This window comes from Myxococcales bacterium, assembly GCA_022184915.1.
Taxonomy (GTDB): domain Bacteria; phylum Myxococcota_A; class Polyangia; order Fen-1088; family Fen-1088; genus JAGTJU01.
On record JAGTJU010000003.1, the window covers coordinates 461,372 to 519,042 of the forward strand.

At 67.2% G+C, this 57,671-nt stretch carries 50 protein-coding genes (1 of these 50 cut by a window edge); 21 read left to right on the forward strand and 29 right to left on the reverse strand.

Annotated features, from left to right (window positions below; translation table 11 throughout):
- Both hisA and hisF read left to right on the forward strand, forming a co-directional pair.
- Window positions 1-266 carry the end of a 1-(5-phosphoribosyl)-5-[(5-phosphoribosylamino)methylideneamino]imidazole-4-carboxamide isomerase gene (hisA, locus tag KA712_13410; GenBank protein MCG5053955.1) on the forward strand. It extends 487 nt beyond the left edge of the window, so only the last 266 of its 753 coding nucleotides appear in the window; its start codon lies beyond the left edge, outside the window; the stop codon is at window positions 264-266.
- Window positions 267-276: 10 nt separating this feature from the next.
- On the forward strand, window positions 277-1,068 hold the full coding sequence (gene hisF / locus KA712_13415; protein MCG5053956.1) for an imidazole glycerol phosphate synthase subunit HisF: 792 nt from the start codon (window positions 277-279) through the stop codon (window positions 1,066-1,068).
- Here the strand turns inward: hisF and KA712_13420 are convergent.
- From KA712_13420 to KA712_13450, 7 genes are all read right to left on the reverse strand, one after another.
- Complete coding sequence (locus KA712_13420) at window positions 1,014-2,864, reverse strand: PilZ domain-containing protein (protein MCG5053957.1); 1,851 nt, start codon at window positions 2,862-2,864, stop codon at window positions 1,014-1,016. The two genes, hisF and KA712_13420, sit on opposite strands and share 55 nt — an antisense overlap.
- 74 nt (window positions 2,865-2,938) lie before the next feature.
- Entirely contained in the window at window positions 2,939-3,865 is a 927-nt protein-coding gene (locus KA712_13425) for a glutamate-5-semialdehyde dehydrogenase (protein MCG5053958.1), read from the reverse strand.
- Between the two features lie 427 nt (window positions 3,866-4,292).
- Entirely contained in the window at window positions 4,293-5,321 is a 1,029-nt protein-coding gene (locus KA712_13430) for an ROK family protein (GenBank protein ID MCG5053959.1), read from the reverse strand.
- Between the two features lie 137 nt (window positions 5,322-5,458).
- Complete coding sequence (gene proB / locus KA712_13435; GenBank protein ID MCG5053960.1) at window positions 5,459-6,631, reverse strand: glutamate 5-kinase; 1,173 nt, start codon at window positions 6,629-6,631, stop codon at window positions 5,459-5,461.
- Window positions 6,632-6,770: 139 nt separating this feature from the next.
- Window positions 6,771-7,313 carry a prepilin-type N-terminal cleavage/methylation domain-containing protein gene (locus KA712_13440; protein ID MCG5053961.1) on the reverse strand — a complete coding sequence of 181 codons (543 nt, stop codon included), beginning with the start codon at window positions 7,311-7,313 and terminating at the stop codon, window positions 6,771-6,773.
- 382 nt (window positions 7,314-7,695) lie between these two features.
- Window positions 7,696-9,558 (reverse strand): hypothetical protein, encoded by a 1,863-nt coding sequence (locus tag KA712_13445; protein ID MCG5053962.1) that lies wholly within the window; start codon window positions 9,556-9,558, stop codon window positions 7,696-7,698.
- A gap of 31 nt (window positions 9,559-9,589) precedes the next feature.
- A complete protein-coding gene (locus KA712_13450; GenBank protein MCG5053963.1) occupies window positions 9,590-10,033 on the reverse strand; it encodes a hypothetical protein in 444 nt (147 codons plus the stop codon).
- Window positions 10,034-10,565: 532 nt separating this feature from the next.
- On the opposite strand from KA712_13450, the gene KA712_13455 reads away from it, so the two are divergent.
- The 4 genes from KA712_13455 to KA712_13470 all read left to right on the forward strand — a co-directional run bounded on the left by KA712_13455 (window position 10,566) and on the right by KA712_13470 (window position 15,548).
- Window positions 10,566-11,246, forward strand: a complete 681-nt coding sequence (locus KA712_13455) for a hypothetical protein (GenBank protein MCG5053964.1) — start codon at window positions 10,566-10,568, stop codon at window positions 11,244-11,246.
- 111 nt (window positions 11,247-11,357) lie between these two features.
- The gene (locus KA712_13460) at window positions 11,358-12,650 is read left to right on the forward strand and encodes a 6-phosphofructokinase (GenBank protein MCG5053965.1); all 1,293 of its coding nucleotides are present in this window, start codon (window positions 11,358-11,360) and stop codon (window positions 12,648-12,650) included.
- A gap of 24 nt (window positions 12,651-12,674) precedes the next feature.
- A complete protein-coding gene (asnB, locus tag KA712_13465; protein ID MCG5053966.1) occupies window positions 12,675-14,522 on the forward strand; it encodes an asparagine synthase (glutamine-hydrolyzing) in 1,848 nt (615 codons plus the stop codon).
- A 9-nt stretch (window positions 14,523-14,531) separates the two neighbouring features.
- Window positions 14,532-15,548 carry a GNAT family N-acetyltransferase gene (locus tag KA712_13470; GenBank protein ID MCG5053967.1) on the forward strand — a complete coding sequence of 339 codons (1,017 nt, stop codon included), beginning with the start codon at window positions 14,532-14,534 and terminating at the stop codon, window positions 15,546-15,548.
- Between the two features lie 18 nt (window positions 15,549-15,566).
- On the opposite strand, the gene KA712_13475 is transcribed toward KA712_13470, so the two are convergent.
- The 3 genes from KA712_13475 to KA712_13485 all read right to left on the reverse strand — a co-directional run bounded on the left by KA712_13475 (window position 15,567) and on the right by KA712_13485 (window position 17,550).
- A complete protein-coding gene (locus tag KA712_13475; protein ID MCG5053968.1) occupies window positions 15,567-15,752 on the reverse strand; it encodes a hypothetical protein in 186 nt (61 codons plus the stop codon).
- 195 nt (window positions 15,753-15,947) lie between these two features.
- A complete protein-coding gene (locus tag KA712_13480) occupies window positions 15,948-16,619 on the reverse strand; it encodes a hypothetical protein (GenBank protein MCG5053969.1) in 672 nt (223 codons plus the stop codon).
- 34 nt (window positions 16,620-16,653) lie between these two features.
- Window positions 16,654-17,550, reverse strand: coding sequence for an NAD(P)-dependent oxidoreductase (locus tag KA712_13485; protein MCG5053970.1), 897 nt, complete (start codon window positions 17,548-17,550; stop codon window positions 16,654-16,656).
- Between the two features lie 107 nt (window positions 17,551-17,657).
- Between KA712_13485 and KA712_13490 the strand changes: the two genes are divergently transcribed.
- Window positions 17,658-19,877: a penicillin acylase family protein gene (locus KA712_13490; protein ID MCG5053971.1), complete on the forward strand. Its 2,220-nt coding sequence runs from the start codon at window positions 17,658-17,660 to the stop codon at window positions 19,875-19,877.
- A gap of 12 nt (window positions 19,878-19,889) precedes the next feature.
- On the opposite strand, the gene KA712_13495 is transcribed toward KA712_13490, so the two are convergent.
- Both KA712_13495 and KA712_13500 read right to left on the reverse strand, forming a co-directional pair.
- Window positions 19,890-21,665 carry a dynamin family protein gene (locus KA712_13495; protein MCG5053972.1) on the reverse strand — a complete coding sequence of 592 codons (1,776 nt, stop codon included), beginning with the start codon at window positions 21,663-21,665 and terminating at the stop codon, window positions 19,890-19,892.
- The gene (locus KA712_13500) at window positions 21,665-22,576 is read right to left on the reverse strand and encodes a hypothetical protein (protein ID MCG5053973.1); all 912 of its coding nucleotides are present in this window, start codon (window positions 22,574-22,576) and stop codon (window positions 21,665-21,667) included. Before KA712_13500 ends, KA712_13495 begins: the two co-directional genes overlap by 1 nt.
- Window positions 22,577-22,730: 154 nt before the next feature.
- Between KA712_13500 and tadA the strand changes: the two genes are divergently transcribed.
- Complete coding sequence (tadA, locus tag KA712_13505; GenBank protein MCG5053974.1) at window positions 22,731-23,234, forward strand: tRNA adenosine(34) deaminase TadA; 504 nt, start codon at window positions 22,731-22,733, stop codon at window positions 23,232-23,234.
- On the opposite strand, the gene KA712_13510 is transcribed toward tadA, so the two are convergent.
- On the reverse strand, window positions 23,209-23,967 hold the full coding sequence (locus KA712_13510) for an N-acetylmuramoyl-L-alanine amidase (GenBank protein ID MCG5053975.1): 759 nt from the start codon (window positions 23,965-23,967) through the stop codon (window positions 23,209-23,211). The two genes, tadA and KA712_13510, sit on opposite strands and share 26 nt — an antisense overlap.
- Window positions 23,968-24,082: 115 nt before the next feature.
- On the opposite strand from KA712_13510, the gene KA712_13515 reads away from it, so the two are divergent.
- On the forward strand, window positions 24,083-25,165 hold the full coding sequence (locus KA712_13515; GenBank protein ID MCG5053976.1) for a hypothetical protein: 1,083 nt from the start codon (window positions 24,083-24,085) through the stop codon (window positions 25,163-25,165).
- 514 nt (window positions 25,166-25,679) lie between these two features.
- Here KA712_13515 and KA712_13520 read toward each other — a convergent pair.
- The 6 genes from KA712_13520 to KA712_13545 form a co-directional block, all read right to left on the reverse strand.
- The gene (locus KA712_13520) at window positions 25,680-27,101 is read right to left on the reverse strand and encodes a zinc-ribbon domain-containing protein (GenBank protein ID MCG5053977.1); all 1,422 of its coding nucleotides are present in this window, start codon (window positions 27,099-27,101) and stop codon (window positions 25,680-25,682) included.
- A gap of 177 nt (window positions 27,102-27,278) precedes the next feature.
- The gene (locus KA712_13525; GenBank protein MCG5053978.1) at window positions 27,279-27,935 is read right to left on the reverse strand and encodes a hypothetical protein; all 657 of its coding nucleotides are present in this window, start codon (window positions 27,933-27,935) and stop codon (window positions 27,279-27,281) included.
- Between the two features lie 40 nt (window positions 27,936-27,975).
- Entirely contained in the window at window positions 27,976-28,761 is a 786-nt protein-coding gene (locus KA712_13530; protein ID MCG5053979.1) for an ABC transporter permease, read from the reverse strand.
- Window positions 28,758-29,729 (reverse strand): ABC transporter ATP-binding protein, encoded by a 972-nt coding sequence (locus tag KA712_13535; GenBank protein MCG5053980.1) that lies wholly within the window; start codon window positions 29,727-29,729, stop codon window positions 28,758-28,760. The genes KA712_13530 and KA712_13535 overlap by 4 nt, the downstream gene beginning before the upstream one ends.
- Before the next feature lie 3 nt (window positions 29,730-29,732).
- Window positions 29,733-30,728: a GDP-mannose 4,6-dehydratase gene (locus KA712_13540; protein ID MCG5053981.1), complete on the reverse strand. Its 996-nt coding sequence runs from the start codon at window positions 30,726-30,728 to the stop codon at window positions 29,733-29,735.
- Between the two features lie 116 nt (window positions 30,729-30,844).
- Window positions 30,845-33,598, reverse strand: coding sequence for a TonB-dependent receptor (locus tag KA712_13545; protein MCG5053982.1), 2,754 nt, complete (start codon window positions 33,596-33,598; stop codon window positions 30,845-30,847).
- Between the two features lie 340 nt (window positions 33,599-33,938).
- Here KA712_13545 and malQ point away from each other — a divergent pair, with 340 nt between their 5' ends.
- Both malQ and KA712_13555 read left to right on the forward strand, forming a co-directional pair.
- Entirely contained in the window at window positions 33,939-35,489 is a 1,551-nt protein-coding gene (gene malQ / locus KA712_13550) for a 4-alpha-glucanotransferase (GenBank protein ID MCG5053983.1), read from the forward strand.
- 64 nt (window positions 35,490-35,553) lie between these two features.
- Window positions 35,554-37,326, forward strand: a complete 1,773-nt coding sequence (locus tag KA712_13555; protein ID MCG5053984.1) for an efflux RND transporter periplasmic adaptor subunit — start codon at window positions 35,554-35,556, stop codon at window positions 37,324-37,326.
- Window positions 37,327-37,356: 30 nt separating this feature from the next.
- On the opposite strand, the gene KA712_13560 is transcribed toward KA712_13555, so the two are convergent.
- A complete protein-coding gene (locus tag KA712_13560) occupies window positions 37,357-37,572 on the reverse strand; it encodes a hypothetical protein (protein ID MCG5053985.1) in 216 nt (71 codons plus the stop codon).
- 52 nt (window positions 37,573-37,624) lie between these two features.
- Window positions 37,625-39,793, reverse strand: a complete 2,169-nt coding sequence (locus tag KA712_13565) for a transglycosylase SLT domain-containing protein (protein MCG5053986.1) — start codon at window positions 39,791-39,793, stop codon at window positions 37,625-37,627.
- A gap of 169 nt (window positions 39,794-39,962) precedes the next feature.
- Between KA712_13565 and KA712_13570 the strand changes: the two genes are divergently transcribed.
- From KA712_13570 to KA712_13595, 6 genes are all read left to right on the forward strand, one after another.
- On the forward strand, window positions 39,963-40,454 hold the full coding sequence (locus KA712_13570) for a single-stranded DNA-binding protein (protein ID MCG5053987.1): 492 nt from the start codon (window positions 39,963-39,965) through the stop codon (window positions 40,452-40,454).
- Between the two features lie 166 nt (window positions 40,455-40,620).
- Window positions 40,621-42,498, forward strand: coding sequence for a hypothetical protein (locus tag KA712_13575; GenBank protein ID MCG5053988.1), 1,878 nt, complete (start codon window positions 40,621-40,623; stop codon window positions 42,496-42,498).
- Between the two features lie 738 nt (window positions 42,499-43,236).
- Complete coding sequence (locus tag KA712_13580; GenBank protein MCG5053989.1) at window positions 43,237-44,643, forward strand: arginine N-succinyltransferase; 1,407 nt, start codon at window positions 43,237-43,239, stop codon at window positions 44,641-44,643.
- A 48-nt stretch (window positions 44,644-44,691) separates the two neighbouring features.
- Entirely contained in the window at window positions 44,692-46,116 is a 1,425-nt protein-coding gene (locus KA712_13585; GenBank protein MCG5053990.1) for a sigma-54 dependent transcriptional regulator, read from the forward strand.
- A 28-nt stretch (window positions 46,117-46,144) separates the two neighbouring features.
- Window positions 46,145-46,540: a DUF423 domain-containing protein gene (locus KA712_13590; GenBank protein ID MCG5053991.1), complete on the forward strand. Its 396-nt coding sequence runs from the start codon at window positions 46,145-46,147 to the stop codon at window positions 46,538-46,540.
- 89 nt (window positions 46,541-46,629) lie between these two features.
- Entirely contained in the window at window positions 46,630-47,142 is a 513-nt protein-coding gene (locus KA712_13595) for a YbjN domain-containing protein (GenBank protein ID MCG5053992.1), read from the forward strand.
- Window positions 47,143-47,249: 107 nt separating this feature from the next.
- Here KA712_13595 and KA712_13600 read toward each other — a convergent pair whose 3' ends face one another.
- Window positions 47,250-48,287, reverse strand: coding sequence for an acryloyl-CoA reductase (locus tag KA712_13600; GenBank protein MCG5053993.1), 1,038 nt, complete (start codon window positions 48,285-48,287; stop codon window positions 47,250-47,252).
- Window positions 48,288-48,322: 35 nt separating this feature from the next.
- Between KA712_13600 and KA712_13605 the strand changes: the two genes are divergently transcribed.
- Together KA712_13605 and KA712_13610 are read left to right on the forward strand one after the other, a co-directional pair.
- Window positions 48,323-48,772: a YtxH domain-containing protein gene (locus KA712_13605; GenBank protein ID MCG5053994.1), complete on the forward strand. Its 450-nt coding sequence runs from the start codon at window positions 48,323-48,325 to the stop codon at window positions 48,770-48,772.
- Window positions 48,773-48,969: 197 nt separating this feature from the next.
- Window positions 48,970-49,122 (forward strand): hypothetical protein, encoded by a 153-nt coding sequence (locus KA712_13610; protein ID MCG5053995.1) that lies wholly within the window; start codon window positions 48,970-48,972, stop codon window positions 49,120-49,122.
- Between the two features lie 17 nt (window positions 49,123-49,139).
- Here KA712_13610 and KA712_13615 read toward each other — a convergent pair whose 3' ends face one another.
- The 5 genes from KA712_13615 to KA712_13635 all read right to left on the reverse strand — a co-directional run bounded on the left by KA712_13615 (window position 49,140) and on the right by KA712_13635 (window position 51,836).
- Window positions 49,140-49,364: a hypothetical protein gene (locus KA712_13615; protein MCG5053996.1), complete on the reverse strand. Its 225-nt coding sequence runs from the start codon at window positions 49,362-49,364 to the stop codon at window positions 49,140-49,142.
- Window positions 49,361-49,837 carry a phage holin family protein gene (locus tag KA712_13620; GenBank protein MCG5053997.1) on the reverse strand — a complete coding sequence of 159 codons (477 nt, stop codon included), beginning with the start codon at window positions 49,835-49,837 and terminating at the stop codon, window positions 49,361-49,363. The genes KA712_13615 and KA712_13620 overlap by 4 nt, the downstream gene beginning before the upstream one ends.
- Window positions 49,838-49,856: 19 nt before the next feature.
- Window positions 49,857-50,219, reverse strand: a complete 363-nt coding sequence (locus KA712_13625; protein MCG5053998.1) for a hypothetical protein — start codon at window positions 50,217-50,219, stop codon at window positions 49,857-49,859.
- The gene (locus KA712_13630; protein MCG5053999.1) at window positions 50,212-50,418 is read right to left on the reverse strand and encodes a hypothetical protein; all 207 of its coding nucleotides are present in this window, start codon (window positions 50,416-50,418) and stop codon (window positions 50,212-50,214) included. Before KA712_13630 ends, KA712_13625 begins: the two co-directional genes overlap by 8 nt.
- 251 nt (window positions 50,419-50,669) lie before the next feature.
- Window positions 50,670-51,836, reverse strand: coding sequence for a serine/threonine protein kinase (locus KA712_13635; GenBank protein MCG5054000.1), 1,167 nt, complete (start codon window positions 51,834-51,836; stop codon window positions 50,670-50,672).
- A 305-nt stretch (window positions 51,837-52,141) separates the two neighbouring features.
- Between KA712_13635 and KA712_13640 the strand changes: the two genes are divergently transcribed.
- On the forward strand, window positions 52,142-52,516 hold the full coding sequence (locus KA712_13640) for a response regulator (GenBank protein ID MCG5054001.1): 375 nt from the start codon (window positions 52,142-52,144) through the stop codon (window positions 52,514-52,516).
- A 71-nt stretch (window positions 52,517-52,587) separates the two neighbouring features.
- Here KA712_13640 and KA712_13645 read toward each other — a convergent pair whose 3' ends face one another.
- Window positions 52,588-54,084, reverse strand: a complete 1,497-nt coding sequence (locus KA712_13645; protein MCG5054002.1) for a sigma-54 dependent transcriptional regulator — start codon at window positions 54,082-54,084, stop codon at window positions 52,588-52,590.
- A 23-nt stretch (window positions 54,085-54,107) separates the two neighbouring features.
- On the opposite strand from KA712_13645, the gene KA712_13650 reads away from it, so the two are divergent.
- Complete coding sequence (locus tag KA712_13650; GenBank protein ID MCG5054003.1) at window positions 54,108-55,958, forward strand: CHASE domain-containing protein; 1,851 nt, start codon at window positions 54,108-54,110, stop codon at window positions 55,956-55,958.
- A gap of 33 nt (window positions 55,959-55,991) precedes the next feature.
- On the opposite strand, the gene KA712_13655 is transcribed toward KA712_13650, so the two are convergent.
- Window positions 55,992-57,386: a PAS domain-containing sensor histidine kinase gene (locus KA712_13655; protein MCG5054004.1), complete on the reverse strand. Its 1,395-nt coding sequence runs from the start codon at window positions 57,384-57,386 to the stop codon at window positions 55,992-55,994.
- Between the last annotated feature and the right edge of the window lie 285 nt (window positions 57,387-57,671).

A 57,671-nucleotide genomic window follows, 5' to 3' on the forward strand; every position in this document is an offset into this window, starting at 1 on the left:
CCGTGCTTTACACCGATATCGCCCGTGACGGGATGCGCACCGGGCCCGATCTCGAAGCCACCGCCCGCCTGGCTGCACACATCGGACCCTGCCCCGTGATCGCTTCGGGGGGCGTTTCGCAGCTCGACGATCTGCGGGGTGTGAAGGCCACGGGTGCCGGCGCCGTCATCATCGGCAAAGCCATCTACGAAGGCGTGTTCACCGTGTCCGAGGCGGTGGAACTGGCTGCGCGGCTCGACGCGGAAACCCCGATCCCACGAAGCTAGAGATCGAAGCATGCTCGCCCGCCGGATCATCCCCTGCCTCGACGTCGACGCCGGCCGCGTCAAAAAGGGCGTGCGCTTCCAGGAGCTCCGCGACGCCGGCGACCCGGTGGCGGTGGCCGCCGCTTACGACCGCCAAGGCGCGGACGAGATCTGCTTCCTCGACATCTCCGCGTCTTCGGACGGGCGCGCCACCACGCTCGACATGGTGCGCGCCACGGCAGAGCAGGTGTTTTTGCCTCTCACGGTCGGGGGGGGCGTCCGCAGCGTGGAAAACGTTCGTGAGCTGTTGCTGGCCGGCGCTGACAAGGTGGGGATCAACACGGCGGCGGTGAAAGACCCCGATCTCGTAGCCCGCGCGGCCGACGCCTACGGTCGCCAGGCCATCGTGGTGGCGGTGGACGCCCGCCGGCGGCCAGGAAGCCCCGACGAAGCGCCGGCGTGGGAGGTCTACACCCACGGCGGCCGCACCCCCACGGGCATCGACGCCCTGGCCTGGTGCGTGCGTATGGCCGAGGCGGGCGCCGGCGAGATCTTGCTCACCAGCATGGATCGCGACGGAACGAAGAATGGCTTCGATCTGGAATTGACCCGCGCCGTTTCGGACCGCGTGCCCATCCCGGTGATTGCCTCGGGCGGCGTGGGCACGCTCGAGCACCTCTACGAAGGCATTGCCGCAGGTGGCGCCGACGCCGTGCTGGCGGCCTCGATCTTTCACTTCGGCACGTACACCGTGGGCCAGGCCCGGGCCTATCTGCGCGATCGCGGTGTGCCCGTGCGACAGATCCCCAACGAAAAGCTCTGAGCCGGCCACGCCCGGGATGGGGGCCGCCTGAGCCGCGCGGAGCTCCCGGGCCTCATTTGTCCTGGACGCTGATGCGAAGCTCGCCCACGCGGCCCTTGACCTCGTAGGCCCCTGCGCGGGGTCCGAAGAGCACCCGGGCGTAAAGCCCCAGCGGGCGCTCTTCCACGACCACGCGATCGATGATGGGGTGACGAACGACGTAGTTCCCCGAGCCGCGCGGCAGTTTCGCCTTGGACAGAATGGCCACCACGCCCGGCTGGGGTGCGAGGCGGAGCACCTCCACCGGCGCGCTCGGGCCCCAGATCGGGACGACCACCGTGGTGGCACCCGCCGTGCGCTCGAAGCGAAACGGAGCCTTCGCGAAGCGCGGCAGCGGGGGCAGATCGTCGACCGGCTTGGGACTCTCGGCCGGCGCGGCCACCACGGCGACCTTGGGCGACGGGGCAGCCCCGGCCCCCTGTGCAGCGACTTTGGCCCGGACCCCGGGGCGGCGGTTCGCGGGGGCCGATCGCAGAGGCACCGGCCCCAAGGGGGGAGACCTGCGGACGCGCCGGCGCCGCGGGTGAAGGCGCCGCCACCCGCGAGGGTTCGTGTCGGGAGCCCCGGAACAAAAAGACGGCCGAGGCCCCCACACAAAGGGCCACCGCGGCCAGCATGAAGGTCTTGCGCCATGGCAAGGCCCCGGCGCGCACGGGGCCGGGGGCGGCGGACGGCCCCGAGCGGGCGGCGGCTATGGGACCGAGAGGCACGGGTGCCGCCGGCGCCGGCACGGGAGTCCGCGGTACCGGTGCTGCGGCGAGGGTTGCCAGCGGCGAGGCTCCCAGCAGGGCGGGCGTCGCCCCGGGACGCTGGAGCTCGGGGGCCATGGACCCCAGCAACTGGGGCGGAGGCGTCAGCGCGCCGGCACTCGTGAACACCCGTCGGGCTCCTGCACGGGGCGCGGAGGGCGGCTCGGCCGCACGGGGGGCGGAAGGCGGCTCGGCCGCGCGGGGGGCGGAGGGTGGCTCGGCCGCGCGGGGGGCGGAAGGCGGCTCGGCCGCGCGGGGGGCGGAAGGCGGCTCGGCCGCGCGGGGGGCGGAAGGCGGCTCCGCGCCGCGCGGCACGGGACGGGGCGCCTCGGGCGGGTGCGGGGCGGATTCAGACCCCGCGAAGGCCTCCCGCCGCGAGCGCAGCGCGTGGCTCAACTCGCCGGCCTCACCCTGGAGTTCGTTCGCCGTGCGCAGGGTGACGACGATGCGGGGCGGCTCGTGGGGGCGCAGAAAGTCGAGCGACAGGCCGTCGATGCGCGCGTAGCGGTGAGGACCATCTTCTTCCGGCGAGAACCCAACCTTGACGTCCGAGCCGATCCGCAAAAAGGGAAGTTGCGTCGTCACGACGATCTCGTCGGCGCTGACGTGTCCCTGCGTCCGCACCGGCGCCGTGAGCCCCTCGAACCAGACCGAGAGCGCCTGGAGCGGGCTCTCGTCTTCCTTCGGTGCGCCGCTCGTCACGTCCTCGAGCAGGAGGCGCTCCGACTCCCGCAGGTCCAAAAACTCGATGCCCGCCCCCGGCCCGCGCGGGTCGCCCGAGGGGCGACGTTCCACCCACGCGATGCGCCCCCGGAGCTCACGAGGGGTCTGGCCAATCCGGAACCGGCAGCGCACGGCCGTGCCGAGCGCCGGGGCGACGTCAGCCGTGAGAAAAAGGCCCCCTGCGCTCAGGTTTTGAACCTGAGCGGCAATCGGAACGTTTCGCCCGTCCGCCACGAGGCGGGCGCTGCACGAAAACGGAATCCTGGGCTGCCGCCGCTGCTCCACGGGACCATATACCTAGATCTGGGTGCAACTTGAAAGGGGGCTGTCGGGAACGCCGAAGCCGACGCCAGGCTCGTTCAAAGATCTTCGTGTAAATACCGTCGCTTGCCGTCGGCATAGTCCGCGGTGACGTGCCCTTGTCCTTCAAGCAGCCAGCGATAGGTGACGAGGCCCTCGATGCCCACCGGCCCCCGCGCGTGCAGCTTGTCGGTGCTGATCCCCACCTCCGCGCCGAGTCCGAAGCGATATCCGTCCGAAAACCGGGTGCTGGCGTTGTGAAAACAGCAGGCCGCGTCGACTTCCCTCAAAAACCGGGCCGCCGCCTCGGGGTTCTCCGTGACGATGGCCTCCGTGTGGCGCGAGCCGTGACGTGCGATGTGATCCAGCGCGTCGTCGAGACCAGACACTCGTTTGACCGACAGCACCAGAGCCCCGTACTCCGTATCCCAGTCTGCGTCCGTGGCGGGCACCAGGCCCGGGTGGCGCGCCCGCGTGGCCTCGCATCCCCGCAACTCCACCCCGGCCTCGCGCAAGGCGCCCACGGTGAGGTCCAGCGCGGCCCCCGCATCCGCGTCCCACAGCAGGGTCTCAGCGGCGTTGCAAGCTGCCGGGTAGGTGGTCTTTGCATCGACGACGATGCGCGCCGCCTTCGGCGCGTCGGCCTGGGCGTGAAGGTAGACGTGACAAATGCCGTCCGCGTGGGCCATCACGGGGATCTGCGTGTTGTCGCGAACGTAGTGCACGAACGCGGAGGAGCCCCGCGCGATCATCAGGTCCACCAGGTCGTGCTGCGCAAGGAGCTCGGCGACCCCCGCGCGGTCCTCGATGAGCACCACGGCCCGGACGTCCACGCCGTGGGCGGCAAGCACCTCGTGGATCACCTCGACCGAAGCGCGGTTCGTCCGCAGCGCTTCTTTGCCACCCTTGAGCACCACGGCGTTGCCGCTCTTGAGCGCCAAACCCGTGATTTGCACGAGCGCATCGGGACGCGCCTCGAAGACCACGCCCGAGGACCCCCAGCGGGCAGCTCACGCGCCGCAGCACGAGGCCCTCGTCGAGGCGCCGGTGGGTGAGCAAGCGCCCCACCACTTCGGGCGCCTGGGCCAGCTGGCGCAGGCCCTCCACGAGGGTGCCCAGCTTCTTTCCGTCCATCGCCAAACGCTTGACCAGGGCTGCCCCCAGCTCGCCCTGAGCCGCTGCCTCTTCGGCCGCCGCCGTGTCGCGGCCATTCGCTTCCAAGAGCCGCGCTTGCACCTCGGGACGCTCGAGGGCAGACGCAAAATCTTCGAGCAGACGCCGGCGCGCCTCGGGCGCAAGCGCCGCCAAGCGGAGCCCTGCGGCCTTGGCCGCGGTGATGGTTTCACGCAACGACATGACGAGCGGAGCGTACGTGATTCCCCCCGTCCGCGCAGCGGGCGGCCCCCGCCCGCGTCAGGTCAGTCCCTGACGGCCCGCCCACTGCCGCGCCAGAAGCGCAGAGCCGCGACAGCCCGCCATGTCCTGGTCGGCGGCGTACTCGATCTGAATCTCTTGCGCCAGCAGAGGGAAGGCCTCCCGCTGGAACGTCTCCCTCACGTTTCGGAGGTAGCGCGCGCGGAAGGCGTCGCTGCTTTCCGTGATGCCTCCGCCGATCAAGAAGATGTGTGGATCGAAGGCGTGGGCCAGCTGCACGAAGAGGTAGCCGAGCGCCTTGGCCTGATAGTCGAAGAGCTCGAGCGCCAAGGCATCGCCCTTTTGGGCAAGCCCCAGGAGGCGCACCGCGCGCGCGCGCCCTTCGTCGGGAATGTCGCGCAGGGCGTGATCCGGCGCCTTGCCTTTTTCGAAGGCCTTGCGCAGCTGCTTGTCGAGCGCGGCGAGCGAGACGAACGCCTCGGCGCAGGCTCGTTTTCCGCAGCCACACACGGGCACGTCGCCATCGGTGACGAGGTCGTACGTGGGCAGGCGCATGTGACCAAACTCCGCGCCGTACCCCCGGACCCCGGTCAGCACGTTGCCGCCCTGCACGAACGCACCGCCCAAGCCCGTTCCCAGGATCGCCGCGCCCAGGCTCTTGTCCGGGGCGTCGCCGAAGAGCCGGAAGTACTCCCAGTACGCCGCCGCGTTGCCGTCGTTCGCGTACAGCACGGGTTTGTCGATCGCGTCCTGGAAGGCGGCCCGAATCGGGAAGTTCAACCAGTCGGGGTGCTTGAGGTTGGGCGATCGGCCCAGCACACCGTCAAGCGAGGCGGGGCCCGGTGTATCGAGCCCCACGGCCACCACGCGATCCCAGGAGGCACCCGCGAGCGCGAGCGCCTTTTCGGCCGCTTTCGCGAGCTGGCCCACCGTGGTGCGGGGCCCTTCGCTGGCAAGGGAGAGGACCTTCTCCCACTCGTCGATCAGGATTCGTCCGTCGCGGCTCGTGACGGTTGCCTTGATGTCGGTGCCGCCCATGTCGACGCCGACGAACAGGTCGCGCTGCATGCTGAAGATCCGGGTTGTTTTGTGGGGGCGGAGGTGCCGGTGAGGGCTGACCGCGAGGGCTCGGCCGAGGGCTCACTATGCCGGCATTTCCAGGCGGGTGCACGAAAAAACCCCGCGGCCGCGTGGCGCACGGCCCATCACAAACTGCCCATGACGAGGTTGTCACGGGTGATGATCGCGTCATAGGTGCGAAAGCCGAGCACCTGGCCGATGTCGTCACTGTGCCGGCCCAGCAGAGCGCGGCACGACAGGGCGTCGTAGTTGACCAAGCCCCGCCCGTGGATCCGCCCCGAAGCGTCGCGAATCTCGACCAAATCGCCTTTGCCGAAATCGCCCTCCACGCCCACGACCCCGATGGGTAGTAAAGACGCCTTGTGTTCGACCAGCGCGCGCAGAGCCCCCTCATTGACGACGACCGCGCCGCGGCGGCGGCCCGACACCGCGATGTGCCTCCAGCGTGGCCCCCTGCGCTCCCGGGGCCGCACCAGCGTGCCGAGATCCTCACCGGCGAGCAGGCGCTCCACGATCCGGGGCTCGTTGCCGCTGGCGATCACCACCGAAGTTCCCTCGGCCGTCGCCACACGCGCCGCTTCGAGCTTGCTGGCCATGCCCCCCGTGCCACCCGCCGACACCCCGGCTGCACTCGCCAAACTTTCGTCGTCTACGACTTCGAGTTCGGCGATTCTGACCGCCTCCGGGTGGGCCTTGGGGTTTTTGTCGTAAAGCCCCGCCACGTCGGTGAGCATCACGAGCAGGTCGGCGTCGAGCGCCGTGGCGACCAGGGCCGAGAGACCGTCGTTGTCACCAAACACGGGGCGGTCGTCGCTCGTCTCGGCGCCCCGGCGCTGATGCTCCATCAGCTCACGCACGCTGACGCTGTCGTTTTCGTTGATGACGGGAATCGTTCCGAGCTCGAGCAAGCGCATCAACGTGGTCCGCACGCAGAGCGCCCGGTCGCGGTCCCCCAGGTCTTCCTGGGTCAGCAGAACCTGAGCGGCCGTGACGCCCAGGTCGCCGAAGGCCCGGGCGTACATGGCCATCAAGTGACCCTGACCCACGGCCGCGCAGGCCTGGCGCAGGCCCAAGGACCGGGGCCGCTCGGTAAGGCCCAGCTGGCGCATGCCCATGCCCACCGCCCCGCTCGACACCAGGACCACGTCCAGCCCCGCGAGCCGCAGACGCGCCAAGGATTCCACGAGGCTCATGAGCCGCCCGAGGGCCAGCTCGACACCGTTGTGGGTGACCACCTGGGTGCCCAACTTCACCACCAAGCGGTGGCTCTGCGCCAAAGCGAGACGATCGGCAGACATGAGGCTGGGCAATCTACCTCAGCCCTCGGAAGAATGCCGCCTTTGCTGCGGGGCGTGGGCCACACCCCACCACGTCCCGCTCTGCACGCAAAAAGGGGCCGCTTGCGCGACCCCCTCGAGACCCGACTCAGGTGGCGAGTTACTCGATCTCGTTGCCCAGCACCGTGTTGAACGAGTAGGCGTCTCCCGTGGTGGCGTTGATCTGGCCGATGCGGCGGAACTGGGCCAGCGTGTTGTCGCAGTCGAGGTCGCCCTCGGCCTCGGCCGTGAAGTTCGAGGCGGTGCTGACGCCGGCCGAGCTGTAAAGCGGACGGTAGTAGTGGGCTTCGGCCAGGTTGAAGTTCATCGCCTGCCAGCCCGCATCGGTGTCGTACACCGCAGAGTTCGCGGGGCACTTCATGCCGGCTTGGGTGCAGCACTTGGCGGCCTCGGACGCGGCCACCGTGGGGAACTGCTTGGGAAGGATCGTTCCCGTGGCGTCGTTGTGGTCTGCTTCGTAGTACGACACGGCGCCGGTCCAGATCTTGTTCAACGTCTGCGAAGCCTCGGCCGTCCGGCTCTTCTTGATGTAGCGGCTGAACGCCGGGATGGCGACGGCCGCCAAGATGCCGATGATGGCAACGACGATCATGAGCTCGACCAGCGTGAAACCTGCGTTCTGCTTGCGCCCTTTACGAATCATGGTGACTCCTTGCTTCCTTGGTTTGCGTCCGAGGGCGCTTGCGTCCGGCCCCCGTGTTTTCCTCATTGCAGCGGTCGTGCCAGAGGCATTTCCAGGCGTTTTCTGCGGGTTTTTGACCCTCCGAAGGCAGGGATTGAGCTAGGCGAGCGTCAAGCCTGTGGCGATTGAGTCATGCGGGTCCGGCGCAGTGATGAGTTTGGGCACTTTCCGGTGCCCAAATTCGTCAAGGGCCCTCGTCACTGCCGAGATCCGTCACAACCAGGCGCGGCACGGCCATGCTTTGTGAAGGCTGCGGCGCCCTCAACGACCACAGGCGCCCTGAAGGACGCCCGTCACGAAGCAACAGGAAACGCGCGGGCCCTTGGACAGCCCCAACGCCCCGTCAATTGAAGTAGCGGCGCTCGTTCCGTGGGTAAGAACGCCAAGGACCGCAGGACGAGCTGTCGTCCACGACCGGAGCGGGATCTTTGTGCGTCTGCGTGCCCGAGCAGTCGGGCATGACCTTCGTCGGAACCACCCAGCCCGTGGCAGCCGTGTCGTCACAGCCATAAACGACGCCCTCGAACTCGGGGCGCCCCACGATGCCATTGACCGTAAAGGTGCGTGGCCCCGTCACGGTGATCTTCTGCTTGCCGTTCGCGTGCGTCTGACAGAGCAGGCCTTGCACGAAAACGTCGTCGCCCGTCTCTAGGCCATGGTCTTTGCCGGTGGTGACTTGCACGGGCGAGCCCCACGAGACATCGATGATCGGGACGTGCGGGCATTCCTTGCCGTCGGCGTCGTGATCGATGCACACCCGAATGGGCCGGCTGACTTGTTTGAGGCCCAACTTGTCCTCCGCAAGCGCGGCCACGCAGGCCCAGCCGTCCGAGATGTTGCTGCCGCGCGCTTCGAGCTGCCGTCCAGCGCATTCGACTCCGGCGCGTATAGGCCCGGGCGTCCACACGGAGGGCAGCTTGTCCTGCGTGTACGTGGTGAACACGGACATGAAGTGCCCGTGAGCGCTGATGACGGGGCCCTCGCTGTGCCTGGCCTTGGTGGCATTCCACGTGGGAGCCAAGGTTCCGCACAGCGGCTTGACGGGCTGGGAGAGCCCTCCGGTCAAGCAGGCCGGGGCGGGCGCCTCGGGGAAGTTGTCTGGCTGTCCACTCGCGGTGAGCGGCTCGAGCCCCAAAAGCAAGATGTCGTTGGCGCCCATGGGCCGGGTCGTGGGGACCAAGGTGGGGTTGACCGCGTCGCACCGGCCATCGCCATCACTGTCAACCACCAACGCCCGGCTCGTATCGTCGAGCACCAACAGGTCCACGCGCTTGACCCCGGCAATCGGCACGAAGTCGATGTTGCCCGCCACCACCTGATTTCCCTGGTCTTCCGCCCTGACCCGCACGTCGAAAGCTTGATTGACCAACTGGCCGTCATCGACCGCATCCGGCCCCACCGGATCGAAGGGCCACGAGCATCGGTAGATTTCGCTGAAGTTGACGTCATAGCGAAAGTCGTCCGGAGGATCCAGCTCGGACAGAGGCGGCATGTTGTCGAGGGACAGGAGATAGCCATCGGTGTTCTCGTTACCCAGCCGGTCCGAAGCGCGAAACGAGATTGAGGGGAAGATCGCGTTGGCGGGAAGCAGCTTCGTATCGAAGAGCCGCGAATACTTGGCCACCATGCTGCCCGCGGGCGGCGGATTCAGACGCACCTCGAATTGGCTTTCGTTCCCGTTGCCGATCACGGCCACGACGGACGAAGGTTCCACCCCCGCCAGGTCAGTTACCACGGCCGAGATCTCGATGATGCCCCCGATGAGCTGCCCCTTGGCAGGGGCAAGAGACGCAAACGATGGCCCCACGTTGTCGGCGACGAACTTGCGCGCTCCCACGCCTTGCGTGCCGTTGCTGTTCTTGGCGCGCACCGTGACGAGTTGCTCGCCCGACAGCCGCGGCACAAAGGCGTTGAAGTCGATGGTGGCCACGTAGGTATCGGGCTCGACCGCCTCGAAGGCCTGCGGCTTGTCGCCCAGAAAGATCATGATGTCGGAGAGAGGCTTGAACTGCGGATCCTCCACCTTGACTTCGATGCGAGCCGAGTTCTTGAAGGGCTCGCCTTCGGTGGGTTTCACGAAGGTGATCACCGGTCCTGCGTCGACGAGGAACTCCACCGTGCCGGCGATGGCCGCTCCGGTGCTGGTCGAGAAGGTCACCTTCAGCGTGACCCGGCCGCTCGGCAGATCCGAGAGCGGAACCAACACGTTGCCGAAGGTGTAGGTGACCCGCGCGGGATCATCCGTCCCGACACGTGGGAGCCCCGATCTGCTCGAGACGCACCGGCATGCGGGGCGTGGTGGCGTTCGGCACCTCGATGAGCGCCGTGGCGGCCGCGATCGAGGGCAGGTCGGCCCCCGACACCGACGATAGCTGCAACCTCACCACGGGCTCGAAGACGTCGATAGTCTTCACGATGGCATTGGCGAAAGGGCTCGCGAACACGATGCTCGAGTTCACGCCCACCAAGCCATCCATCACCACCGGGGCGTCAGGGCTAGGGCTTGCGTCGAAGCCCAGCGCGGCTTCCTCTTCGGCCGTATCGACCACGACGCGCCCCGAGGGGCCCCCATCGCCCCCGCCCCACACGGGAGGGCCCGGCACCGCATCGTCGGCCCCCCCGCAGGCTGCGAGGGTGGCGATGAGTCCGAAGGTCAAGATGCGGACCTGGTTCGGCTTCATGGTCGTCGTCGCTCCCGTCTTCCAGAACAAGAAAATGCAGGCATCGTTCAGACGCCGGAACGGAGCCGGCCGCTGCTTCGCCCAAACACTCGGCAGATGAAGGCCAAAACTGTGGCCAGGACGGGGGCGGCAGGGGAGGCCGCGCGCCGTGAGACGCTGGCGCCTTCGCTGCGGGGAAAAAAAACGGCAACCGCAGGTTGGATGCGGTTGCCGGCGCGTGCCTCCGAACCGGTGGCGAGGGACCACAATCGCCCTCGCCAGTCGCCACGGATGCCCTTTCGGGGGCGAAAAGGGGGTTCCGCCCGCCGTCAGGCTGCGATGGAGTCGGATGCACCTCTCGTGCCAGGTCATCGCGCGGCCGAGCTCGGCCCCCACGTACCCGCCGGACCGAGAACGTCGCTCGGGCAGGCAAGAGTCATACGAGTCAGACCCAAGCAGTCATAGGACTCGATGGGACTCGGCCCCGGAGCTCGGGGTTTCGACGGCGAAACCTACACAAGCGTTCGGTGCGCGGGCGGGGTAGAGTGATGCTATGCGCTGGTTGCTTTTTTCGGTGCTCATGGTCACGGCGGCCACCTCGACCCGACGGGTCCGGGCCGAGCCGCCCAGCCCGCCTTCGCCCGTCCCCACCCGCGCCAAAAGCCCGCCGCCGCCTGCGGACCAGGTCAAGCTGCTGGAGTTGCTCGCGTCGCCGGGCCTCATCACCCCCGCGAAGCTGGAAGCGCTCGGCCGCGACGCCGACCTGGCTCTCATCGACATTCTGCGAGATGCCGCCGTGGAGCGCGCGCTCAAAGCCCGGGCCATCGACGCCCTGGCGGCCACGGGGTCGCCCGTTGCGCGCGACCATCTGGTGCGGATGATCGCCACGGCCCCGCGCGAGGCGGACCTGGTGCTGCTGCGGCGCGCTTTTCTGGGTATTGGCTGGCTGCGGGACGGCCGCGCGGTGCAAATGCTCGCCCCCTGGCTCGACCACGCCGAACCCGAGGTGAGGCTCGACGCGGCGGTGGCGCTGAACCTCACCCGGCGTGTGGACGCGCTCGAGGCGCTGGCCGCGCGACGAAAGCGCGAGAAGAACAAGCTGGTGGCGGGAAAGCTCGAGCGGTTGATCCACGACCTGGAGCAGGCCCTGCCCGCACAGCCCCCGCCGCCGCGGCAACATCCCCGGGTGCAGCCCCCGCCACCCATGGAAGGCCGAGACAGAACCCGGCTGTGAGACCTGCCTTCGACGCGGCGCCTATGGTACCTTGAGTCGGCCGGGTGCCTACAGCGTCGACGACGCCCCTGCGAACCACCGGCGCCCGCCGACTCAAGGAGAGATGCCATCGTGTCAAAGTCCGAGAAGCTTGCAATCCTGGTAGGAGGCGGCCCCGCCCCCGGCATCAACAGCGTGATCAGCGCAGCCACGATCCGGGCGCTGCTGCAAGGTGTGGAGGTCCTGGGCATTCGAGACGGGTTCTCGGAGATCATGCAGGGCAAGCTCGACCGTGTGCGGCCGCTTTCGATCGAGGAGGTGAGCCGCATTCACTTCTCGGGTGGCAGCTACCTGGGCACGTCCCGCGCGAACCCCACCAAAAAAGAAGAGAGCCTCGCCAACGTCGTGGCCAGCTTGGAGAAGCTCGGGGTGAGTCAGCTCATCACCATCGGCGGAGACGACACGGCGTTTTCGGCCATGAAGACCGCCGAGAAGGCGAACGGAAACGTCCGCGTGGTCCACGTGCCGAAGACGATCGACAACGATCTCGACTTGCCGGCCGACATCGACACCTTCGGGTACCAAACGGCCCGCCACGTGGGCGTCGAGGTCGTCAAGAACCTGATGGTCGATGCCAAGACCACATCGCGCTGGTACTTCGTCGTGGCCATGGGCCGCAAGGCGGGGCATCTGGCACTTGGGATTGGGAAAGCCGCGGGCGCCACGCTCACGGTGGTTCCAGAGGAGTTCCCGAACGGCAAGACCAGCCTGGACCACATCGTGGACATCCTGACGGGCGCGGTCATCAAGCGGCTCGCTCAAGGGCGAAGGGACGGCGTAGCGGTTTTGGCCGAGGGCCTGGCCGAAAGCATCCCCGAGGTCGAGTTGTCGCGGCTTGGCACCGTGGTCCGGGACGAACACGACCACATCCGCTTCTCCGAGCTGGATCTCGGCCGCGGCGTCAAGGGACTGGTCGAGGACCGCCTGCGCCGCCTCGGCATCAAGCTCACGATCGTGTCGAAGGACATTGGTTACGAGCTCCGATGTGCCGATCCGATTCCCAGCGACATCGAGTACACCCGAGACCTCGGCTACTGCGCCGCCAAGTATCTCTTCGAGGGCGGAAACGCCGCGATGGTATCGTTGCAAGGCGGTCACTTCGTACCCATTCCCTTCGCGCGCATGCTCGACCCGGTGACCGGCCGCACCCGCGTCCGCATGGTGGACATCAATTCGACCCGCTATGGCATTGCCCGCCGCTACATGATCCGGCTACGACGCGACGACTTCGACCACTACATCGAACTCGAGAAGTACGCCAAGATCGCCAACATGACGGTGGAAGACTTCAAGAGCCGGTTCCACTACGTGGTCTCGAACGAGCCTCCCGCGGTGGTGCTGAACCCCCCTCATATCGACAGCTGAGGCTCCGACGAGGGGGGCGCGCTGATGAGCGGCTTCGCCGGTCTGGTTGACCCGACCGGCGCTCCCGTCGATCGAGACCTCCTCACCTGCATGACCCGTGCGGTGGCCGCGAGGGGCCCCGATGCCGAGGGCTTTTTCTTTGGCCCCGGTATCGGGCTCGGGCACCGACGGCTCTCTGTCATCGATCGCTCCGCGGGGGGAGCGCAGCCGATGGGCAACGAGGACGGAGACGTCCAGCTCGTCCTCGACGGCACAATCTACAACTTCCTCGACCTGCGGGCCGAGCTCATGGGGTTTGGGCACACCTTCCGAACCCGCTCGGATACGGAGGTGCTGCTGGCCGCCTACATACAGTGGGGCTCAGCCGTTGTTTCGCACCTCGAGGGAATGTACGCGTTGGTCGTGTGGGACGGCCGCAAACGGCAGGTGTTCGCCGCGCGGGATCGCATGGGAGAAAAGCCGCTCTACTATGCGCGCATACCCCGGAGCGGCTTACCACCGCTTTTTGCCTTTGGCTCTCAGCTCAAGGCCCTGGCCCCGGTTCCAGGGCTCGATCGCAGCGTCTGTTCAGGGGCGCTCGACCGTTACTTCCGATTCGCCTTCGTCCCCGCCCCCCTCACGATCTACGAAGGGGCCCGCAAGTTGGATGCGGCAGAGTGTCTGCAGCTCAGCCTGACCGACGACGCAGACCTGGCCCCCACGGTGCAGCGCTACTGGGATGTCCCGCGTCCGCCGACCCACGCGCCCCTGCGCGCCTCCGACGCCGCCGAGGCGTTGGCCTCGTTGCTCGTGCGCGCGGTCGAAAAGCGCCTCGTATCCGACGTGCCCCTGGGGGTGTACCTCTCCGGGAGCAACCCCGACGCCGCCGTGGCCGCCACGTTACGCGCCCTGCTTGGAAGCGGGCACGGCATCCAGACCTTCTCGATTGCTCATTCGGACCCAACTTGCGACACCTCTGTCCACGCCCGGACCGCCGCGAGCTTTCTGGGATGCATCCACCACGAGCAGCTCCTCAAGCCCTGGGCCATGCGCGACGTGCTGCCGCAAGTCACCCGTGCACTCGACGAACCCCTGGCCGATGCCACCGTGGTTTCCGCCTTCTTGCTGAGTCGCTTCGCGCGCCACCACGTGACCGTGGCGCTCAGCGGGGACGGAGCCAACGAGCTGTTCGCCGGCCACCCCAGGAGCGCTTCGTCTCGCCTGGCCCTCGGCATGCATCGGATCTTGCGCGGGGAACACCTCCCAGATGGATGGCGGCGGCATCAAAGCTCGAGGGTGGCCCTTCTGCCGAACGAACACGCCGCGCTGCTTTCGCCGGACGTGAGGGCGCGAGCGGATTCCGATCTCTTCACTTTTGCGGATCTTTCCACGGGCCAGAGTGTGGCCCCTCACGAGCAAGCTCTCCTCCCGGATCCCTTCGTACGCATGTACCTCGCCGACGACGTAAACGTGAAGGCAGACCGCGCGGCGAGCGCGGTGGGACTCGAAGTGCGCGCGCCGTTTCTGGATACGGACCTCGTGGAGTTTGCGTGCCGTCTGCCTGCGAACCTGCGAGGCCGGGTTGGCTGGGGCCCGAACTTGCTCAGGTGGGCGATGCGGGGGCGCTTGCCGGCCCACCTGCTCGGACGCAAGACCCGAGGGGTGGCGGAGGTGCCCGTGGCACGGTGGATGAAAGGTGATCTCTTGCCCATGCTCAAAGACGAACTCGAACCCACCAAGCTGGCACGCGAGGGCTTCTTTCAACCCGCCGAGGTGACGAGGGTGCTCGACGCTCACGTCAGCGGTCGGCACGATGGACACAAGGCACTCTGGGCACTGCTCTGCTTCGAGCGCTGGCTTGCCGATCATGGGCCCCACACCACCCCCCGCTGAAACTCTCTCATGAGGCCGCCAAGACACCCCTTGCTGGGCCGCGACGAGCGACAGCTCGACCTTCGGGAGTTGGACGCCCTTGCCGACGCGTTTGATGCCGACGTGGTCGCCTCGCCCGAGATCGACCAGTTCTGCTCGTCGACCTGCTGGACGATGCCCGCCGCGCAGGAGCTGATGCCTCCCCGACAACCGGCGATCCGGCGAAGCCCCGACGGGTGGTTGGCGTTCATGTTCGGCGAGCATGCGGCCAGCGGGCGTTTCCTCGAGCCCCTCGAGGCCAGCTGGGGCCTGGCATGCCCCCTCGTGGGGCCCGACCCCGTGGCCTTGGTGCATTGGCTGGCCGACGTGCTCGAGGCCGATCGAGAAGGCTGGGACCTCACGCTGCTGGCCGGCATCCCCGCCGCTTCGCGGCTCTTGACGAGCGTGGCGTTCATCCTGGGAAAGCGCTTCCGGGTGCTGCGCCACGGACGCACGGGTCGCCACGTGGCCAGTTTGGCCGGAGGGCTCGATGGGTTTCTCTCGCGACGCTCACGAAACCTTCGCCGCAGCGTTGCGCGGGCCCAAGCCACCGCCCGGCAGCGGGGCGTCACCTTCGAGCACCACGCCCCGCGCACGGTTGAGGAGGCCCTGGCCCTCTTCGCCCGCGTTCAACGCGTCGAAGCGGCGTCGTGGAAGGGGCGCGCCCAGGTAGGCATCGCCGAGGGAGCGTTTGGTGAGTTCTACCGCAACATGGTCCCTCGCCTCGCGCGACGCAAAGCCCTGCACCTCGTCCTCGCGCGGCACGGGGACGCCGACGTGGCCTTCCTCATGGGCGGCGTGTTCGGTCAAACGTTCCGGGGACTTCAGATGAGCTTCCACGAAAGCCATCGCGACCTGGCCTTGGGAAACCTCTGTCAAATCGAGCAGATCTCCCGCTTGTCCCCCGAGGTCAACGCGTACGACCTCGGGGCCTCGGGGCTCGATTACAAGAGCCGGTGGGCCGAGCAAACGCTCGACACCGAAATTTTGGTCATCATGCCGTCGTGACAGCGTTCGGGCTGTCGTTCAATGCACCGTGCTCACCGCCGCCAGCCGTGCGGCCAAGCGGGCCTGGCCGTTGCGCCGCAGGAGTCGCTGCACCACCACGGCGGCCAGCTCGGCCGCACGCGTGGGATCCTTCGTGATCTTCAAGGCTTGGTCGAAGGTGGTGGCGACGAGGTCGCCGAGGGTCTTGTGGGAGGGTTTCTTCATGGCGTCACTTGGGTTACGGCGTCGAGTGCGTCTGGTTACGGAGTTCGATGCGGCGAACCCGCTTGCCGATTCACCTTCACCTTCGAGTTGACCCAAGCGAGCGTCGCATAGGCGAAACGCACGGCCCGCGCGGGTCATTCCGTGTGTACCCTCGACGAAGCCCTGCCTCCGGCAGCCCCGCGGCCCCCAGGGGGCCTACGGGTCGCCCGTCTCGCAGGGCGTCGGCGGCACACGTAAGAGCTTGGGCGCCCCCGGCCACGGCCAACTGGCGCGGGCTTCGGGGGGCAATGCGCCGTAGGTCTCGAGGTACGCGCGCGAAAAAGCCTGGGTGCCAGCGTTCACGTAACCGCCGCCGCGCAAGGGCCCAAAGGCGCCCGCATAGCGCCCGGCGATACAGGCGAAGAGGTCGTCTCTTCGTACCTTGGCACAGAGGCTCGCCGCGGCGACGGCGGCGTGAACGGATTCACCCTGATCGCATGCCTCCAACTGCGCAAACTCCTCACGGAGGGGACCGAACATCCGCGCGCCATCGGCCACGATGCGGCGCGCGGCCGGAGCCCGCAGCACGAGGGCGCGGGCGCGTTCACGCTCGAGCTCGTTCAGCGCCCCCCGGCTGACGTACGCGTCCACCACCTCCACGTCGCAGATCTCGTAGCCCACGAAGCTCGCAACCGTTTCGATCAACGCCACGAGCGCTGTGCGGGCTTCGTGGGCCTTGGCGCCCGCTCCGAAGCGTTTCGAGTCACAAACCCCGGCCCTCGTGAGCCTTCGGGCGGCGCTCGGTTCGAGCGCCACCGCAGCCATCACGAGCGGACCCAGCGCGGGGCCACGCCCAGCCTCGTCGATACCCAGAACCAAGGTGCTCATGACCTGCTCCCTCGCAGGAGCACACTCTGCCTGATCATGCCGACCTGCCGTTTCGTCGCGCCACCGCTTTCCACAGAGCTTGTGTTCCCTGGCGACCTTCACCGTGAGCCTGATTGTCGGAGAACAGCGACTGGGCCAGCTCCACGCCTTTGAGGTCCAGACCCGCCGCCGCCGCGGCGTCGTGCACGATGCGCAGGTCTTTTTGAATGAGGTCCACCATGAAGCCCGGGGCGAAGTTCTCCGCGGCGATCCGTGGCCCCAGGTTCTGCAGAGCCCAAGATCCACTGGCGCCCAAACTGAGCGCCTCGACCACGACGTTGAGATCGAGCCCGCTCGTCTTGGCGAGCGACAAGGCCTCGCAAACACCCACCAAGTTCAGAGCCGCCATCACTTGGTTACAGGCCTTGAGCGCTTGCCCCGCGCCCACAGGTCCCGCGTGGGTCACCCGGCGTCCCATCACCCCGAAGGCGGGCATCGCGCGTTCGATGTCTTCGGCCGCACCGCCTGCCAGAATCGACAACGCCCCTTGTTGAGCTCCCACGTCGCCCCCGGTAACAGGAGCGTCCACGAAACGCAAACCGCGCGCCTGCAGCGCTGCGGAGATCGTGCGGGCCGAGGCCGGTGCCGTCGTACTCATGTCCACGAACAACGTGCCCGGCGCGGCCTCCGTGGCAGCGCCGTCGGGGCCCAGCAACACCTCCTGAACATCGGGGCCGTCGGTCACGATGCTGATGACGACCTCGCGGGCCAGACCCGCCTCGCGCGGCGAAGCGGCCACACGCGCGCCCAGGGCAGCCAACGGCTCCGCGCGTGAGGCCGTGCGGTTCCAGACAATCACGTCGTGGCCGGCGCGCACGAGCCGCTGGGCCATGGGAGCTCCCATGATGCCAAGCCCGAGGAATCCTATTTTTAGCGAAGGCGAAGGCGGCATGGCCCGCATCATGCCAAAGATCTCGGGGTGCAGAGCGACAAAGTCGCCCCGCGCCCGATCGCGTACACAGAGGGCCTTGGTGACAGGCGAGCTGGTAGGATGAACGGGTGAAAATTGGTCGAACGCCCGTTTTGGTCACCGCGGGGGCGCACCCCTTCAAGCTGGCGCGCAACGACGCGGGCGTCATGCAACTGTGGGCCGACGACGACATCGGCCTTGCCGCCGCCTTGGGCTTCGCGCACGCCTACGATCGCTGCGTCCAGCTGTGCACCATGCGCATCATCGGCGAAGGACGGCTAAGCGCGTGCTTCAAGGCCACGAAAGAGACGGAGGCCATCGACATCTTCATGCGGCGCCAGGCGTTCATGCGCACGGCACAGGCCGAGCTGGCCTCGCTCAGTGACGAATCGGCGGCCGTGCTGAAAGCCTATGGGGAGGGACTGAACCACGGTCTGCGCGTCCGGGGGCGCCCGCTCGAGTTTCGTCTAGCTGGCTATCGCCCCGAACCCTGGGAGCCCTATGCCAGTTTGCTCATCGTCAAGATGATGACGTACATCGGGCTCGCGCAGTGCCAGCAGGACATGGAAAAGATCATCATCGAAGCCGTTGCGGGGGGCGTGAACCTGCAGCGTCTCAAGGACATCTTTGCCCCGCACCTGGAAGGCTTCGACGAAGACCTCGTGGCGCTCGTCGCGCGTGTGCGCATCGTGGGTAACACCCTGCCCCCCGAGGTGCGCTTCCTGTCGCCTCTGCCGCGGCTCATGGCAAGCAACAACTGGGCGGTGGGCCCCACGCGATCGGTGTCGGGCTCAGCGCTGCAGGCCAATGACCCTCACCTCGAGGTCAACCGCTTGCCGGCGATTTGGTACGAGTACGTGGGGCACACCCGCAACGACTACCGCCTGGGCATCAGCATGCCAGGGCTTCCGGGGCTCGTGATGGGACGCACCATGAACGTGTCGTACGGCTTCACGTACGGCTACATGGATATGGTGGACCACTTCATCGAGGACGTGCGCGCGGGCGTCTGCCGCCGCGAGGATGCCCCCACGGGCGAGGCCCTCGCGCACAGGATTGAGACGATCGAGCGCAAGGGCCAGCCCCCCTTGACCACCCACGTCTTCCGCTCATCGATGGGACTCATCGAACACGATCCTCACAGCGACCGCGTACCCGATGGCTTGCACCTGGCCGTGGCTTACTCGGCTTTCGACCAGGGCGCCGCCGCCTCGTTCGAGGCACTCGTTCGGTTGCCGGCCTGCCAGACGCTCGAGACCGCACTCGACCAGCTGTCCCGCGTGAGCGTTTCGGCCAACTGGCTCGTGGCCGATCGTGAGGGGCACATTGGCTACCAGCAATCCGGGGCCTTGCCCGTGAGGGCTCACTCAGGCCTGTTTCCTCTGCCAGCCTGGCGCCCGGAGAACCGCTGGCAGGGCCTGTGGCCAGGGTCCGCTTTGCTCCGAATCGTCGACCCGCCCGAGGGGATCTTGGTGACGGCCAATGGCGCTCACGACAAGGCGGGAGGGCCGCTCGCCATCAACCTTCACGGAGGCGAGTATCGGCGCACCCGCATCGAGGCACTGCTCGACGAAAAGCCCAAGCTGGATCTCGACGACATGGCCCGCATCCAAACGGATCTCGAGAGCGAACAAGCTCACGTGTTCTTGAACCTGCTCCGCCCGCACGTTCCCGGCACACGCCTTGGACACGAGCTCCTGAGCTGGGATGGCCGCTACGACGTGGCAAGCACGGGCGCGCCGCTCTTCGAGGCCATCTATGAGGCGCTGCTGGAAGAGGTGTTTGCGCCCGTGTTCGGAGCCGAGGCCTGGCGGGCGTTGGCCACCACCACGCACCTGCTCTTCTCGTACTACAACGTCTTTGACCGTATCTTGCTCGCGGGCGACGACTCGTGGTTCCACGGCGAGGGACGCGAAGCGCTGTTTCGCCGTGTGGTGCGCGAAACCCTCGCCCGGCTCGAGGAGGAACCCCGCACGACCTGGGGTGATCGCCAGCGGCTATCCATGCGGCACATCCTGCTGGGTGGGCAGCTTCCCGGGTTCCTGGGCGTCGACCACGGGCCGATCGAGCTACCGGGCACGCGAGCTACCATCGTACAAGGCTCGGTCCTACGGTCCTACGGCCGGCAAACGACCTTCGCCCCGTCTTATCGCTTCATCACGGATCTTGGGCAGGACGAGGCCCGCACGGTCTTGGCTGGGGGCCCCTCGGAGCGCCCCTTCGACAAGCTCTACGTGAGCGAGGTGCAGGCGTGGCTTGCCTTTGCCTACAAGCGCCTCGCTCCCGCCCCACGCCCGGGCAGCGCCTAGACCCGCACGCCCTCAGTGCCACATCGCCTGGCGCAGATCCACCAGGCGCTCCTCGAGCGTCTTGAGCTGCGCCCCCGCCCGCGCGAGCCCCTCTTGTTCGGACACCGTGGTGCCGAGTTTTCGATCGCTTTGCGCCCGCTCGAGCACCTCGGCGATGCCCTGGGCCAGCGCGGCCCCTGCTTCTCCGATGAAGGCGTCGAGGCGGCCCGCAAAGTCGTCGACGATCTGCCGAAGCCGCGCGCCCACATCGTCGCCGAGGCTGGTCACCAACTCCGGTACGCGCCGAGCCGCCTCCGCAACCGCCGACCGCGCGGCGCGGGCGCGCGCCAAGGACGCCAGCGCCGGCGTCAGGAGGAACACCATACCGCCCGCCAGCACGTTCACAAAGAGCAGCGCGGTGGTGCCCAGCGCACCCAGGGCGAACACGCCGGCTTCGTAGGTGGGCGTGGGGCGCGACACCCTGAGGCTCTCCCGCGCTGCCCCCAGGGCCTCCCCGACGTCGGCGGCCACTTCGTCGAGCCGCTCGGTGGCCACCGAAACGGCAGCCTCTGCGATGCGCTCGAGCTCTTCGGCCACCAGCTTGCCTTCGGCTTCGATCCAGAGCCGAAAGGTCTGTTCGAGAAAGGGCCCCAGGAAGCGCTCGACATCGTGGGGCTCGGCGGCCGCAACCTCTCGAGGAAGCCGATTGACGAGCGCGTCCACCAGGGTGCGCCGATCGGCATCCACCCGCGCCTTCAGGGCGGCCGACTCCGCGGCAATGGTTTGGCTCGCCTCGGCGAGCACCTTGCGACCGTCTTCGAGCCGCCGACGGGCTTCGGCCACCTTGGCCTCGAGCTCGCTGTCGGAGAGCGACAGGGACGCCTTGCGCATGGCCAGGCTCTGCCGCAGGAAACGGGCGAGCCGCTCCGCATCGTCGAGCGCGTGGTCCACCAGCACCCGCTGACGGTCATCGCCCAAGACCCGATCGATCGCGGCCTGCAGGCGGTCGAGTCCCGAGCCGTCCCGATCGCCGGCCAGCGCCCGCTTTGCCGAGACCTCGATGACGGGAGGATCCGGCGCCACGGCGGCAAGCTCTTGGCGGGCGAACGACAGCACCTCGGCCCGCTCGGCGTCGTCGAGCAGATCGCACTTGGTGATGACGAAGATCAGGCGATCACGGGCGGCCTTGAGGACCCTGTCCTGCAGAAACTTGCGTTCCGAAGCCGACAAAACCTGCGTGCCATCCAGCAGAAACACCACGGCGTCCGCGCGCGGCAGGTAGCCATAGGTCACATCGGCCCGCTGTTCGGACAGGTCGTTGACCCCCGGCGTGTCGACGATGGTGAGGTTGTTGGCCAAGACCGGCGCGTCGAGGCGAATCTCCACCCTGTCCACCCGCGAGGTGGGGGGGGGCTGCACGCGGCCCGTGAGGTAGGCGTCGAGGGCCCCGCGATCCAGCGGAATCCTCGTGCCGTCCTCGAACACGGCCGCCGCGCCGAAGGCTTCACCCCGGCGCAGCTCCGCGAGCGCAGCGGTGGTAGGGGTTGCCGCGGCGGGGAGGAGGCGCTCGCCGATCAAGGCGTTGATGAGCGTGGACTTGCCGCGGTTGAACTCCCCGAGCACCACCAGCGAGAAGCGCTCTTCTTCGAGCTTGGGCACCCGCACCTCCCGCACATCCCGCGCCGTGGTGGCGAGCCCCAGCTGCGCCGCCAGATCGCCAAGCGCGAGCAGACACTCACGGGCGGCGGCTTTGCGCGCCACGAAGTCGAAGGTGGTGCCGTTCGGGCCCACGGAGTCAGGATGGCTCATCAGGAGGCTCCCAGGAGGTCGGAGACGATGTCGTTGCACGCGGACAGGGTCAGGGTGGCCCCCGCCTCACCCTGGACCGCTTCGGGCGCCCCGCCGCCTCTGTAAAACGCGGTTTCCATGAACAAGGACATGGCCTTCACGCGCCGGCGCCATAGCGTCCAGGCCACAGCGTCGAGCCCTGCCGCGGGGTGGGGCTGCAAGGAATCTACGTGCGCCAGGGCGTCCTCGGCGCGAATGTCAGACAGCAGGCGCCGCCCCCCTCCCAGGCGCTTGGCGAGCGCGCTGGCGGTGGCGTTGAGGTTGCGCGTCACCAGCAAGGCGGCACGGTCCGCGGTGACGTCCGCCCCCTGAGCCCACGCGCCCAGCACCACCGCCGCTGACTTTCCCACCCAGCGCAAAGCCGCCGGGGCGCTGGTGTCGAGCACCCAGAGCGTCGTCAACAAGGGGGTATGCTGGTTGTGGATGCGCCCGAGCGCGCTCGCCACGGTGGCTGACAGCTCGGAGGCAGATAGGTGGTCGACGAAGGCGGCGGGCAGCACGACCATGGCTTCCTCCGCTGTACCGAACACACAGGCCTCACGAATGCCGACCGTGGGCGAAATGAACACGCGGGGCGGATCGAGCCCCAGGGTGCGGGCCGCCGCAGCCACCTGTCGGCCCACCTCGGCGAAGCGGCCGCTGGCCACCTCGACGGCGCCCTCGAGCAGATGCGCGCGCCCCGTTTTCTGAAACTCGGCGAGCCCCATCTCGAGCGCCAGCACGACAGGCCGCACCCGCCCGAGGCGGTTGCGCGTCCGCAACTCCGGTCCGTAGGCGTAGGCCGCCCCCTCTCGGACCCTCGCCTCCGCCGCTCGTTTTTCCGCCTGAACGTAACGCGAGAAGGAAAGCTGCGATTCGCTGAGCTCGGCCACCCGCAAAAGTGTACACAACGGCGCCGCGTGGCGCTCGGACGGGGCCTGCCGAGGCCGCCGCCCCCGCTATAGTCTTCCGCCCATGACCGCCCCGTTGCCTCCCGAATCCCCCGCCTTCGACGAGGCGCTGCTGCGGTCGGAGCGGGAGGGTTACATGCGTCTGGCGCTGGAAGCCGCCGCGGCCGCCGCGGTCAAGGGCGAGGTGCCCGTGGGCGCCGTGGTCGTCCTGGAAGGCCGCGTGGTGGCGGTGGCGGCGAACGCCCGCGAGATCGACCATGATCCCACGGCGCATGCCGAGATCCTCGCGCTGCGGGCCGCCGCGCAGTCACTGGGCCACTGGCGGCTGTGCCACGCCGACGTGTACGTCACGCTCGAACCCTGCCCCATGTGCGCGGGGGCCATGGTCAACGCGCGGATCGCGCGGGTGGTCTACGGATGCGATGACCCCAAGGCGGGCGCCGCGCGCACCTTGTTCAACCTGCTCGACGATCCCCGCCTCAACCATCGCGTGGATGTGGTGCCCGGTGTGCTTTCGGACGAGTGCGCTCAGGTTCTGAAGGCCTTCTTCGTCGACCTCCGGCAGCGCCGCAGCGCCCGCAGCGGCGTCGCTCCGGCCGACGGTGAGCCGGCCCTCAGCGCCGGCGTGGGTGACCCGTGATGCCGGGGTCTGCGTGCGCCCGACGCGCCCGCGCCGCCAGATCGGAGATGCCTTTGGCCAAGGCGGCCGCGATGCGCTCCTGGGTGGCCTCGTCCGTAATGGCCTTCCCTTCCTCGGGGTGGTCGATGAAGGCCACCTCCACGAGCACGCCGGGCATGTGCAGGCCTTGGAGGACGTCGAGCGCGGCGCCCTGTTGTTTGACCCCCCGGTCGGCCTCGGCCCCGAGCGCGTCGGCCAGCTCGAGCTGCAGGCGCTTGGCGGCCTCCAAACTCGTTTCCACCAAGAGGTGAACCCGCTGCGCCTGCCACACCCCCTCGCTGACGTCGCCCGCCCGCGCCAGGGCCAAGGCGGCCTCCCGATCGGCTTGGTCGACGGGAAGCACGTAAAGCTCGAAGCCCTTCTGGGTGCCCCGGCTCGGCCCCTCGGGTGAAGCGTTCGCGTGCAGGCTCAAAAAAAGGTCGGCACCCGCTTCGTTTGCACACCGCACCCGCGCGCGGATGGGCACGAGCACGTCGCGGTCCCGGCACAGCACCAGCCGCACCTGCCGGTGTCGCTCTAGCCGCCGCTTCACCCGCTGTGCGATCTGCAGGGTCAAACGCTTTTCGTAGACGCCCTCGCCCAAGCCCATAGCGCCCAGGTTGGTGCCCCCGTGACCCGGATCCAGCGCCACGGTGAAGGGACGCTGTGCCTCGGGCGCTGCCACCAAAGCGGAGAGCAGGAGCGCGGTCCACACGGGACGAGGATAACGTGGGCGGCGCCAAACCCCAAACCCCCGGGGGACGTGTCCAAGGCCCCCCTGCGGTCATCCCGCGCCCGGCAGGCGTCTTGCGGGGTATGCTCCCGGCAACGTGCCAGATTCTTCGAGTCCCTTCACCCGCGCTGACCGGTCGCCCCGCCTTGCCACCCTGAATTTGACCGCGCTCACCGCGGTGGTGGTGGTGCTGGATCTGGTGTGGACCCGGACCACGGCGCGCCTGCTCCTGCCGCGCGACGGGTTGTCTGCGGGGGTGAACGAGGGCCTCATCGCGCTCGGCGGGTTCCTGTCCCACCTGTCGGGCCTGCTCTCGCTCGCGCTGCTGCTGATGGCACTCGCGGTGGGCGCCAACCGCGAGCGGGTGTTCCCCCGGGCCCTGCAGGTGAGCGTCGTGTTCGTGGCCGCCCTGTTCGTGCTGCTCGCCGGAAGGGCGTTGTGGGGGCCCCTCGGCAGTCGATCCGCGCTTTACGTCAAGATTGCCTATGCCTTCATGACGCTGTTCCTCCTGCTAGGGCTCTTGCGCCATCGCCGGTGGCGCCGCACCGCCGGCTTTGCCCTCATCGCGCTGGCGGGCGTCGCAGGCGCTGCCGCGAGCTTTCTGGACGCTCTGCGCGGCGCCGAGGCGGGGGCTACGCTGGTGGGCCGTCTTGGGCAAGCGCTCGCGCTCACCGCCGCGTTGGCCAGCGCCCCCCTCCTCGCGCCCCGCAGAGACGAGTTGGTGAACCGCCGGGCCGGGCCGCTGGCTGCCGCTGCCGGCGTGCTCACGGCCGCCATCACCTTCACGCTGGTGCAGACCCGCTTCGACCTCATGGAGGCGCTGGGCGCCCACGGCCTCAACCTCGCCCTGGTCCCACCCGGAACGCCGGGCAGTTGGCTGTTTCAGGTGACGTTCGCCCTGGCAGCCGCCTCCGTGGTGCACACGCTGGTTGCGTGCGCCGGAGGTTCCCCGCCCCTGCGCCTCGTCGGGTACGGCCTGCTCTTGACCGCGGCCGCAGGCTACGCGCCCGGCAGCCCCTCACTGCTGGCCGCGTCCCTACTTGGCGCGGTCGCCATCGTGGTCGGGGTGACGCGGATGCCGGGACCTGTGAACCTGCCGAACGAAAAGGGCCGCCAGCGCGCCGAGCGGGCCCACCAGGACGTGCAGCCACGCAAAGACGGGGCCTCGTCGGCTCCTTGATTCCACCGGCCACGCCGGGTCGTTCGCCTCGAGGGGGTAGCGTCCGCGAACCCCGACCAACTCCGGGAAAGGGCCTTCGCTTTCGCTGAGACGCGTGGGTGCCAGGTCGTTGACCGTGACGGCGTCCGACCAGGGCAAGTAGCGTTCCCAAGGGGCCAGGAACCCGCTCACGAGCACCGCCCCCAGGAGCGCCACCCACCCGAGGGTGGCGGCCCCATTCCCTGCCTTTCGGCGCCAGGCCACGAACGCCCAGCGCAAGATCACCGCCGCCATCGCCAGGCCCGCAGCCCGGTGCCCCCAGGCCAAGGCGTGCTCGGCGGCCACGTGGAGGCCGAGGCGCCCCGGGTGGGTCCCTGCCCAAAAACCACGCCCCCCCGGGCGGTGGTACACAGCGAGAGCGCCGCCCGTGAGGATGAGCAAGGCCGCCAACGAGGGCAGCCAGCGTCCGCCGGGCAAGGCCCCGAGGCCCGCACGCGATTCCCGGGCCTCGTGTCCCGTTCCAGGCACCATGGGCTCAGGGGTCGCGGGGCTCGCTGAGCACCGACGCTGGTGAAGGCGGGGGGGTAGACGGCGGGGCGTAGGCGGCCGGCGCGGGGGCAGAGGGAAGGCCGCTCGGGCTCGCCGCTTCGGCTCGGTCCTCCAGGACCTGGAGCTGCCGGCGTGCTGCCGGGGCGTCTTCACCCGCCGCGTTGACCTGCAGATAGCGCCGGTACATCTCGATGGCCTGGTCGACGCGTCCTTCGGCTCGCAGGGCCTCACCCATACCGAAAAGCGCGGGCCCGTATGAGGGCGCCTCGGCCAGGGCCCGCTCGAAGAAGCCCAAGGCAGGTTTGGGGCGGGACTTGTCGAGCATCACATACCCAAGGCCTGCCAAAGCCTCGGCGCCCTGAGGTTTTTGCTTCAGCGCCTTGTCGTAGAGCCGAAACGCCCTGTCCGGCGCACCATTTTCGAGCAAGCGATCGGCAGCAGCGACGAGGGGCTCGTAGTGCGTAGGCTCGGCGATCGCACCCGCGCCCTCGTCGGCCCGCGGCGCCGGCGGGGGCACCACCGCCACGGGCGGGGCAGACGGCGGGGCGGCCACCGCGGGGGGTGGCGCCGGCCGCGGGGGCGCCGGCCGCGCGGCCTCGGGCGGGCGGTCCAGAGTCTGCGGGAGGGCGAGGGTCGAGGCAGTCGTTCCCGCCGGGGGCGGCGCAGGGCTCTTCGGGGCGAGAACGCCAGGCCCTTTGAGCCACACCACAGCCCCGATCCCCGCGGCGACGACGAGGGACGCAAACACGAGGATCCCCGTCCTGCGCACCGGCACCACCGCCGTCGACGGCTCTTCCTCGGCCGTCATCGTGGGTGTGTCTCCCCCGGCAGACCACCGATCGAGGGCTTCGAGTTCCGGCGCTGGCGGGGGTTTGCGCGGGGCCGGCGGGGCTTTGTGCGGCGCCGGGGCGGCGGTCGCCCCTCGGTCCGGCAGCTCCGCCGAAAGGCTCGCCACCGCAGCGGGGCTCGGTCGAGGGGAGCCGATGCGCCGCGCGCGTTCGGCTTCGCTCTTGAGGCTCTGCGCGTCCACCGTGGCACGGGCCGCGCGCGCGCGGTCGGCTTCGTCGACCACGTCGAAAAAGGGCGCCAGCTCCACGATCTCTCCCAGACGCCGCCAGGCCTGACCCGTGCGCGAAATCTTGTCTTCCCGGGTCACCTTGCGTTCGATGATCCATTTCTGGAGCGAAGTGAGGTTTCGGAAACGGTGAAGGCGGCCGTCGGAGGTCTCGAGTAGCCACTCGGCAGCAGGGGGCGAGGGCAGCGCAGCCTCCGCCATCGCAGCCGCCGGCACACGGGACACGGTGAAGGTATGCCCACAGGTCGCGCACTGGACGGGACAGCCTCCTGCAGGCACGGCATCGTCATCGAGCTCGTACTCGGTGGCGCAACGCTCGCAGCGAACATCCATGAAAAGGCGAAGCCTCAGGGTGCAGTGATGGGAATCCGCCGCGCGCGGGCCCCTCGACGAAGGTAACGGGGAAGGGACACGAGCCCAGCGAAGCGCGCCTCGCATCCCTTGGCGTGTGGCTGTTTTATCACAGGGACGCCGCCCGCAGAAAACCCTGAGCGCCCCGGTACCCGCTCGTCACCACGCCAGCCCCAGCAAGAACAGCGCGAGCCCCATGACGAAGGCCAAAACCGCGCCAAGCGCGGGCCCACGGTTGAGCTTCAACGCCGGCGTCAACCCCCGTGTCATGAAGGCCCACGCGCCTCCCACCCACAGGAACAGGCCGGCCAAGGCCACCAGCGCCGGAAGGGGCCTCGGCCCGGGCAAGGCGTTCAGTTTGTCGCGGTGAAAGCTCTCTCGTCGTGCGAGGCTTTCAGGGGTGTCCGCCTGTCCGACGCTCTCCCACCGCGCGTACAGCGTGGCAAGCCGCTCGTTGGCTTTCCGGAACGCCGCCGCGTGAGGCAGATAGATCGACCGGGTGGCCAGCACGGCGGTTCGCAGAGCTTCGAGCGCACGCCGCTCGACGTCCGCATTGGGAGGGGCATCCGGCGAGGGAAACGCGAGTGTCTCCAGCCGATTGAAGGCCAGGGCCGCATAGGGATTCCCTGGATAGAAGGCGCGCGCGGCGTCCAGATGGTGCGCGATCGCCTCGAGCGTGGCGCCCTCCGTCTCGAGGGCGCGCCCCCGCGCGAGTCCTGTCCGTGCCTCCCAGGTGAGCCTCCCGAGGACGACGAGCAACGCGAGCAGCAAGGCCGTTCCGAGCAGGGACCAGGTCTTTCGTGGCCGGAGGGACACCGTCTGCACCTTGGCACAAATCGGGCGCGAATGAGCGGGCTCAAACGAAGTCGCGGCGTCTGAAAATGAGGATCGCCGCCCCGAGCGCCAACGCCGAGTACCCGAACCCGTAGAGCGTCGTCCACACGAGGTACGAAGCGTCCACGAACGCTTGATGCACGGTCACGCGCTCCACTCCCACGATCGTGCCTGAAGGAAAGAACAAATGAAGGTTCGGGATGAGCTTCGTGAGCGCCGCCACGACGAGCCCAGCCCCCCCTCCCATACGCCGGCCCATTTCGAGGAGGTCGGGCGTCGACCGCCCCACGATGAACAGCCCGAGCGCAAAGAGCCCTGACAGAAACGGGGTCGAGAACGCCGAGAACACGAGCGCTATCGACGTGACTACCACCACATTGACGAAGAGCAACCACAGGGCCTTCAACATGGCGGGCTCCACGTCGGCCCCCTGCAGCAGCAACATTCCCTGCGCCACCATACCCATGACGGTGACCTGCACGGCGAGGGTCATCACCATGCCCATCCATTTACCCAGCACGAATTGATGCCGGTCGATGGGTTTGGGAAGCAAGGTGTAGATCGTTTTGAGCTGGAGTTCCTTGTAAAGGAGGTTCACCCCCAAAAAGATGGCGATGAGCACCCCAAACACGTCGACACCAAAGAGGCCAAGGTCGCGGGTCAGGCGGAGGCCTTCTCCGAGGGTGAACTCACCCAAAAAGAAGGAAGCCAAGATCAACGCAAGGGCAAAGAGCAACAGGCTGTAGAGGACCTTGTTGCGGACCGCTTCGCGAAACGTGTTGAGCGCGATCGCCAAAATCTGTGTCACGGTCGCCCCTCCGCTTGCCGGCTCTGCTCCTCCCCTGGCATGCCTCTGTTGGCCTCGCGGACGAAGAAGGCCTCGAGCGACTCTCTGCGAGGGGACACGGACATCACATGGGCGCCCGATGCCAGAACGGCCTGCAGGTAGGCGTCCACATCGGCGCCACCCGGCACGTCGAGCCTGATGTCCTCGCCGCTTTCGAGCCGGTCCGTTCCCGGCGGGGGCGTGGGGAGGGGCCGATCCACCGACGGCCTCAAGAGCAGCTCCGTGGCGACGATTTTGGCCGAGAGCAGCTGCGTGAGCGGCCCCTGGCTCACCGTGCGTCCCCCTACCACCAAAGCAACCCGATCGCAGATCATCTCCACGTCGGGCAAGATGTGCGTCGAGAAGAAGATCGTCTTGCCTTCCCGCTTGAGGGAGACCATGAGATCGCGCACATCCTTGCGCCCAAGCGGGTCGAGCCCCGTCATCGGTTCGTCGAGGATGACGAGCTCGGGGTCGCCCATGAGCGCTTGTGCGATGCCCACCCGCTGAAGCATCCCCTTCGAGAACTTGCGCAAGGGGCGTCCGCGGGCGTGTTCGAGGCCCACCCGCCCCAAGAGTTCGTCTCGCCGCTGCCGGGTCTTGGCGCCAGACAGTCCCACGAGCCGACCCACGAAATCGAGGAACTCCTCTGCCGTCAGGTACTCGTAGAAGTAGGGCGTCTCGGGCAAGTAGCCGAGGCGCCGCTTTGCTTCTCGATCAGCCACCGGCCGCCCCAGCACCCGTGCCTGCCCCCGATCGGGGAAAACCAGGCCCATCAGCATCTTCATGGTCGTGGTTTTTCCCGCGCCATTGGGCCCCAAAAACCCGAAGATTTCCCCCTGCTGCACCTCGAAGCTCACCTCCCGCACGGCTTCGACGCGCTTGCGAAAGAAGCCCAGACGGAAGGTCTTCGAAAGGTTTTCGGCAAACAAAGCCGGCGGGCCGGACATCGCTCAACTCCCCGTGTCGCTTAGATGACGCCGGTACCAATAGACCGTTCGCAACAACCCTTCTTCGAGATCGATGCGCGGCTCATACGCGAGCAGCTCGCGCGCCTTGCTGATGTTCGGGATGCGCAGTTCGACGTCGGGGTGATCCCAGGGCACGAACTCGATGTGACTCGACGAGGAGGCCAGCCGCACGATCTCGCGGGCCAAGCTGTGAATGGTGAGAGTCGAGCGCGGGTTGCCGATGTTGAACGCGTGCCCCACGGCCTCGTCGCGCGTGATGGCCAGCAAGATGCCTTCGACGATGTCATCGACGTAACACCACGCCCGAATCTGCGAGCCATCGTTGTGGATGCCGAGCGGCTCGCCCTTGAGCGCCTTCAGGATGAAGTGATGGACGGCCCCCTCTCCGACCTGCCGCGGGCCGTAGATGTTGAAGGGCCGAATCGAGCAGGTAGGCAGTTGGTACTGCTTCCAGTAATTCATGGCGAGGTGCTCTGTGGCCAGCTTGGCCACGGCGTACGTCCATCGGGCCTCGCCCACGGCCCCCAAGGTGGTGGCATCCCATTCCGTTACGTTGAACGCGTAACGCCCGAAGACCTCACTGGTCGAAAAGTCGATGACCCGCTTCATGCGGCCATGACCCACTTCGAGCGCTGCTTCCAAAACGTTCATGGTGCCTTCGAGGGACACCCGCATCGTCAGCACCGGGTTGTTGATCACCGTGTCCACACCGGCGATCGAGGCCAGATGGACCACGGTGTCGCAGCCCACCATGGCTTTTCGCACCTGGGCAGCGTCCATCACGTCCCCTTTGATCACCGTCACCCTGGGATGGCTGTCGAGCCCCACCTGGGCAAGCGCGTTCCGCCGTAGGGTATCGAGCACCACGATCTCGTTCTTGGGCGCCAGCCGCTCGACGAGGTGTGACCCAATGAACCCTGCGCCCCCCGTGATGAGCACCCGTCGTCCCTCGACCGCTGGACCCCTGTGATTCGTCATGAAAGTACGCCGAATCATCCTATCGCCACCACGTGCACTTTCCTAAAGCGCGCGCCTTCGAAACACGAACGCCCCGGACGAGTCCAGGGCGCGCGGGATTTACACCAGAGTCTGCCTCAGTACTTGAACTGGAAGCCGACCCGCAGCCGAAAGGGGGCCTGTCGGTTCGAAAACGCGAGCCCACCCACGGCGGTCGCCTGGGTTTGGTAATCGGTCACCGTGCGCAACGCGAGCAGGTTCAGCACGTCCACGTACACCGACGCGTTGAAGCGGGTGATCGGCTTGAGGTTCACGCGGGCCTGCATGTTGAAGGTCTGCAGATCCGGCAACCGAAAGGCGTAGTCGTCGCCGGGATCGTTGAGCTGTAGGCCCGGATGAAAGCCCCGTTTGGCGCGGAAGTCGGTAAAATTTCCGGTGATGGCGTTGAAGTAGACGAGGTTGAGGGGCCCGCCCGAGCTGTAGTTGTAGGTAATGCCCGTCGAGAACCACGAGTTCCACTGATAGGTGGCCTGCGAGCGAATCGAGTGGCGGGTGTCGCCGTCGAGGTCGCCAAACTGGAACACGTCCTGCGCGGGGTTGTTCAAAAGCGCGTTTTGAAACCCGTCCACCACGTTGCCCGTCAACTTGCTCCACGTGTATGTGAAGTTGATCTTGAAGGCGCCCTCCCGCTTGCGGATGTTCGTGGTGACACCGACGTAGCGGCGCCGCGCTTCCGAGGGCGTCTCGAGGCTGAACACCCGGATGTTGCGCCCGTCCCTGAAGCGACCCGTGGGCTCGAGGTCGGTGCCGGCGGCGTTCCATATGGCGTTGACTTCACGGTCTTCGTACGGATTGCGGAAATCGCGGTAGACGAAATCGGCGCCGATGCCCACGCCCTGCACGATTTCTCGCTCGACGCCTGCGGTGTACTCCCAGGTGCGGGGGACCTTGAGTTCCTGAAGACAGGACGACCCGTCGGGGTTGATGCCGTCGGGTCCACAGGGACTGCCGATGGTCTTGCCACCCAGACCTCCCTCAAAGTTACAGTCTCTCGTAAAGTCGCGGGCATTGTCGTCCCACTGACAGGCTCTGATCGTCCGGCTTGCCCCGATGTAGTTGGCGATGCTCAAGTTGCCCGGGTCGACCTTTTGGCTGAAGCTGGCGCGCAACGAAGTTCGCCCGTCGTGGGTCACGTCCCAGGCGGCCGATACGTTGGGCGTCACAGTGGCAAAGTCGATGACGGCTTGGCCGAGGCCGTCTTCGGCCCGGTTGGCCAGGACGCCCACGCCCGGGGTGAGCGTGAGGTATCGGTATTTCGGCAGCTTGAATTGGTCCTGCAGCGAAAACTGCACGAGGTTCGACTGCGACGTGCTGATCGCCCATCCGTACCGGCCCGGTTCGGTGAGAGGGTCGTTGACGAAGAGCTCACGCTTTTGGAAGGGATCAGCGCCGTCGAAGACGTAGATGGCATCACCTGGGGTGGTCTCGATGTTTTCGAGCCGTGCCCCTTTGTACCGGGCCGTGAACTTGATGTTGTGGTTACCAATCGAGGGCTTTTCGACGAAGTACTCGAGGGTGTTTTTGAACTCGAGCGTTCCCGACGTGGTGCGGCGGTGGGTGTTATAGTTCTGAAACTCGAAGGCCGGGTTGAGCTGCCGCAAAGGGTTCACGGAGTCGCACACCTCGGGCTCCTCACGGCACATCTCGGGCCCGAAGTCCTGATTGAACTGCTGGGCGCCGAGCTGGGACCGGAAGAGCAGGTTGTCGGAGAGCATGGATTCCCAGATGAGGCCCGCGAAGATGTCCAGATTGTCCATCTTCCACTGGGCGTCACGGTCCTGGTTGAACCCGTCAGCGGCGTTTTTGAAGTAGTCGCGGTTGAAGATGTAGACGGCCTGAAGCTTGTTCCGCGGCGTGATCTGCCAGGTGAGCTTGCCGTTCGACCGGAACGAGTTGTCCGACCGGCGCGGCGGATCGGGGCGCAGGCCCACGGGGTCCCGGCCCCGGTCCGTGATCGTGTTGCGGCCTTCGACCGTGGTGAAGAACCACAGGCGGTCCTTGACGATCGGCCCGGAGAGGTTCACCGCCAGGCTGGAGTTCATCGCGAAGTTGCGGCCATCGAACTCGTCCAGGAAAAACCGCATTTGCGAGTTGTCGTGGAACCCGTTGACTTCCACCTCGTACTTGTTCGACCCGGACTTCGTGACCGCGTTCATGACGGCGCCCGAGGCGTTCGAGTTCTCGGCGCTGGCGCCGCCCGTTTGCATCTCGAGGTTGGCCAAGCTCTGGAAGGTGATGATCTGGCCGCGTCCGCCCTCGACGTTATTCACCTCGAAGCCTTCGAGCTGGTACGAGTTGGAGGCCGAGGTGCCGCCACGGACCCGCTGGCCCACGGTACCAGCCACGTTGTTGGCCATGACGTCCTGAACGCTGCTGCGGCTCTCGAGCGGCAGGTTATCCAAAAATTGCGCGTCGAACTTTTCCACCACCTGGGGGGACGTGGTGTTGACCACCGGAGCCTTCGCCTCGATGACGTAGTCGTCGGGCTCCTCCTTCTGGGCAACCTCCATGATGATGTAGATCTCGGAGGGGCCGCTCGTGCCGACGGGGATGCCCTTTTGGGTTTTCGTCTTCAAACCAGGGGCTGACGCCGTCACCTGGAAGTCGCCCGGCATCAAACCGATGATGCGAAAGGAGCCTTCCGAGTTCGAGAAGACGCTGCGCTCGCCCATGTTGGTCGAAGACGTGGCGACCAGCTTGACGCCCTTGACGGGGGTGCCGCCTTCGTCAAACACCGTTCCCTGAATCGTACCCGTCAGCTGTGCCAAAGCGACGGAGGGAAGGGAGCAGATGGCGAATGCGAAAAGGGCGCGCGCAACGAAACGCTTCATCTGAGCCTCGCTCTAAGTCCGGGTAGAATGTGGTCGGTACAGCAGTCCCGAGGGACGACGTTGGGGACGATGGGTGTGATCCTTAGACCGTAAAGTCGCGGACCCAGGGCAACTAATTTTTCTAAATCCACAGCAGGGCGCACGGGGGTACCCAGGGGGAAAGCCAGGGGCCTTTCGCTACCACGAGGCCCCGAGTCTGACAAGGAATAATTCCTGGACACCCCCTGGGTCCGAAATGGCAAGACGGCCCACAAAACAGCGGGTTTCGGCCCCTTTTCGAGCCTCCCCGCACGGCTCACCCCCTTTCGGGATTCGCGGTTGCAGGCCATAGTCTCCGCAGATGTCGATACAGCCGTCGAGGAGAAGCGCCGGGGTGGTGATGCCGCTTTTTTCCCTGCGCTCGGACGCGGGGTGGGGCGTGGGGGAGATCCCGGATCTCATTCCGTTCAGTGGGTGGGCCGCCGACGCGGGGTTCTCGGCGGTGATGCTGTTGCCCTTTCACGAAGTGTGGCCCGGGGAGACGAGCCCCTACGGCGCCGTGACGGCGTTCGCGCTCGACCCCGTGTTTTTGCGTTTGGATGCCTGCGAGGACTTCCGCGCGCTCGGGGGGGAGGCGGGGGTCTTGGGCCCGTCCGAGCGGGAACGTCTCGTGGCCTGCCGCGCGGCCGAGCGGGTTTCATGGGATGAGGTGCGCGCGCTCAAGAGCACCGCCGTGCGCCGGGCTCACGAGCACTTCACCCGTACGGCCCCGGGGACGCCACGGTACGAAGCGTTCGAGCGGTTCTGCCGCGACGAGGCCCACTGGCTCGACGACTACGCGCTCTACCACGCCCTCGCCACGCAACACTCTCCCAACTGGGCCGCGTGGCCCCAACCCGTGCGCGACCGAGAGCCGGAGGCACTGGCGGCCGCCCGCCGGGAGCTGGCCACGTGGGTGAGCTACCGCCAGTACGTCGAGTGGCAGCTCACGCTCCAGTGGCACGAAGCCCGAGAGCAAGCGAACCGGCGTGGTGTCAGCTTCGCGGGTGACTTGCCGTTCGTGGTCTCGCGCGATGCCGCCGACGTCTGGGCCAACCAACGTGCCTTCCGCCTCGACCTGCGCCTCGGCGCCCCTCCTGACGAGTTCTCGGCCGAAGGGCAGGACTGGGGGCTTCCGGTCTATGACTGGGACTTCCTCAAGAGGCACGACTACGCCTGGCTCCGCGCGCGGGCGGAGCGCTCGAGCCGACTGTGCGGCATGTGGCGCATCGATCATGTCGTGGGTCTTTTCCGTTCTTACTATCAGACCCACACCGGTGAGCCGCCAGGCTTCCTTCCCCCCGATGAGCCCTCGCAGCGTGCCCAGGGTCGCGCCACGCTCGAGGCCTTCCGCGCGGCGGGAGACATCCTGGCCGAGGACCTGGGAGTCATTCCGCCCTTCGTCCGCGCCAGCTTGAAGGAGCTCCGCATCCCGGGCTTCAAGGTGCTGCGCTGGGAGCGAGACGAGCTCATCTACCGGGACCCTCGTCAGTGGGACGAGGTTTCGGTGGCAACGACCGGCACCCACGACACCGACACCCAAAAGGAATGGTGGCAAACCCTACCCCACGCCGAGCGAGAGGCGATCTTGCGCTTGCCCGGACTCGAGCCCTTCGGCCCGGATGCGGGCTACACGGCCGCGCTGCGGGATGCCCTTTTGCGCCTGGTCTACGAGGCGCCGTCCCGCTTGGTGCTCGTCCCGTTCCAGGACGCGCTCGGCCTCGAGGGGCGGGTGAACTTGCCGGGGAGCGTTTCACCCGCGAACTGGACGTATCGTATGCCGATGAGCCTGGAGACGCTCACCACCGACCGGGCGACGATGCATCGGCTGCGCGAGCTCGCTGCGGTCACGGGCCGGCTCCCGCAGGGCTGACTCAGCTTCGCCCCGCTTGCGCTAAAGCTGGCGACAAATCGCAGGGGGAGTCATGATGCTCCCCATGGATAGCGGCGCGGTGCGCTTTCGGCGGGATCTCCCCGTCGAGCGGGTGGAGACGGACGGCTACACGTTTTTCGAGGTGAAGCGCCCGGGCGGCGAAGCCTTCCGGCTTTACGAGTTCGAGCATCAAGTTGCGCTCGAGCTTGATGGCAAAACGTGGGAGCAAGTATGCGCAACGGTGCGGGACAAACACGACCTCGTGCTCACGCCGGCGCAAATCGAGGCCTTCGCTGCCGGCTTGGCTGAGTTGGAGCTGCTCGAGGCCGGGGCGTTTGCGGACGCTCCGCCGCCCGTGCGAAAGGGCCCTGTCGCGCCCGGCCCCGACCCTGCCACGGCTTCGCTGCCGCGCGCAGATTCGGCCGAGGCGGCAGACCTCGACGCGTTCGAGAACGAACCCACCGCGGGCCTTGGCCGGCCCTCGCTCCTCGGACCGGGTCTCGGCGCTTCCCGATCCGTGTCCGCGGAGCTGCCCGTGGACAGCGAACAACGGCAACGCGCGGCCTCGTGGCACGAGGCAGAGCCCACGGCCCTCATGAACAGCCTCTCCGACCTGCTCGCCGTCTCCCGTGCGAAGACGGGGGAGACCGTGATCGAAGCCGAGACCGAGGCCGAGCCTGAGGAGACCTCGGGCCCCGGTCTTCCCTTCGGCACGGCGGCTTCGCCCCGGATGACCATGGAGATCATGGCGGCCGCGGCGCGCTTCGACGATCCCTTCCCGTTGCCTGAAGCCGCCCCCGAGGCGCCTTCTTCACCGAGTCCCTCTTCGTCCCCGACTGGGCACCGCCCCGGACGGCTTTGGGTGTGGGCCCTCGTGGCCATTGCGCTGGCCGTGGGTATCGGATTTGCTCTCTTCAGGTTCGTCCTGGCCCCTCCCGCGGGCCCCGTGTCGGTGACGACGGTCTTGCCTGCCCCGGTGGCGGTGTACCGGTGGTTCGAAACGACGGGCACCCTGCAGGCGGCCGCCGCCGCGACCCTGTCCTTGCCTGCGGGCGGTCAGCTGGCAGAGGTCCGCGAGGCCGGGATGCGGTTTGCGCCCGGGGACGTATTGGCTGTAACCGAAGAGGGCAAAAAGCTGCGCAAAGAGGTGGACCACCTGCGCGAACGGATCGCCTACTACCAGCAGATGCTCGAGACGATGACGGCCGAGGGAAACAAGGCCGAGGCCCGCCAGGCCGAGCTGAAGCTCAAAGACAAGCAGCGCGCCTTCGACGAGGCCTTTCGGGCCTTCCGTGAGCTGGCCGTGGTGGCCCCGTCGAGCGGCGTCATCGAGCGGGTGCTGGCTTCGGCCCCGGAGCGTCTCAGACCCGGCGCTCCGGTCTTTGCTCTGCAAAGCCGCAAGGTGCGCGGCGTGTTTCGATTGACCAAGGACGAGATGGCACAAGCCGAGCGTTTGGCGTTCTGCCGGGCCCTGGTGCAGGACAAACCCTTCGATTGTGCGTTCGTGCCCGGCGACGAACCCGAGGCGCTGGCCATAGAGTTGCCGGCCGAGGCCCCCGACACCGAGGGGCTGACGGTGGCCCTGGCGCGGGCCCGCTACGACGGTGTCTTCGCCGTGCCCGCGCGCGCGGTGGTGCAGGTGGGTAACACCGAGCGGCTCTTCGTCGCGGCCCCCTCGGGCCGGGCCGAGGTGCGCGCCGTGTCCCTGGCTGAGCGCGGACCAGAGGAGGCCCTCGTGGCGCAAGGGCTCGAGGTGGGCGATGCGGTGATCATAGAAGCGCCCCCAACCCTGGCACCGAACGTGCGCATCCAGGTGGGCAAACGCATCTTGCAGTAAACGGCTGCACGACGCGTGGCGGCCGCCGGTTCAGGAAGCCGACACCGAGCGGACCAGCAAGCGGGGCCCCGTCATGGTGAACGACAGGGCGTTGCGATCGACCGAGCCCTGGATCACCACCCGCCGCCCCGCCCACTGCTCGCCCACGTCGCCTTCGAGCTCGTACACGGTGCCATCGTCGGCCTCGAGCTGAAGCACGCCACCTTCCAAGTCGCTGAGACGAACGAACCCCGTAAACCGCGCCATCCCAGGGAGTATAGCGCGCCCGGGGGCCGGCAGGGAGGCCGCGTCGGCGGCCCTAGTAGTTGGGGCCGTCGTCGCGGTAGCGCGCGTTGATCTCGAGGTTCGGGAGGTAGCGCTCCTGGGCGTAAAGGTAGCGGTAGCGCGCGTAGATGCCCGTCACCCGCTTGATGTACTCGCGGGTCTGCTCGTAGGACACGAGTTCCACGAACTCGTCGAGCGGGTGGGCGCCGTGGCGGTCGAGCCACCTGGCCATGGCGTTCGGCCCTGCGTTGTACGAGCCCGCAGCCAGAGGCACCTGTTCGTTGAACTTGCGGTAGAGCGCGCCGATGTAGTGCGCCCCCAGGCGTATGTTGGTTTCGGGATCCAGGAGAGTCTCGTCGGCGAAGGGCTCACCCAGGGACGCCGCCACGCGCCGGCTCGTGGGAGGGATCATCTGTAGCAAGCCCCGGGCGTCTGCGTACGAGACCACGTTCGGATCGAAGCCCGATTCCTTGTGCATGATGGCGTAGAGATAGTGATCGGGGTTGCCGGCGGCCGCCGCGTACGTCTCGACCAGTGGACGATAAGCGAGCGGAAACACGGTTTGCCAAATCCGGCGGACAGCCCCCTCCGGCGCCGCCCCGAGGGCGCGGCTGCCAAGGACGTCAGCCAAGCGGTAAGCCTTGGCCCAGACGCCCGCCGCCTGGGAGCGATCGATCACGGCGGCGAGGCCTCGTTCCCGGCCGAGCCGCGTGAGCACACCCTCGGCGCCACTTTCGAGCTCGAGCCCGGCGTCGTGAGGAAGCCCCGCGGCCAAAAGCTCGTCCACCCGCAGGAGCGCAGGATCGCGCCGGGCCTTGCGATCGAGAGGGGCCAAGGGGGCCTCGCCGCGCGGCAAGGCCAGGGGCACGTCGTGATTCTGCGCGGCCAGCCGCGCCGCCGCGAGCAGGCCGTACCAACGCAGCGGTTCCGCGGCCACGAGCTTCGTGTAGAGCGATCGGGCCACGTCGTCGTGTCCGAGCGTCTGCTCGCAACGGGCCCGCCAGTAGGTCACCCGATCTTCAGGCCAGATGCGCCGCCGTTTCCCATCCCGCGTCCTTGCCGCGAACTCGTCGAGGTGAGTGAGCGCCGTGCGGGCGTCGCCCTGGAAGTAGGCGCTCAGGGCGAGGTACCAGGCCGCATCGGCGGCGTAGGGCGTTTTGCCGAAGCGGCGCAAGGTCTCCGCAAGCGCGGGGATGCCCTCGGCGAAGCGACCCCTGTTGAAATCGAGCCAGCCCGCCAGAAACTGCGCCTCGGCCGCGTACGTGGCGCGGGGGTACGCGCGCGAAAATGCCAGGTAGGCCGCGATCGCTTCGTCGTCTCGATCGGCCCGCGATAGCGCGCGCGCGGCGTGGAACGCAGCCCATGTGGCCTTTTCGCCCGACAACCCTTGCGCGGCGCTGGCCAGCAACCGGGCGGCGTCCCCGTAGTTCTTGCGGGACCGGTACTTGGCTTGCCCGAGCACGAAGGCGCGTTCGGCCTCGAGCTCGGGCGGCACCGCGAGGGCCTCCAGCTCCGAGATGGCCTCGTCCCAGCGGCGACGGTCCGAGAGCCGCTGGGCCCGCGCGAGCCGCAAGCGCGGGGAGAGCACGTGGGGGGAGCCCTCGGGCGCGTCGTCGAGCTGAACCAGCCGGCGCTCTGCTTCAGGCACAAGGGGGTGCGAGGGGTCATCGACCAGCAGCTTTTCGAGCGCGGCGCGCGCGGCGGCAGGAGCCCCCCGGGCCGCCGCGTCCTCGCCCACCCGTACCAGAGCCTTGGCGCGATCCCCCCCCGGCACCCGGGTCGAGACGAGCCGCTCGTACTGCCGGGCCGCCGAAGAGCGTTCACCCGCCTCCCAGCGCAGGTCGACGGCGCGCCAGCGGGCGGGGTTCGCAAACCGGGAGCCGCGTACATGCGCAACCCGCTCGAAGAGGCGGATGGCTTCGCCCGTCTTTCCCAGCGCTGCCAGGCTTTCGGCAAGGTAGTGGGTGGCGTAGTCCTGGTTCCGGACCTGACCCTCGAGCGCCTGCCGCAGATGGCGTGCCGCGGCCGCATGCGCCCCCGCCCGGAAGGCCCGGACCCCCTCGCCCAGCTTCTGCACCGCCAAGCTCGTGGGGCTCGCATCGCCACGCGCCCGTGGCGCAGCCGCACCCGACCCCGCCGCCGCGACCAGCAAGGCCGCCGACACCAGCTGCGCGAAGCGGACGAAGCGGCGTTTCGGGGTCAAAGAGAAACCTTAACTCACGCGGGCGCGCGGAGCCGTTTTTCGCGCAACGATTTCAAACGCCGAGACGAAGCCCTCTGTCGAAGCGAGGTGTTCACGATTGACCGTGACACGGCTTCCAAGCGATACCTGCGGTGCGCCCTTCGGGCCCCGCCGAACGGCAGGAGAACAGATCATGGCAAGCGTCAACAAAGTCATTCTCATCGGAAACCTGGGTGCCGACCCCGAGCTGCGCTACACGCCGAACGGAAATCGGCCCGTGTGTAGCCTTCGCATCGCGACGAGCGAGGTCTTCAAGGACAAGGCCGGGCAGAAGCAAGAACAGACCGAATGGCACCGGGTGACGGTGTGGGGGGACCAGGCCGAAAACTGCAACAAGTACCTCGCCAAGGGGCGCTCGGTCTACGTCGAAGGGCGCCTGCAGACCCGCTCCTGGGACGACAAAGAGGGCAACAAACGCTACTCCACCGAGGTTGTGGCCGAGCGCGTCAAGTTCCTGGGCGGCGGAACCGGCGGAGCCGGGGGTGCTTCCGGTGGGGCTGGTGGCGCGCCCGGGGGTTCCGGAGGCGGTCGCCGCTGGGGCGCGGGCCCCGAGGGCGATGACGCCCCTCCCGCGGGCAACGACATGGACATGCCCGCCGGCGACGACGACATCCCCTTTTGACCGCCGCGCGCGCGAGCGGCTGCTCGTCGGGACGCAGCCGCCTCGCCTGCGGGACCACACCCGCCCAGGGAGGCGCACGGCCTCCGCAATTCGTTGTGAAAAGCGTCATCGTCCTTGCCCAACGAAGCGAAGTTGGGGTCCAATGCTCCGACTCCAAGGAGGACGAATGCAGTACGACGGAAGGCTCGGCCGCCGCAGCGGCTTGCACACAGTGTGTCTATTGGGCGGTCTCGTGGCAGGGCTTGCGGGCTGCGACGGCAGCGGGGGGACGGGGCAAGCAGCCGGTGACGGCGGTCTCGATGCGGGAGCCCGCGAGGGCGGGACCAGCCTGGGAGGCGACGCCCCCAAGGTGGGCGGGGTCGACGCGCGCATTCCCCGCACGGAGCCCATGATCTCGCAGGTCATGAAGAAGCTTCCCCTCACGGGGCGCGTGGCTTTGGTGGGCTCGGGCCTTTCGAGCTGCACCAACCAAGAGCCCGCCCCCGGGGACAGGTGGTGTGGTTTTTCGAAGGGCACCGAGCTTGGGCGCGAGGAGTTGTGGGTCGTCAACGTCACCGCCGTGGCCGCGGGCACCCCCGTGCAGTGCACGGGCACGGACCCAAACTGCCTTCGCCTCACGGGCAACCTATGGACGGGCACGCCCTCCGTGGGGCCTCGCCACCCGTTCGCCCACACTTTCGACGGCGATACGCTCATCTTCCACGCCGATGCGACGTCGGCCAATACGGACCTTTACGAAGGCCCGATCTTCGCGTGGCGGCCCGGGTGGCCAGCACCGCGACAGATCTCGACCAGCAAGGGCGTCACCTGCGCGGGACACTTCAGGGGTGAGGCAGCGCTGTGCCTCGACAACATCGAGCCCGACGTTACGCAGCCCCTCGAGTTCGACCTGCGCGCGGGCCCGCTTCCGGCGGCCGGGGGTCAACCACTTCCGCGCGTCGACCGCATTCATGCGCTCCGGGCCAACGACGTCACCAAATGGCGGGCCGGGTTTTCGCGCGACGCCAAGCAGTTCTGTTACTCCACCGGCCGAACGAGCACGGATGCGGAGAGCCTGTGGTGTTATCCCACGGCCGAGCTGCCCGCGAAGGCCGTACCTAGCGGGAACCGACCCGATGCGCCCCTCGTCGTCGGCGCGGCCCGGTGGCAGTTCGCCCGGGACGGGCAAAAGCTCTACTTCCTGAATGGCTTCAACTACAGCGACCAGGGGGACACCCAGGGCGCGCTCACCATGGTGGACTACCCCATGGGCGCGAATCCGGTGGTCATGAACCCAAACGTCGGTGCCTTCCTCTTGCTGTCGGACGGGACCGACACGGACAGGGGCGTCGGTCTTTTCACCGAGGTAGCGCAGAACCGAGGCACTTTACGCTTCATCCGTGACCGGAGCGCTCCACAGGACAGCGTGCTCATCGCCGCCAGCATCGCCAGCGCCACGGTATCGAACGACCTGCGGTACACCTTTTTCAACCGCAACATCAACGAGCAGACGGGCCTTGCGGACGCCTACGTGGCCCGCAACGAAGAAGCAACGGCGCAGGCCCCCGCCCCTTCCTGTGCCCTGCAGACGCGCCTCGCCACGGACCTCTACGGCACGCCTTTCCTCGACAAGGCGGGCCTGGTGTTCTGGGTCGACGATGTGGACCCGAACGTCCTCGTTGGCAAGGGCATGGTGGCCAACCCCGCTGACTGCTCCGGCAAACAGCAGTACGCCAACGACATCGACTTCTGGTTCACGGTCAACGACGAAGGCATCATCTTCAGCGACGACACGGACATCGATATCGTGAGCCTCCGTTATGCCCGCGTGCCCGATGGCAAAACCTGGCCCGTGACGGGACCTGTGAAGGTTCAGGACCAAGCGAGCCGCATCTACAGCATGACGCTGCCGGCCTACAACCTGATGCTCGTTCAGATCGACCAGGGTTTCCCGTCCGACGGCATCTACTACGTAAACCTGCCGTTCGGCGGCCCGCCCGTGCCGGTCGACGGCGGCGCGCCCGATGGGGGCGCGTCCGACGGCGGTGCGGACGCCGCACAGTAGCCCTTGTACGCCACCTGCGCGCCCCAGCGAGCAGGGTCCGGCCCCTTCATCGCCCGGTGAAGGGGCCTTCGTCTTTGCGCTCGAGGTGACGAAGGCCTTAAAATGGCGGGGCGTGCGCCTCGTCCTCGTCCTCATTGCGGGCCTTTTGCCCCTCATCCTGCCCCTGCCGGGGGGCGGGAGCGGACGCGTGCAGGAGTCCGAGCGGTCATCGGCTTCGTTTCGGACCACCGTCCGCGCCCTCGAGCCGGAGGAGGGCGAGGACACGGAGCAGGCGCCCCAGTTCCCGCGGTTTCTGAAGCGCAAGGCTTTGGCCCATATGCCCGAGAGCCCGGCGCCGGCTCCGCCCGAGGCGACCGATGCGCACGAGCTCCTCCTCACCTTCGACGACGGCCCCGACCTCGAAGTGACCCCCCTCGTGCTCGAGGAGCTGGATCGGCGGGGGTTGAAGGCGATCTTCTTCGTCAACGGCAAGTCCATCGTGGGCGACCGGCCCTCGGATCGCGCGCGGCGACACCTCCTGCGCAAGCTGGCCGCGCACGGGCACTTCGTGGGCAATCACTCGTTCAGCCACCAGAAACTCTGCCGGGAGCAGGAGTCGATTCCGCGCGAGATCGACGGTAACGCGGAGATCATCACGGCCGCCACGGGCGTTTACCCGCGGCTGTTCCGCTCGCCCTACGGTGGCACGTGCCCGGCCCTCGAGGCGGCGCTGGCCGAACGCAACCTGCTCAACGTGGGATGGAACGTGGATCCGCAGGAGTGGCGGGGGCAGTCTGCCGACACCACGGTTCCCGCGGTGACCGCACAGCTCGAACGGCTGAGCGGCCGGGGGATTCTGCTGCTGCACGACACCCACCCCTCGACCGCCCGTGCGTTGCCGCGCATTCTCGACTGGATCGAAGCCCGCAACCGTCGGGGGGGCGCGAAAGAGGGAGCGGAGGCCGCGGTCCGGCCCATGCGCATCGTGGATTACACGGTGCTCTTGCCCGCCAGGCCGCTCGCGCCGACGGGGCTCGAGGCCCCGCTGCGGGTCGCCCTGGAAGGGCTCGGCGCGTTGCCCGGCCAAACCCGCTGGCGCTCGTGGCTTTCGGGCGGCCCGTGACTCAACCTGGAAGCAGGTTCACCATTCGTGCGGCCACCGGCGCGGACGTGGACGCGCTTTACGACGTGGCCGGCCACCTGGCCACCGTCAACCTGCCCCACGATCGCGAGCGCATCGCCGCCATCGTCAGCCAGTCCGAGCGGTCGTTTGCGGGACGCCTCGACGCGCACCGGCGCGAGTTCATGTTCGTGCTCGAGGGCGACGCACCCGGCGTCCTGGCAGGCTGTTCGATGGTCTTCGCGCAACACGGCTCGCGCAAGGCGCCCCACGTGTTCTTCGACGTGGGCACGGAGGAGCGGTACAGCGAAACACTCGACCGGTTGTTCGTACACACGGTTTTGCGCATCGGTTATGACTACCAGGGGGTCACGGAGATCGGGGGGCTGGTTCTTCGCCCTCACTTCCGGGGTCATCCCGCACGGCTCGGCAAGCTGCTCTCGTTCGTACGCTTCGTGTACATCGCTCTGCACCGGGCAGACTTCAAGTCCGAGATCGTCTCCGAGTTGATGCCGCCCCTCGAGCCCGACGGCACGAGCCTGCTGTGGGAGAGCCTTGGACGCCGGTTCACGGGACTTTCCTACCAGCAGGCCGATCAGCTTTCGCGCGAAAACAAAGAGTTCATTCGCACCCTGTTCCCCCATGGGCCCATCTACGCCACCCTGCTGTCCCCCGAGGCGCAGGCCTTGATAGGACAAGTGGGCCCTGCAACCCAGGGGGTCGAGCACATGCTGCGCGCCGTGGGCTTTCGCTACGCCAACCGCATCGATCCCTTCGACGGGGGACCCCATTTTCACGCCCGCACGGACGACGTCACCCTGGTGCGCGCCACGCGAAAGTTGAGGGTGGAGGACGTGGCGCCCGTGCCCGCGCGCGTGGCCGCCCTCGACGGAATCGTCGCCCACCGGCTCGACGAGCCTCCTTACTTCCGCGCGGCACGTGGGCAGGTGGGCCTCGTCGCCGGCCACCTGATCGTGCCCCCGGCGCTCGCCAAGGCCCTCGACCTTCAGCCAGGCGCCGACGTGGGCTTTTTGCCTTGGCAGTGAGCCAGGGCCCGGCCACGGCCTTGCCCACAACTGCTAGAATCGCGCGCCATGCCCGCCACGGTGTTCATCGTCGACGACGAGAAAAACATTCGCCGCACCGTCCGCCTCGTGCTCGAGGGCGAGGGCTACACCGTGGAGGAGGCGGCGAGCGGCGAAGAGGCCCTGGCCCGCCTGCCGGACGTGGGCGCCGACGTGATGCTGCTCGATGTACAGCTGCCCGGCGTGTCGGGACTCGAGGCGCTCGACGCCCTGATGAAGAACACGGCCGGCCCCGTGCGCCCGAGCGTGATCATGATCTCGGGGCACGGGACGCTTCAAGATGCCGTACGAGCGGTCAAGGCGGGCGCCTATGACTTTCTCGACAAGCCCCTCGATCGAGACCGGCTCATGGTGACGGTGCGCAACGCGCTCGAGCGGCGGGCCATGGTGATGGAGGTCGAGGGACTTCGTGCGTTGGCCGAAGGCCGATGGGAGATGGTGGGACGAAGCGCGGGCATGGCGGCGCTGTTCACGCAGATCTCGAAGGTGGCGCCGACCCGCACCCGCGTGCTCATCACGGGCGAGTCCGGGACAGGCAAGGAGCTGATCGCGCGCGCCGTACATCGGGAAAGTCCTCTGCGCGACAAGCCCTTCGTGAAGGTCAACTGTGCCGCGATCCCACCCGAGCTCATCGAGTCGGAGTTGTTCGGACACGAGCGCGGCGCCTTCACCGGCGCGAGCCAGCGCAAAAAGGGATTGTTCGAGCAAGCGGATGGCGGAACGATCTTTCTCGATGAGATCGGCGACATGAGCCTATCCGCCCAGGCCAAGGTGCTGCGGGTGCTGCAGTCGGGCGAGTTCACCCGGGTGGGTGGCGAACAGACGCTGAAGGTGGAGGTTCGCGTGCTGGCCGCGACCAACCGCGACCTGCAGGCCGGCGTGGCCTCGGGCCACTTTCGTGAAGATCTCTATTTTCGCCTGAACGTCGTGCCGCTCAAAGCCCCGCCGCTCCGAGAGCGCGCCGAGGACGTGCCCTTGTTGGCGAAGTCTTTCGTGGAACAGATCTGCCGTGAAAACGGCCTGCGTACGAAGCCCGTCTCGGACGAAGCGCTGGCCGTGTTGGCCGCCTACCCGTGGCCTGGCAACGTCCGGGAGCTTCGCAACGTGATCGAACGCCTGGTGATTCTGTCGGAAGACAGCATCGGTCTTGGTGACCTGCCCGAGGAGATTGTCACCGAGGCCGAGCGGGCCAAGGGCACGCCACCGCCGCAGATTGCGGGCCTCGAGCTGCCCACCGAGGCCACGAAGCTACCGCTGCGGGAGTTTCGCGACCTGATGGAGCGGCAGTACATCAAAGCCAAGCTGGAAGACAACGCCTGGAACATCTCGCGGACGGCCGCGCTCTTGGGCATCGAACGCACCAATCTTCACAAAAAAATGCGCAGCCTCGGCTTACACCGGGACGAGCGGATGCCCGAACCCTTCACGTCGTGAGCGCTTGATGGAAACGAACGATCGGGACATGAACAACCGGGGGACGGACGACCGCTTCTGGGTGCGCTGCGCGGGGCTCGTGGGCGCCGTGGGTGTGGCGCTGGGTGCCTTTGGTGCGCACGGCCTCAAAGACCGGATCTCACCGCCGCTGCTCGAGGTCTACCGTACGGGCGTGCTTTACCACTTGATTCACGCCGTGGCACTGCTCGCGGTGGTTCTGGCAGGACCCCGGCTGCGCCTGGGCGGGGTCACCCGCTGGGCGTTCCTCGGGGGCGTCGTGGTGTTCAGCGGCACCTTGTACCTGCTGGCGATCACGGGCGCGACCTGGCTGGGGGCGATCACGCCCCTGGGAGGGCTGGCGTTCATTTCCGGCTGGGCGGCTCTTTTCGTGGGGGGTGGACGCGCCCCGGCGGGCACGCGCTGAGCCTCAGCGCAGCGCCTCGTTCGAGGTGCACGCGCGAGTTTACAAACGCGCAGCTTTGCCAGCTGCGCACGTCGTGGTAGCCAATGAACATGTCCAGCACGGCATCGCGTAGTCCCAAGAACAGAGCCCTCGCCGAGACCTGCCAGCGCGTGGAGGAGCTCCTCGGACAAAGCTCGGCCTACCGAAAAGTCGATGAAGGCCTCTACGTGATCAAGCAGGGCTCGAGCCTGGTGATGATCAGCGTCTTGCCCTGGAAGCGAAGTCATGTCGTGATCCGCTTGACAGCCCAGCTGGTCAAGGGCGTCACGATGGAGGTCCCGCTGGCCCTCGAGCTGCTCGAGCTGAACGCCAGCATGCGCTTCGGGGCCTTTGCGTTCGTGCCCAAGGGGAACGTCGTGCTCCTGTGCCACACTTTGCTGGATCGCGACTTGGCCGATGCGCAGGAGTTCCTGGACACGTTGGCCGATTTCGCCATCATCGCCGACGAATACGACGATCGCATCGCGGCCCGGTATGGAGGTTCGACCATGCAGGATCTCCTCGAAGAGGCCACGATGCATCACATTCGCGAGGCTTACGAAACAAAGGACTTCCTGGCCTGACGGGGCCGCTGCGGTCACGGCAGCGATCGTATGGCCCCGCCCCAGGCGCACGGGCGCACGGAGAGGGAGGGAGACACCGCACGGAGCGGCCGAAAGGTCCGACCCCGTCAAGCTTCACGGGTCAGGTCGACGACGAAGCGCCCCGTATTCGTTCCTGCGAGCAGCATGCGGCTCGCTTCGATGACCTGAGAGAGCGCAAGGGTCTTCACGAACTGACCCAAAGAGCGAGGGCGCAGATCGAGAGCCAGGCGGCTCCAGACGCGCTCACGCCGCGCAGCAGGGCAATAAGCCGAGTCGATGCCCAGCAGGCTCACGCCGCGCAGGATGAACGGAAAGACCGTCGTCGTGAGGGAGGCGTGGGCGGCGTTCCCCACGCTCGCCACCACGGCCCCGGGAAGCGCCGTTGCCAGCATCCACGCAAGGTAGGGCCCCCCGAGGTTGTCGATGCCGCCAGCCCAGCGGCCTGTGTCCAGGGCTTTGCTCGACGTCACGGTGTGGCGATCCAGAAGCTGCCGGGCGCCGAGCGCGCTCAACATCGGCTCGTTGCCCAGCTTGCCCGTCAAGGCCGCCACCTCGTAACCACGGCCCGCGAGCATGTCGATCGCAAGCGAGCCCACGCCGCCCGTGGCGCCTGACACGACGACCGGACCCCGTGAGGGTTCGCAGTCCATCGCCTCCATGCGCTCGATCGCGAGCGCCGCCGTAAACCCCGCGGTGCCGAGACACATCGCTTCGAAAGAGCTGAGGGCCGCGGGAAGGGGCACGAGCCAGCGTGCAGGGAGGCGGGCATGGGTGGCCAGTCCCCCATCATGCGCGGTGCCGAGGTCGTATCCCGTGGCCAGCACGAGCTGCCCCGGCCGATACGCTTCACTCGACGACGCCACCACCTCGCCCGCCAGATCGATGCCAGCCACGCAGGGGAAACGGCGAACGACCTTGCCCGCACCGGTGAGGGCAAGGGCATCTTTGTAGTTCAACGAGGAGTGGTGCACCCGGACGAGCACCTCGCCAGCGGGATCGGAGACCCGCGTGAGCGCACCGCCGTTCATGGGCACCACGTCGGCGTGGTAGCCGCGTTCCGATGCAGAGATCCGCACCGCCGTCACCTGCGCTCGTGACGCTGCCTCATCTACTTGAGATGACATCGACCCCATCACCGTGAGTAAAGGTCGCTTCGACCGTGAACGCAATCCCGTTTGTGTCGTCCCGATGGCGTTTCGGAAACGGATCCCGCTACCCGTCTTCGTCACGAATCTGTGCCCTCGGCAAGCCCGCGCGCGCCGATCGAGACGAGTTCCACCTGGCATGCCTCTTGAAGCTCGACGGGAATCTCGAGCGCACTGCACTTTCTTTACAGCGGAGGACGAAGATGAAGATGGAACAACTCAAGAAGATGAACAGGGACGAAATCCTCGGGGCACTGGGTCTTGCATCGAAGGCTTCGACCACGCGCTGGATGGCCAGCAACTTGGCCGTGTTCGGCGTGGGCTTGCTGGTGGGTGCCAGCGCTGCGTTGCTGTTTGCTCCCAAGCCAGGGCGAGACCTTCGCGAGGACGTCAGCAACAAGTTCCGCAACATCAAGGGGAAAAACTCGCTCCGTGGCGAGGACGAAGCGAGCGTACTCACCTGAGCTGGCCAGGCCCGCGGCGGCGCTGCGGGCCTGCCAGACTGGCGTCGTCGAGAGCTCCCGGGGTAGCGCCCGCGGAGCTTTCGTGCTTTCGAAGGCTCGCGGTCAGTCGCGGCGCTTCGTCCGCGGCTTGGCACTGGTCTTGAACGGACGAGGTGAAGACCATCCCCGATCGATGGCGAACCACGAAAGACGAGACGATGCTTTGGACGCTAGCGCTTGGGTTCATCCTGCTCTGGATGTTGGCCGTGCTCACCTCGGTGACGACCCATGGGTTCATTCACCTGTTGTTGGCCGCCGCCGTCGTGACGGCGATCATCCGCGTGTTGGTGGGGCGCGCACCCGCGCCCTAGCGGCCCGCGCTGTGGGCTCAGCGCAGCCGCAGCAGCTTCCCGAGAGTCCAGCCCGCGAGAAGCCCAAGCCCCACCGCCGTCAGGGGCCGACGGCGCACCCAGGTCTGCCACTGCGCGAGCTCCGCGACCTCGTCCCGCAGCTCGGTCAGAGACTCGATGAGCGACTCTCTTCGCAAAGCGATCTCACCTTCCAAACGATCCAGCTCCGTCTCGACGGGGTGAGGAATGAGGGATTTGCTCATGAGTCTTTCCTGAGAGTTTTCTGGGGAGAGCCGGGGGACAGGGCGCTGCCCACCTCCTCCACGCTGCGGTTCACTTCGCCTTTCGTTCGGTCCAGGGCTTCGGTACGCCTCATCCTGGTGATCATCACCAGGGTACCGAAGACCCCGAGCAGCACCTCGAGCCCGCCCACGACGGCAAGGGCCGCCGCCGCGGGCATGACCCGCATCAAGAGCGCCACCACGGCCGCGCTCAATGCCAGGCATCCTGCGAAGATCAGGGGAAGACAAACGGACACGGTGAGCGCACGCCGCAGGACCAGGCGTGCGTCTCGTGCCATCTCCACTTTCGCCATCTTGATCTGCGCCGAGAGCAGATCGACCAGCGACTCGAAGCTGCTCCTCGCCAAAGCCGCGACCGAGCCGTCGTGGTGGTTGCCGAGCACGGTCCGCTCGGAGGTTTTCTCGAGGGTGGTGGGGGGGGGTGCAGTGGCCATGAGCGGACTCCTTGTGAGGTCAGTCGTAGTGCGGTCCTCGCGGATCCGCATCATCCCGATCTTGAACCAGCTGCCGCCCGAGCTCGACAGCGCCCTTGGCGATCGCGGGCAGAGCCAGCACCCTCAGCCCCACTTTGAGCGATGTTCCGAACAGGCGCGCGGTAAGCGGCGAGAAGAGCCCCCCCCCCACGACATAGCCCATCCCCAACGTGACGAGGGTGGTGCGAAGGGGCCGGTCCGCCGCCTCCCGCGCGAGAAAGTCAATCACACGGTGCCAGGTGGAGGTGGCCTGCTCCCAGACTTCCGCCCCCCGATCGTCGTTGCTTGCAGAGTAGGGGGCCTGAGATGTCTCTTCCATCTTTTCTCCGTTGGTCTCAGGCATGGCGAGCCACCTTGGCGAGAATGAATCCAATGGCGAACGCGCCCGCGAGCGCAGCTCCCGGGTTCTTTCGCACGAACTCCTGGGCTCGCTGCTTCCAGGATTCGGCAACGAGGCGGGCATCCTCGATGTGGTCGGGCAGTCCGTTTGCAAACGTACCCACTTCGCTGGCAACCTGTTTCGCTTTTTCGTCTACGCTCATCGCTTGCGTCCTCCGCTGGGGTGAGGGTTGTTGATCCGCTCCGAGCCGCTTCAAGCGTCGTGCCAATGCGGCGCGAGCGCCTCGGGGCGCGCAGGTGGCAGAGCGAAACGTCAACCAAACCTCAGGCTTTGCGCGTCTGCGCGTGCACCCAGGACTTCATCGCCAGCGCACGAGGAAGTAACGGCCCCTCCGATCGGTCACGGAGGTGTAACCATCTGGGCGCACGAGCGTCCGGGCGGGGCCGCGCCCTTTCACCACAGCTCGGTGGCCCAAGTGGCCAAGACACGCGACACGGAGGCCAGCCCTTCTCCCAAAAAACTGAGATCGAAGGTGTAGTGCTCGAGCAGGACGAAGCTTGCCAGTCCGCCCACGGACATCGAAAGCATCGCGGTGCCGAAGGCATTCCACACGGCGAGGCGTCGTGAACGGCGCAGCCGCTGCTGCTTCGTACGTGGCATGTGGATCGGCGCAGTCTCGATCTCGTTTTTCCGCTCCGTGAGGTCGAACGCCTGGCTTGGGCTCGACCGCTGCCCCACGAGGGGCTCCGTGCCTTGTACGATCGCCGCCTCGAGCGCCGATGCGAAATCCATCACACTGTCGTACCGCTCGGCTTGGCGCTTCGACAGCGCCCTCATGAGGACGCGGTTGGCCTCGGGTCCAAGATAGGCGGGCAAAGGCTCGGGGATCTGGTTGACCACGTTGTAAAGAACCGTGAGTGGCTCATCGCCTCCGAAGGGAACCCGGCCGGTGAGCATCAAGTACGCCATCGTCGCGAGGGAAAACTCATCCGACCGCGGGTCAACCGCGGCGCGCCGCCCCTGAGCTTGCTCCGGCGACATGAAGTGGGGTGTGCCCATCAGGACTTCGTTGGCCGTGATGCGAGTCGTTCCGGGGCTGAGCGAGATCCCGAAGTCGATGACCTTCACGAAATTCTCCTGTCCAGGCGCCCGGATCAGCACCACGTTCTCGGGCTTGAGGTCCCTGTGTACGATCCCCGCGTCGTGCGCAGCCTGCAGGGCCGAAGCCACCTGGCGGATGATGTTCACCACCTGAAGGCGGCTCATGGGCCGGCGCGGCTCGAGCACCGTAGCGAGGTCATGACCCTCGAGGTACTCCATCACGAGGAAGGGCTGGCGTTCGGCCGTGACGTTGAAGTCGAAGACCTGCACGATGTTGGGATGGCGAAGAGACGCCATGATCTCGGCTTCCCGGCGAAAGCGCACCACACTCTCGGTCGAGTTCTGAAACTCCTTCGCGAGAACCTTGATCACGAAAAAGCCCGGCAGCCGTGCGTGCCGACAAAGGTAGACCTCGCCCATGCCTCCCACCGCGAGGCGACGAATCACACGGTACGTCCCGCCCAGGACCTCTCCGCGCTGAAACACCCACGCCGGAAGCGCCGCCGTTTCCGCAGACATTAGCCTCTTCCTCGTCGTGACATTCTGGGTTCTCTCCCACTGGTCAACGCTTCAAACGCGGGGCCACGCAGACCCGCTGCCCTAAGCGCCTGAAACGACTCGTGACGCGCGCCCTGCCAGTGTTTCGGGACGGGCTCACGGTCAAGAGTCCGTCACCCGCAGGTAACCACGCCGGCGCGGCGCTGGCCGCAATCTTGCTTATGCCGAGCGGGACACAAGCCGCCCCCGAGGCCAAACGACGGTTTGATCTACCCTCATGTCTTGAGTATTCTGAACTACAACGATTCGGACCAACGTACCCGCGCATGATGCCTGCTTCCTCCGCCGCGCCTGCCGCCGAAATCTTGGTCGTCGATGACGACCCTGAAGTGCGAGACGCCATATGCGACGTCCTCGAGGATGAAGGCTTCCGGGTCCAAAGGGCAGCGAACGGCCAAGAAGCCCTGACACGGCTGGCGCTCGAGCTTCCAAGCGCCATCGTCCTCGACCTGACCATGCCCGTGATGGACGGACATGCGTTCCTGCAGGCGCGAGCGCGCGATCCGCGCCTCCGCCGGATTCCCGTGATCGTGGTGACAGCCTCGATGAGCCCCGAGATCAGCAACGATGTGCAGCTCGTGCGCAAACCCATCGACGTCGACGCCCTCGTGGAGGCAGTTCGCGCGCACACTCGGCCGTAATCGGGGCTTCTGCTCTGGGCCTCGCAGCGTCCCCGGCGCCCGTGGGAGCCGGGGAACGGACGGTCCTTGCGTCAGCGCAGCTTTTCCCAGAGCGTCTTGCGGGCGATCCCCAGAATGTCTGCGGCCTTGGCGCGTTTGCCCCCCGTCGCCTGCAGGGCCCGTTCGAGGTACTCGCGCTCGAACTCCTTCATGGCGACCTGGAGCGGCTTGATCTCCGTGGAGGCCTCTTCCGCTGCGGCGAATTGGGCAGACTTGGGCCGCACGGCATCCGTGATGCTCACGGGCAGGTGGTGAAAATCGATCGTGCCACCGCCGGACAGGACGCACGCATGCTCGATGGCGTGCTGGAATTCGCGGACGTTGCCCGGGAACGGATATTGTTTGAGCGCCATCCACGCGGCTGGGGTCACCAAGGGAATCTCGGCGCCCGGAGGAACGAAGCGCACCAGCAGCTGCCGCAAGAGCAGCGGCAGATCTCCTGAGCGATCGCGCAGGGGTGGCAACGGTATTTCGATCACGTTGACCCGGTAGAAGAGGTCCTCCCGGAAGATCGCAGTTTTGATGAGCTCGCGGAGGTTGCGGTGGGTGGCTGACACCACGCGCACGTCGACGTGAAGGGTGGTGTTCGTGCCCAGCGGCTCGAAGGTGCCCTCTTGCAGAACACGCAGGAGCTTGGCCTGCGCGGGCGGCGGCAGCTCGCCGATCTCGTCGAGGAAGAGAGTTCCGCCGTCGGCCGCTTTGAAGCGCCCGTCCCGCTTTTTCACCGCCCCAGTGAAGGCCCCCCGCTCGTGCCCAAACAGCTCCGCTTCGATGAGATTTTCGGCGAGGGCACCGCAGTTCACCGCGACGAAGGGTCCCGAGGCACGTGACGAGCCTTCGTGCACCATGCGGGCCACAAGCTCCTTGCCCGTGCCGCTCTCTCCCGTGATGAGGACGGGAGCTTCGCTTTGCGCCACCATCCTGACCATCTCCTTGACCCTTCGCATGGGCGGAGATTCGCCGATGAGGGTCGTCTGACCGGGGATCGGGGCACCGTTGGCCAGCTGCGAGCGGGCTTTTTCGAGCTCTTGGCGGAGGCGGAGGTTCTCTCGGATGTGCGAGACCTGAAGCAAGAGCTCCTCGACGTCGAAGGGCTTGGTAAGGTAGTCGTAAGCGCCTTCCTTGAGTGCGGACACCGCATCGGCCACTTGTCCGTACGCGGTCATCATGATGACCTTGGCATCCGGCGTGGCGCTTCTGAGGTGACGCAGCAACGTGAGGCCGTCGACTTTCGGCAAACGCACGTCGCAGATCACCACGTGAAAGACGTTCTCGCCCACGCGGCTCATGGCCTCGGCGCCGTCCGCGGCGCTCGTCACCTGGTAGCCGGCTTCGGACAGGGCATCGTCAAGGATACCCCTCAGTTCCGGCTCGTCGTCGACGAGCAGAACCTTCATCGCATCGCCCGTCTTGTTACCGTTCTTCATTACGCGCGCTCCGCTTCCCGCCACCTTTTCGTAACCATGGGTTACCAAATCGTAGCGACTGGGGTCGGTAACGGGCGGAATTTCGCGGTCACTCTCTGGCATGAGACTTGTACCCTTCAAAATCCGTGCCTCCACCGCCCGACCCGCTGACGCGCTGGGATGACAGCGTACCGGCCACCGACGAGGTCCCGGTTACCGCCCCTTTATCGGGGCGGACGCGAGGTATGGTGCTCTCTTACGCCGTGTTGGGGCTGGGGCTGACGCTCACCACGCTCGTCACTTGGACCTTCGCCCGCGCCGTTCACGATCGAGAAGCGATGCGCCTCGAAAGCCAGGCGATCGAAGCCGAAAACCGCGTCCGGAACCGCCTCTGCCGGCACATCTCGGCCCTCCTCGGGGGTGCGTCGCTGTTCGCCGTGGATGCCCGCGTCTCGGGCCCGGAGTTTCGGAACTTCACGGATCGTCTCGTGCGTTTCGGAGGGCTCACGGGAATGCAAGGCGTGGGCTTCGCGCGACGGGTGGAGGCCGAAAAGCTTCGCGCCTACGAGTTTGGCGTGCGCCAAGAGACGCCGGGGTTCCGGGTATGGCCCGAAGGACTACGTGAGGAGTACTTCGTGATCGAGTTCCTGGAACCTCGCGACTGGCGTAACGACCGCGCGATCGGCTACGACATGTTCGCCGAGTCCACGCGCCGAGACGCCATGGCGCACGCCCGCGACACCGGAGAGCCCACGATGACCGGCCGCGTACGGCTGGTCCAGGAGACCACGGAAGATGCGCAGTTCGGATTTTTGCTGTATGCGCCCGCTTACAACCGTGGGCCTTTGCCCAACACGGTCGAGGCCCGGCGCAAGAACCTGACGGGCTTCGTGTTCGCACCCTACCGCGCGCGTGATTTGCTGAGCCAGGCTCTGACGGACGCGGATCGAGAGCGTTTCGTGGTGTCCCTCTACGAGGGCAAGACCCCGGTGTCGGAGCGGGCGTTTTTCGAGGGGCAGCGCCAAGGCAACGAGCGCCTCGTTTCACAGGCCGCGCTGCACGTGGGGGGGCAGACCTTCACCATGCGCACGTGGGCGCGCCCGGACAAGCTGACGCTGGCGTCCTGGGGGGGCATCATCGTGGGCGCCGCGCTGGGCATCGTCGTCTCGCTGCTGCTCTTTACGATCACGCGCTTTCAGGTGACAGCCCGCGTGGTGGCCGAGGGGAACGCCTCACGTCTGCGGCAAGCGCGGGCCGAGGCGGTCCGCAACCTGCGCACCCGCGACGCCTTCTTGTCCATCGCCTCGCACGAGCTGAAGACCCCACTCACGGCTTTGCAGCTGCAAGTGGATGGCCTCTATCGTTCGTTTTCGTCGAATCGCCCCTTGGACCAAGAGCGCCTTCAGCGCCGGCTCGAGAGCGTGCGGCGGCAGGCCCGGCGCCTGGCGGGCCTGGTGGACGACCTGCTCGACGTGTCGCGCTTGGCAAGCGGGCGCTTGTCCCTCACCCCGGAGCCCGTGAATCTGGCGGGACTCGTCGCCGAGGTGCTCTTGCGCTTCGAGACCGAGGCGCAACGGGTGGGCAGCGAGCTGCGCGTGAGCGGCGACAACGACGGCCGACAGATGGTGGGCCTTTGGGATCCGGCTCGGCTCGACCAAGTCATCACCAACGTGATCGCGAACGCTCTCAAGTACGGCGCTGGGAAACCCGTCGACGTGCGCCTGCGCCGGCAGGCCGACTGGGCCGAGATCGAAGTACAAGACCACGGCATCGGCATCGCCGCAGAGGATCAGGAGCGCATTTTTCGTCGCTTCGAGCGTGCGGTGCCCGATCGCAACTTCGGTGGCTTCGGATTGGGGCTGTGGATCTCTCAGGAGATCGTGCGCGCCATGGGCGGCAACATCCGGGTGACGAGCCGGGCGGGCGACGGGGCGACCTTCACCATTGCCCTTCCCGTCCACCAGCCGGGTGAGACGTTCGAGGCCGTCGCAAGCTGAACCGCGCCCGCGGGCGCGCGCAAGAGGGCGCCCTCAGCCGCCCGAGGGCGTGTGGCGGGGCAGCCTGACCAACGCCTCGGTTCCCCCTTCGATGGGTCGCAGGTTCACCGAGCCTCCATGAGCGGTCACCAGCGCACGGGCGATGAACAAGCCGAGGCCCAGGCTGTCACGTGTGCCCTCTTGGGTACCTTGGCGGAACGGCTCGAAGAAAGACTCGAGCTGCTCGCGCGCGATGGGCTCGCCCGCGTTGAAGATCGTGACCTCCACCCAGTCACCGCCGGTCTCGTGGGCCTCCACACGCACCTCGGAGCCAGGGAGGCCGTGTTGCAGCGCATTTCCCACCAAATTCGAGAGCACCTGGGCCAAGCGCTCGAGATCCCACATGCCGCCGAGCGACGCCGGGGCACTCACACTCACGCGGGAATCGGGATGCCCCTGCTTGAGCTCCAAAACCACGTCGCGCAACACCTCCACCAGATCTCCGTTGGTGGGTCTCACGTGCAGTCCCCCACCTTGCCGCAAACGCGCGAAGTCGAGCAGATCGCGGATCATGCGTTGCATGCGAAAACCTGAGCGCTTGATGCGATCGACGATGCCCTTTTCTCGATCGTCCACGCGGTTCCGCAGCACTTGCGTCGACATGAGGATCGCCGAGAGGGGGTTGCGCAGATCGTGCCCCAGGACGGCGATGAAGCGCTCCCGCTCTTTTTCGATGGTCTTCCGCTCGGACACTTCCTCCCAGATGGCGGCCACGCCGTCGAGCTCCGTGTCGGAGCGTACGGGAAAGTAGTTCACCAGCCACGTACGCTGCCGACCCGCCTGGGCAGGCGTTGCGCCGGTTTGCTCCTGACAGAGCGTCTCACCCGTCGCGAGGACGTGGTGGACCAGACTTTCGATCTGCCCCGACAGCTCGGGTAGGACCTCCGAGGGTGTGCGGCCATAGTGCGCTTCGACGGCCAGACCATTGATGGCCGCCATGGCCGCGTTCACGCGGCGATAGCGCAGATCGCGGTCCCAGAACGCTATCCCCATCGGCGCTGCGTCCACGATGGTCTCGAGGAAGTGGCTATGTCCCCCGGGCACGGGAAGGCGCTCACCGTGGACCGCTGTGCGCCCGAAGGCTCCGGCCCGCAGCACCACCCGCGCCAGGCGTGGCTCTGTCCACTCTGCGGCGTGAAGGACGTCGAAGAACCCACGATTGAAGAGCTCCTGATGCTCCGTCGACGAGAGCTCACCCGACACGAGAGCGATCGTGACCGTGTGTGCACCTCCACAGCGCTGCAGCATCTCCGCGACAGTGCCGATCTGAATCACCACCTGTGCTTCGCACGACATGTGGAACAGATCCGAGGCGCGGAGAATCGACAAGACCTGGTCCTGCTGTGCCGAGCTTCCTCCCTGGACCGCGATCGCAATGTGCTTCGACAACTTTTCCACCCTCACGTTCCCCGGCGGTCACTGTGTAACCGAACCTCAAGAGGCAACCGCCACCCTTTGATGCTGTAGCACGAGTCAGCCACATCCGCTCCTGGGCCCTCAGTGCCTCTGATCAACGGCATGCTTCCTGCTGCCTGTCCCATAGAGGCCGACAACATGCTCATGGCGTTCTTGGGAATCATCGCTTTCACCGTGATCTTGGTGTTCCCGGTATGGCTGCACGTGCTCGGCCGCGGTGATCCCGCAGGCCGGCAAGAGCCGCGACACAGACGTTGG

Bases quoted from the DNA above. Each gene is read 5' to 3' on its own strand.
- malQ (MCG5053983.1), top strand. From the start codon at position 33,939: ATGTCGATACAGCCGTCGAGGAGAAGCGCCGGGGTGGTGATGCCGCTT.
- KA712_13610 (MCG5053995.1), top strand. From the start codon at position 48,970: ATGCTTTGGACGCTAGCGCTTGGGTTCATCCTGCTCTGGATGTTGGCC.
- KA712_13630 (MCG5053999.1), bottom strand. From the start codon at position 50,418: ATGAGCGTAGACGAAAAAGCGAAACAGGTTGCCAGCGAAGTGGGTACG.
- KA712_13470 (MCG5053967.1), top strand. From the start codon at position 14,532: ATGAGGCCGCCAAGACACCCCTTGCTGGGCCGCGACGAGCGACAGCTC.
- KA712_13485 (MCG5053970.1), bottom strand. From the start codon at position 17,550: ATGCCGCCTTCGCCTTCGCTAAAAATAGGATTCCTCGGGCTTGGCATC.
- KA712_13590 (MCG5053991.1), top strand. From the start codon at position 46,145: ATGAACAACCGGGGGACGGACGACCGCTTCTGGGTGCGCTGCGCGGGG.
- KA712_13640 (MCG5054001.1), top strand. From the start codon at position 52,142: ATGATGCCTGCTTCCTCCGCCGCGCCTGCCGCCGAAATCTTGGTCGTC.
- tadA (MCG5053974.1), top strand. From the start codon at position 22,731: ATGCGTCTGGCGCTGGAAGCCGCCGCGGCCGCCGCGGTCAAGGGCGAG.
- proB (MCG5053960.1), bottom strand. From the start codon at position 6,631: ATGTCTGCCGATCGTCTCGCTTTGGCGCAGAGCCACCGCTTGGTGGTG.
- KA712_13585 (MCG5053990.1), top strand. From the start codon at position 44,692: ATGCCCGCCACGGTGTTCATCGTCGACGACGAGAAAAACATTCGCCGC.
- KA712_13645 (MCG5054002.1), bottom strand. From the start codon at position 54,084: ATGCCAGAGAGTGACCGCGAAATTCCGCCCGTTACCGACCCCAGTCGC.
- KA712_13635 (MCG5054000.1), bottom strand. From the start codon at position 51,836: ATGTCTGCGGAAACGGCGGCGCTTCCGGCGTGGGTGTTTCAGCGCGGA.
- KA712_13615 (MCG5053996.1), bottom strand. From the start codon at position 49,364: ATGAGCAAATCCCTCATTCCTCACCCCGTCGAGACGGAGCTGGATCGT.
- KA712_13540 (MCG5053981.1), bottom strand. From the start codon at position 30,728: ATGACGAATCACAGGGGTCCAGCGGTCGAGGGACGACGGGTGCTCATC.
- KA712_13580 (MCG5053989.1), top strand. From the start codon at position 43,237: ATGGAACGTGGATCCGCAGGAGTGGCGGGGGCAGTCTGCCGACACCAC.
- KA712_13595 (MCG5053992.1), top strand. From the start codon at position 46,630: ATGTCCAGCACGGCATCGCGTAGTCCCAAGAACAGAGCCCTCGCCGAG.
- KA712_13475 (MCG5053968.1), bottom strand. From the start codon at position 15,752: ATGAAGAAACCCTCCCACAAGACCCTCGGCGACCTCGTCGCCACCACC.
- KA712_13575 (MCG5053988.1), top strand. From the start codon at position 40,621: ATGCAGTACGACGGAAGGCTCGGCCGCCGCAGCGGCTTGCACACAGTG.
- hisF (MCG5053956.1), top strand. From the start codon at position 277: ATGCTCGCCCGCCGGATCATCCCCTGCCTCGACGTCGACGCCGGCCGC.
- KA712_13625 (MCG5053998.1), bottom strand. From the start codon at position 50,219: ATGCCTGAGACCAACGGAGAAAAGATGGAAGAGACATCTCAGGCCCCC.
- KA712_13520 (MCG5053977.1), bottom strand. From the start codon at position 27,101: ATGGATGTTCGCTGCGAGCGTTGCGCCACCGAGTACGAGCTCGATGAC.
- KA712_13430 (MCG5053959.1), bottom strand. From the start codon at position 5,321: ATGCAGCGCGACCTGTTCGTCGGCGTCGACATGGGCGGCACCGACATC.
- KA712_13440 (MCG5053961.1), bottom strand. From the start codon at position 7,313: ATGATTCGTAAAGGGCGCAAGCAGAACGCAGGTTTCACGCTGGTCGAG.
- KA712_13545 (MCG5053982.1), bottom strand. From the start codon at position 33,598: ATGAAGCGTTTCGTTGCGCGCGCCCTTTTCGCATTCGCCATCTGCTCC.
- KA712_13555 (MCG5053984.1), top strand. From the start codon at position 35,554: ATGGATAGCGGCGCGGTGCGCTTTCGGCGGGATCTCCCCGTCGAGCGG.
- KA712_13535 (MCG5053980.1), bottom strand. From the start codon at position 29,729: ATGTCCGGCCCGCCGGCTTTGTTTGCCGAAAACCTTTCGAAGACCTTC.
- KA712_13450 (MCG5053963.1), bottom strand. From the start codon at position 10,033: ATGAAGCCGAACCAGGTCCGCATCTTGACCTTCGGACTCATCGCCACC.
- KA712_13560 (MCG5053985.1), bottom strand. From the start codon at position 37,572: ATGGCGCGGTTTACGGGGTTCGTTCGTCTCAGCGACTTGGAAGGTGGC.
- KA712_13455 (MCG5053964.1), top strand. From the start codon at position 10,566: ATGCGCTGGTTGCTTTTTTCGGTGCTCATGGTCACGGCGGCCACCTCG.
- KA712_13620 (MCG5053997.1), bottom strand. From the start codon at position 49,837: ATGGCCACTGCACCCCCCCCCACCACCCTCGAGAAAACCTCCGAGCGG.
- KA712_13480 (MCG5053969.1), bottom strand. From the start codon at position 16,619: ATGAGCACCTTGGTTCTGGGTATCGACGAGGCTGGGCGTGGCCCCGCG.
- KA712_13495 (MCG5053972.1), bottom strand. From the start codon at position 21,665: ATGAGCCATCCTGACTCCGTGGGCCCGAACGGCACCACCTTCGACTTC.
- KA712_13600 (MCG5053993.1), bottom strand. From the start codon at position 48,287: ATGTCATCTCAAGTAGATGAGGCAGCGTCACGAGCGCAGGTGACGGCG.
- asnB (MCG5053966.1), top strand. From the start codon at position 12,675: ATGAGCGGCTTCGCCGGTCTGGTTGACCCGACCGGCGCTCCCGTCGAT.